We start from the raw sequence: 55,290 nt of genomic DNA on the forward strand, positions 1-55,290 counted from the left end.
GGCTGTCAGACCCACGGGGCCGGCCACTCCGTCGATCGGAAGGTCTGCGGACTCCAGCAGTACGGCGCCGGCCCGGATGTCGCCGACACTCAGACTGTCCGGGCGGTCGTGAGGCACGGCCACTGGCAGGCGTCCGGATGTGAACGTTTGACGAAACCGCTTCGAGAGATGAGGGACATCCATACTCTCGCGTCATGAATCGTTCTGCCGACGTCACAAGCGTGCAGTCCCGAAGCGGCGTGCGACAACTCTTTGGCGAGAGCCGTATCGGAGGCGATCTGAGCCGTGTGGGCGTGGCAAGGAGGCATATTTTTGCCGCAGTCATGGGCCTGGCTCCGAGCTTCCTGTCGGCAGCGGCTGCTGACACCTCGCCGTGGTCCAGGCACATCACTCGCCGTACAATGCTGCGGTTCAGTCTGGGTGCTGCTGGCGCGGTCGGCGCCGGCATGACCGCCGTCGGCTGTAGTGGCGCCGATGGTGGCAGCAGCGGTGGCCCCAGCGGGGGTGGAGGCGGAGGGGATGCCGATCCACCGCGTTTCTGGCGCCACCTCACCAGCGTCGGCTGTTGGATCCACTCGTCGCCAGCGGTGTCAGGCGGGGTGGTGTACGTCGGCACGAGCAGCCCCGCGAACGTGTACGCCCTGGACGCGGCCACCGGCGCCGAAAAGTGGGCCTTCACCCCCGAGTCCGCCGTCTACTCATCGCCCGCAGTCGTCGACGGGGTGGTGTACATCGGCAGCACCGACGGAAACCTGTACGCCCTGGATGCGGCCACCGGTACCCGGAAGTGGGCCTTCAACACCGGCGGCGGGGTCAACTCGTCGCCCGCAGTCGTCGACGGGGTGGTGTACTTCGGCAGCGAGGATCTGATCGGCAGCATCGACGGTACCGTGTACGCCCTGGATGCGGTCACCGGTACCGAGAAGTGGACCTTCACCACCGGCAGCACCGTCAAGTCGTCGCCGGCAGTGGTCGGCGGGGTGCTGTACGTCGGCAGTGCTGACAAGAACGTGTACGCCCTGGACGCCACCACCGGCGCCAAGAAGTGGGCCTTCACCACCGGGGGCGGGGTCGACTCATCGCCAGCGGTGGTCAACGGGGTGCTGTACATCGGCAGCGGGGACGGGAGGGTGTATGCCCTCGATGCAGCCACCGGCGCCAAGAAGTGGGCCTTCACCGCCGGCGGCGAGGTCGACTCGTCACCGACAGTCGTCGATGGGGTCGTGTACGTCGGCAGCGGGGACTGGAACGTGTATGCCCTGGACGCGGCCACCGGCGCCAAGAAATGGGACTCCGCCGCCGGCAACTGGGTGAGATCGTCGCCAGCGGTCGTCGACGGCGTGGTGTACTTCGGCAGCGGGGACGACAAGGTGTACGCCCTGAACGCGGCCACCGGCGCCAGGAAATGGTCCTTCAAAACCGGCAGCAACGTCAGTTCGTCGCCCGCGGTGGTCAATGGGTTGGTGTACATCGGCAGCGACGATGGGTACGTGTATGCCCTGGACGCAGCCACCGGGGCAGGCCCGCAATCATCTCCTCCGCCTGACACGGCGCCCGCTGCCAAGGTGTAGTCGCCCAGGTCTCGTCCTGCCCGGTGCCGTTGCCCATCGCTGTGCCGGGATCGCGCCGCACGACGGGTGAGCGTGCCCGATCAGCCGGCTCGACAAGGTACGGCAGGCGACCAATTCTAGCCATCGAGACCTGATTCACATGGTCCGGAAACTCGCTCTTGCGGCGAACAATTCACAAAGAGCGCGAATGCAACCACACCTGATCATCGGGGGAATCCATGGCTAATCCGCCGGCTCCGCCACCGCCCTCCGGCTCCGGCGCACCGGATCCCGATCCAGGTACCACAGCACCGGACCCGGCCCCGCTCCCAGACCCGGTTCACAACGGGGCGCCGGAGCCTGCCCCGGAGCCGCCTGCCCCGGAGCCGCCTGCGGCAGAACCGCCGGGACCGACCGCCTGGAATGTCTTGGCTGACGAGCGCCTGCCGGGTTTCCGCCGGCTGCCGCCGAAGCATCGTGCTCTGTACATGGCGGTCGCGGCCGTGGTGATCGTGGGAGGCATCCTGTTCGCGTACTACGCGAACTACGGGCTGGACCGGGCCACGTCCTCCGACCGGGCACGCTCGGACAAGAACGCGGAGAAGACCGTCGACCGCGAACAGCCCGCTTTCGTCTCCACCATCACCCCCCGCGACTACGAACAGGACATGCCCGAAGCCGTCGTCATACTGCTGGACCGGCCGTTGACGGCCACTGAACAGGCCGCCCTCACTGCCCTCAGCGGGGGCAACAAGTCGAAGGTCTGGGCGTTCATGAAACCCCTCGGCGGTCGTATTGTCGAGTACACGTCGTACCTCCAGATTGCCCTGGAGGATGGCCATGAGATGCCGCGAGGCAAGGCTCAATCATTCAACCTGAATCTGAACAGTGACCGCGGCGCAGGACTCACCATCAACGCGATGACCGCAGTCAAGGACGCATGCAGCGCACCAGCCGCACAGACCCTTATCGACATACCGCCAGCCGGCTCCAACCCCCGTCCGGGCCTGCTGTGGGACATGACCGGAGGGACAGCAGACCAGCCGGAGGGACCGTACGTCCTCGACGAGGGCGAGTCCCAGGGGAAGCAGTACTTCCGCCACAACGCCATCGACCTGGGCAACGGCCAGTCGAACATGGCCTTCCGGGTCCAGCCGCAGGTAAGCGACCAGACATGCAAATGGCACATCAACGCCTCGTACACCGATACCACCGGCCCGCACACCCAACGCATCCCGACCGGGACGGCCACCATCACCACGGAGGCAGTCCCTCAGAACCCGGCTCAGTACTTCGGGTGGGTCATATCCCAGGGATGGGGCTGCATCGGCCAGATGAGCCAGCAAGGCTGCAAAGCCACCAAAACCCTTGAGCGGACACACTCCGAACGGCCAGCTTGATGCGCTCGTGCTCGGCCGGCGGCGCGGGCACATGACTTCCGCATACGGGCGGCTTGAGTACTTCGGCGCGGCGGGGCCGCGGCCCGACGGGCCTGAGCTCCCGGCGCCCGGGCGGTTACCAGGACTCGCCAGCCGCGGCGACAACGCGTTGCGCCTGGCTGCTCCGCACCCGTCCGCGGCGGGCGCACGTCCCGCCGTACGACCGTCGCCCCCCTCGTGAAAATCGGAGCCGTTCCCCGGATCCAGATACACCGACCCGCCGCTGACCGTTGGAGGCCTTGGTGTTCTCCACCAGGGCCTCCAAATGGCCCTCCAGCTCCGGCAGGGTGCTAAAGATCCGACGGTCGGCCGCGGCGGGTTCACCGCACAGCACGGTCAGCTCTTCGAGCCGATCGGTGATCGCCTCCAGCACCGCGGTCTGCAGCGCCCCCGTCGAGGCCAACAGCTCAAGGGCGTGCCGCAGCCCGGCAAGCGCGGCCTCACCCCGGCGGGTCAACGAGTGGTGCAGGTTACGCCGCTCGTACTCCTCGGCCGTACGGTAATTCTCGGCGTGGTTGTGGACCGCGTCGAGGAGTTCCCACCCCACCCGCCGTTTCAGCACGTCGTGCAGTTCCTCGTCCTCGAGGTCCGCGACCCAGCCCACCGCACGCAGCCGCTCGCGTAGGCCGTCGAGCCCGAGCGTGGTCTCCAGGTACTCGCCGGCCACGCCGAACGCCTCGAACACGGCCCCGTTCAGATCGGCCGGAGTCGGGTGCGAGGACCCGCTGGACGAAGCGGCCGCACAGGTCGGGTATGGCGTCACAACCTCCCCGACCGTGCGGCCGTTGTCACGTCACGGCTGACCGCGTCTCTGACGGACCGACTCGCTACTCGGCAGGCTCGGCGGTCAGCGCGGTGGCGACACGTCGGAAGCCGAGTCGAGCATAGATCCGGGCGACGTCATCGTCGCCCGCCGACAAGAAGACGGTCTCCACTCCTCGCGATCGGGCGTCGGCCACCAACGCCGCGGTGACCGCGATCCCAAGGCCACGACGGCGCGCGGTGGGCAGCGTCCCGACACCGACGATTTCACTGACCGATCCGACTGGCTGGTGCTGGCCCGCGCACACCGCCGTCCCACCTTCCACCGCTGCGGCCACCAAAGTCAGACCCGCCTCGATCCGCGCCACCACGCGTTCCACCGACCCGTCACCTGCTCGGGCACGCACGGCTTCCGCCAGCTCGGTGACTCCCGCCAAGCCGACACCCGTTCCGGGCTCCGCGAAGGCAAGATGCGGCACGGCCAGCGCGCTCGCCAGCGCCGGGTCGTCCGGACCCATGGTCCGCACCCACAATCCGCCGGACAACTCGTCCACAGCGGGCACCAGGGCGCCCGGGTCGAGCACCATCAAAGGGTGCTCGTGAACCACAAGCCCCGAGTCCTCGATCGCGGCCCGCAGCGTGGGCGTGGTCTCGGCGATCCACTCGAAACTCTCTGGGATCCCTAGTTGACGCTGCCGGGCACGAACCCGGTCCACAGCGGCGGCGCTCACCGCGCCAGACCATCCCCGAGCCGGACGTGCGTAGAACGGCCATCCCTGGCCTTCCCGTACGAACAGAGTCAACGGTCCGAGGTCCTCGACCCGGGCACCATGACGCGGTACCGCGTCGTAGTACCACTCAAGTCGGTCCAGCAGCACCCGATCAGGGCGATCATCAAAATCCACAGAAGTCACGCGGGGCATCCAAACACCAGGTCACCGACCACCGCCACCGCATTACGACTCGCCCACGACTACCTTCCGCGCGGACGATCAGGCACGGGACAGCAATATCGCGTACCAAGTCGTGGGAGGTCGATTTCGTCCGATGTTTCATCCCTGAACAGGCTGTTTGGCGTCCTTTTCGGGTACCGCCAGGACCGCAGGCGACGCCCAGGCGCCACCCGCCGGCTCCCCCGGAGGGGGTGGATGAGGCCTCTGGAGCCGCGTGAGCTGACGCAGGCGCTCCGGGGCAGCCCGACGGCTGACGGCAGCCGTTGACGGCAACGTCACCGTACGCAGGAGGGTCCCGACAGATGCCGTGGGCGGCTTCCGTGGCTAGTCAGTCACCCCGGGCCCAGGCTCGGGATGGGGTGGGTGAACTTGCAGAGCAGATGTCCCGAGCCCAGAGGGCCCATGAACTGCCACGTGAAGCCGCCGCTGGGCTGTCCGAAGACGGTCCAGCGGGACCACTTCACACAGAGCAGGATTCACGCCGACACGCTGGCGAAGTGCCTCGTCATGCAGGCTCTGGGCCGTAACTGCGAGCAGCCGACGAAGAGTTTCCCGCTTCTCGCCGTATGGTGTCCGCCCCCTGGGGCTGGGCCCGGGAGCCGACGGTAGGCACAACCCCCTTCGGCGTCGCAACGGCTCAGCCGACAGCGCCGAGGATCGGCGCCCAGGCGGCACCGGTGAGTGCGGCCACCACCTGCTGCTCGGAGAGCGGGGGAGCGGCACGGGTCGGCTTCGGTGTGTCGGAGCCGCTGCCGCCGCCGGTGCTGTTCCACTGCACCAGCTGAAGCTGCGCGCCGGTCGACTTCAGGGTCACCGTCACCGTCCAGCGGCGGGCGGTGTCCGCCCGGGCCGGGTGTTCGGCCGCGTTCTGCTCCGACGTCACCACAGCCCCGCCCGGAATCGCGGCACTGCTCGGCAGCTCGCTCAGTGTGCAGGTGTCGCCTGGGGCACGCGCGGGCGTCCGCTCGCAGCTCAGCCCGTCGCCGTCCTTGAGCGGCAGCTTGAGCCGCATGGCCGAGACGCCGACGAAGGCGGCGCCGTGCCCGTCGTCGACGACCAGTTCACCGTTGGCGACGTACCCACCGTGCGGATCCAAGGGGTTGTTGCTCTGTCCGGTCACCTGACTGAATCGCCCCCCGGGGAGCGTCTGTTCCAGGGCCTGGATCATCTGATCGCCGGTGATCGCAGAACGGGGCGTCGCCAGCGCCACCGTCTCCATGTCGGAGCCCGCGGAGTGGATCCGTGCAAGCGCGCCGGGAATCACCAGGGCGGCTCCCGCGATCACGGCGCAGGCGCCGACCCCGGCGATGACGCCGGCGCTGCGCCGACGCCGACGGCTCCGCCCGCGCTGGACGGCTCCGCTCAGGAGGGCGGTGAGATCGGGTTCGAGGGAGTTCGTCGTGCGGTCCAGGGCATGTGCAAGGTCTGCTTCGAACGGCATGGTGTCATCACTTCTCTGTCGCTGATGGGGGTGTTGCGGCGGCATGGACCTGCGTGCACCGGCGCTCAATGCGGAACCAGATCGGACAGGCTGTCACCGAGCAGGGCACGCAGCCTGGCGAGTGCCCGGGTGCCCTGCGAGCGGACCGCGCTGCTGCTCAGCCTGAGCATCCGGGCGGTCTCCTCGATGCTGTGGCCCTCCCAATAGCGCAGCAGCAGCACCGCCCGGTCGCGGGGCGGCAGTTGGCCGAGTGCGTCCAGCAGAGTGATCCGCAGTGCGGCGTCAGGGCAGGACTCCGGGCTGTCGGGGATACTTCCGATCGGGCGCTCGCCGGTGCTGCGCCGACGCCGAATGCTGAGGAAGGTACGGACCAGAACCGTCTGGGCATAGGCCGCCGGGCTGTCCGCACCGGCCACCCGGTTCCAGTGCACGTACACCCGGCTGAGGGTCTCCTGGACCAGGTCCTCGGCAAGATGCGTGTCGCCGGCCGCGAGTCCGTACGCCGAGCGGTAGAGCGCCTTTGCCCTCGTGGACACGAACTCCAGGTACTCATCCTCCTGTGCTGATTTCACTCAGTTCCCACCTGTTCGCTTGCTTCGTGATCCCCGTGCATACCCCTCTTGACTACGTGAGACGTCAGGATGTCGCGCGGGCGGGAGCTCTTTCTCTTCCACCGCTGATCATCAGGATGGCCGGGTCGGGCGGGTGACCGCGAAGCCTTGGCCGCGATCATCTTCGCGGCGACTTCGGGCTGCACCTGGCGGCAGCTGCCGCCGGTGTTCCGCCCGGCAATGGCCTACGAACCGCATGGGCGAGTCGGCGAGCGGGCCGGTCGTCCGGCTTCGCTGCGACGTCTTCGACACCCAGGAGCCGAGCCATCTCTGTCGCGCACGTCAGGAATGAACGCGGTTCCAAGCCGCCGCGCTGTTCGTCTTCGGTCACGACAGCATGGCTCTGTTCACGAGAACGGGTTCTGGCTCAGGTTGTGTGGTCCGTGCACTGTGAGTGACCGCTGAACTTCCTGTGACGCCACCGGAAGTTGCCTCGAAATGAGCGGTGGCAGGAGCGACTGCCCCGACAGTTCGGGCTGTGAAAGAGGTCTTGCTCCGGCTGGACGAGCTGCTGTTCCCGTCGATCGACGACGTCGCGGTGCTGTCGGTGGACGTGAACATCGCGATAGTGCGTGTTGAAGTGCGGTGTACCGCCGCGGGCGCCTGGTGCCCGGGTTGCGGAACGTGGTCCTGCCGGGTTCACGGCTCCTACCTGAGGTTTCCCGCTGATGTTCCGAGTGCGGGACGAAGCGTCGTACTCCAGCTGCGGGTCCGCCGGTTCACCTGCCGGAACGCCGAGTGTGGACGTCACACGTTCGTCGAGCAAATACCCGGCCTGACCCGAAGGCACGGTCAGCGGACCGAGCGGCTTCGCTCGACCCTGGCCGCGATCGGCCTCGCCCTCGCGGGCCGGGCCGGCGCCCGCCTGGCCCACGTCATCGGCGTGCCGATCAGCCGCAGCACGGTCCTGCGGCTGATCGACGCACTTCCCGAGCCGGAGGTGCCAGCCCCGCGAGTGGTCGGCGTCGACGAGTACGCCACCCGCAAAGGCCGGAACTACGGCACCGTCCTCGTGGACGTCGAGACCCGCCGACCGGTCGACCTGCTGCCCGACCGGGAGTCATCGAGCCTGGCCGCGTGGCTGGCCGAACGGCCCGGAATCGAGGTCGTATGCCGGGACCGCGCCCCGTTCTTCGCCGAGGGCGCCACCGTCGGCGCACCGCAGGCCGTGCAGGTCGCGGACCGGTGGCATCTCTGGCACAACCTCAGCGAAGCCGCTGAGCGGAGCATCGCCCAGCACCGCCAGTGCCTGCGCGTCCTGGTCCCTGAGGCGCCTGAAACGACTGAGGAGGAGTCCGACCCTGCAGAGGAGTCGTCCATTTCGCCATGGCCGACCGGGCACCGGTTCGCCGACCGAACCCGAACCGTTCACGCCACCGTCCATGCCCTGGTGGAGGCAGGACACAGCCGTCGCGCGATCCAGCGGCAACTCGGCATGACGAGCCGAACCGTCAAACGGTACGCGGACGCCGCCACGCCGGAAGACCTCTTCACCGGTCAGTGGCAGGCCCGGACCTCCGTCCTCGACGAGTACAAGACCTACCTCGACGACCGCTGGAACGAGGGCTGCACCAACGCCTGGAAACTGTGGGAAGAAATTATCCCGCTCGGCTACGAGGGCAGCTACCAGCGCGTTCGCGCCTACCTCCGCCAGAAGCGCACCTCGCCACGGCCTGTGACAGCCCGGCCGCCCTCACCCCGGGCAGTCGCCGGGTGGGTTCTGCGCCGCCCGGAAAACCTGTCCGATGCCGAGCAACTCCACCTGAAGAACGTCCGGGCCAACTGCCCCGAGATCGACGCCCTCACCAGGCACGTCCGGTCCTTCGCGACCATGCTCACCGAGCGCCAGGGCGAGCGGCTACCGGACTGGCTCGACGCCGTGAAACAGGACGATCTCCCGAGCCTCCACACTCTTGCGGCAGGTATCGACCGCGACCGCGATGCAGTGATCGCTGGCCTCACCCTGACCTGGAACTCCGGAGTCGTCGAAGGTCATGTCAACCGGATCAAGATGCTCAAGCGTCAGATGTTCGGCCGCGCTGGCTTCGCCCTGTTACGCAAACGTGTGCTTCTAGCCTAAAAACTAGTTGGTCTGCAACTACTTCAGGAGCCGGAAGCCGGGCTGCCGAGCCCACGCTCTGAGGAACTCCGCTGAACCGTAGGCGGCAGGCCACGGATCCGTCATCGTCGCGATGATGCCTGGAAGGTCGGTCACGATCGGGACTTGATCCTCAAGAAGTTCGGCGTTGGCGACGCCGCCGATCACGTCCATGACAGCAGCGGTCAGCAGGGCCGTGACGACGTGGTCGACCGGCCTGTTGCAGAACGCTATGACGTCGACGGCGTGGGTCGGGGTGAATCCGATGAGGGGTTTCTGGTCGACTTCGTCGGCGTGCTCGGCCTCGAAGATGTTCTCGTCGCCGATGCCGGGTCCCATGAGAGAGACCATGACGGGCCGGCGTCCGTCGATGCCCCCGGTTTCGGCGATGCCGAGGCTCTCCGCGTGAATGTTCAGGTCGTACTCGCCGACCCGCTTCTCCTCAAAGTGAGATGAGGAACGGACAAGGAGTTCCCGGAGCCGCTGGATGGATACGGGTGGGACGGGCTCCGCCAACTCAATCACCAACACCGGACCGCTCATGACGCGAGCCTAGCCAGCCTGGGCTCCCATCCCCAACCGATTACTCAGCGTGCCCTCACCACACAACCTGAGCCAGAACCCGAGAACGAGCAGCACCTGTACGCCTCATGGGGAGTCGGTCTGGAGCAAGGCTCAAGACCTGTGGATCGGTTCCGAGAGGCACGCGGAGGGCGTACCTTCCCGAATGATCCTTCGATGGTCACCGAATAGGCCCGCGTTGCAGCGAGGGTCGGGAAGGCATGCTCGTGCTCAGCGTAGTCACCGCCGACGGCTCCACCCAGTCCGGCTCCGTGATCGACGAGATCGTCCGCGAAGGCGCCCGACGCATGCTTGCCGCCGCGCTGGAGGCGGAAGTCAACCAGTACATTGCCGAGTTGGCAGGAGAGACCGACGAGGCCGGCCGACGCCTCGTGGTCCGCAACGGCCACCACCGGCCCGCACCGTGGTCACCGCGGCCGGGCTGTCGCCAGCCAGGGTGACCCGGCTGACGAAGCAGTGGGGCGACGAGCACTCCGCATTCCAGGAGCGTGACCTGTCGGACCGCGACTTCGTCTACGTGTGGGCCGACGGCGTGCACCCCAAGGTCCGCCTCGGGCAGGCGCACTCGTGCGTGCTGGTCCTGCTCGGGGTGCGGTTGGACGGAACCAAGGAGCTGATCGCCCTTGCGGAGGGCCCGCGGGAGTGCATCACGGGATAGCACCCGACCCAAATGAAACAGCCGTTATTGGCACGATTACATGACAAGTAATCAGTAGGGGTTGAATTGATGTAACCGCCCTATTCCTTCGGAATGCTGCGGTGTCATATTCGCATCAGATCGCCCCGCTCATCTCGTTGCACCCATCAGGGGGAAGGCAGGAACATGGGCAAATTCAGGTATGGAACCACGGCGTCGGCCATCGTGCTGGCCGCCTTGGGATCGCTCGCGGCCCAGGGAGGCACGGCTCACGCGGAAGCGGGCCAGGACACCATCAGCATGCTGAAGCAGGAGAAGACCCAGTGGTGCTGGGTCGCCTCCGGGTTGACCATCGCCAAGTTCCAGGGCTTAGGCTCCACGCAGACGGACTTCTGCAACCGGGCCCAGCCCTACTACGGCTGCAACAACCAACCCGCCACGCTCGACGACATGGCCAGGGGTTGGAGCAGCCTCGGCATGGCCCACACCGGCTCGGGCCTGAACAGCGCGGCCACGTTCAACCAGGTGTACACCGATGTCAAGGCGGCCCGGCCGATCGGTGCCCGCATCGGGTGGGCGTCCGGTGGCGGCCACATGAACGTGGTCTACGGCTTCGACACGTCCAACAGCACGATCGCCGTGGCCGACCCCTGGCCGGACACCACCACGTACACGTGGTGGAACTACAACGACTACGTGAGCAACAGCTCGTCGAAGTGGACCCACTCCCGCATCGGTATTTCCCGCTAAGGCAGGCGACATGCGCGACACCGAAATGTCCGGCAAGCGGACGGGCTCTCGCTTCTCCCGCCTGTCCATCGTCATCGCACTGAGTGCATCCGCACTGCTGTCTGTCGTCGGTCCGGTCCATGCGGCCCCGGACAAGGACCCTCTCCCGGCAGACATCCCCGACTATCAAGCCGCCCTCGACGCGGTGAAGTCCACCGACGTGCGCAACGCCGTCTGCCGATTCCTGCGCACTCCGGTGCCCACCGGTGGTGCCGGCGGGCCGGTGCAGACGATCCCCGAAACGGCCGAGCCGTGCCAGGGCCTCCCGGTCTTCACGATCAAGGACCCGTTGGCACGGAACGAGATCACCCCCGGGTTCGTCGCGGGCACCGCCAAGCCACTGCCCACCGAGGCGGTCAAGCTGACACAGCTGGTCTCCTCGCTCAGCACCACCGTGAACGGCCGCAACGCAACCGTCATGCTCGCCCCCACTCAGGGCGGCGGCTGGCACCTGGCGGCCATCCGCGACGGAGACAGCGACGCCACGTACGCCGGCAAGGCCACTCTGGGCACGCTGGTCTTCACCGAGCCACAGATCCGCGGCTGGTACCAGCTCAAGCTCACCACCGTCGAACCCCTCAACGACGAGGCCAGGCAAGGCCTTGGCGGCCAGGCATCGGTGTCGCTCAGCGACTACCAGAAACTGGTCAAGGCCCGCTACGCCGACAAGCTGCCCGGCTCGGAGTACGACACCAACGGCTACTCCAGCGGCTACAGCCCCCAACGCAAGGCGGACGACGCCTCGTCCTCCACCCTGCTCCTTGTCAGCGGTTCCAGCGCGGCACTCGCCCTCGTGGGAGGGGCCGCCGTGCTCCGCCGGCGCCGGCGCGCAGGCACCTGCTGAGCCGGACCCGTACGCGCTCTCGCTCCGTCCCGGCAGCCAGCCGGGACGGTTCGGGGGGATTGGAGGGTGGCGTCTACGGCCCGTCCGGGCTACCGAGCGGCGCGGTGAGCCGGACTGCCGGCCTTCCTCCGTCAGCGCCGCCAGCTGGACCACTGCAGTACGGGGGCGCAGCGGCAGCCGGCTGTCGATCGCAGCGCGGACATGGGCGGCCGCTCCCGGGTCGTCTGCCTCCATGACGACCGTGACATGGGCGGCGGGCCGCGCCCCGAAGCGGCCGTTCTACGGGCGCAACCCGAGCCACTGGGCGCGGAACGCATCGACGATCGCCTGGAGTCCCGGAACGGTGACGGCGACGAAGCCGGACGTCGTGACGACCTCCTCCAAGAGCAGATCAGCTATCGGGAAACTCGCTGCCCGAGAACGCATGCCCTCCTCGTCCTGATCTGGCAGCGCCGATTCGGGCACGAACGCGTAGAGGAGTGAGACGTGTGCCGGCAGCCCACGATGCACCAGAGCCGGGTCCGTGGTATTGGTGATCGGCGGACAGGGCCAGGCTTCCGCGTCCGCTGTCCGCCTGGTCCACCGAGGACGCCGATGCGCTGGTGCCCTCGCGGCGGGCGGATCTTGCGGTGGTCCGGGCTGTTGAGCCGCCGCTGACCTTGCCAGGAACGCTCACGTGTTCGAGTACCGCGGTTGGATCACGGTCAGGGAGACCCCGGGTGAGGACGAGGACGACGTCCGACTGCGGCAGGTCGTGGATCAGCTCCGGCTTCGCATCGCCTGGAGGGGTACACGCGATCGTGCGCGGCCTTGGCGGCGGTTCAGGCGGTCGAAGTGATCGCTCGGGTGACGGCCGTGATCGCCGGGGCGGGGTGGCCGGGGAGGCGCGCCACGAGCACCCGGCGGATCTCGGGGGGTGCGCCGTCGACGCGCAGCAGGCTCACCCCGGGCGGCAGCACCGGTGAGAGCCGGGACGGCACCGTCGTCACACCGAAGCCGCCGGCGACCAGCTGGAGCTTCGTCAGCCAGTCGCGCGCGGAGTGGATGACGCGAGGCCGTCCGGGCAGGCCGGGCCAGACGCCGAGCAGAGGCTCAGAGCTCGATGATGGGCTGGCGATCCACGCGGCGTCTACCAGCTCGTCGACGTGCACCGTGGTGCGTCCGGCGAACTCTCCGGTCGACGCCACCGCCACGACCAGTTCGGTGTCCGCGACGGTCTCGACGTGCAGGCGCGGCGAGTCGCCGTCGAAGGGCCGGTGGGGTGGGCGGGACGTCAGCACGGCGAGGTCGAGCGAGCCCGCGCGCAGCGCCCGGATCAGAGTGGGCGTGGTGCCCTCGCTGGTGGTGACCGTGATCTGTGGGCCGGCTGCCGCGAGGTGTGCGAGTGCGATGGGCAGGATCGCCGCGCCCGCGCTCAGGAACACCCCGAGCCGCACCAGTTCGGCACGCGGGACGGTGCCGGTGAGCTCACGCTCGGCCGCTGCGAGCGAGGCCAGGACCGTGTGGGCGTGCCGCAGCAGGGTCAAGCCGGAGGGGGTGAGCCGTACCCCGTCCGGGCGGCGTTCGAACAGGGTGGTGCCCACGCTGCGTTCGAGGGCTGCGGCCTGGCGTGAGACGGCCGACTGCGTGTAGCCGAGTCGGGCAGCTGCCGCGGTGAAGCTGCCGGACTCAGCGATCTGCCGCAGGACCCGCAGTCCCGTGCTGGAGATGTCCATGCGACATACGCATACCACGAATGCCAGATCGTCGCTTCCCGCATGCTCACCCAGCTCCTAGTGTCGATCCCACGAGCAGGGACAAACACGGAGGTCATCACGTGCGAGCAGCAGTTCTGACGCAGTTCGGCGCCCCGCTCACGGTGCGGGAGGTGCCCGACCCCGAGGCCGGGGGCGGAGAGGTGGTGGTCGAGGTCCTCGCCGCCAGCGTGGCGCCGTACGCGGCCGAGGTCTTCGGCGGCAAGCGGAACTACCCCCTTGTCCCTCCTGTCGTGCCCGGTGTCGGTGGCGTGGGGCGGATCATCCACGTCGGCCCGGACGCCACCCGGCTGCGCGTCGGCGACCTGGTGTGGTGCGATTCGACGGTGCGCTCGCGGGACGACGCCCTGACGCCCGACATCACGCTCCAGGGCTGGAGCTCGCGCGGCGAGGGCGGTGCGCGGCTCGCCCGGTACCTGCACGACGGTTCGTTCGCCGAGCTCATGCGGGTCCCGACGGAGAACGTCTTCCCGCTGCCCACCGTGGCAGGGGAAGATCCGGCCCGCTGGGCCGCACTCACCGTGCACGCCATCTCCTACGGCGGGCTGCTGGCAGGCGGGCTCGCAGCCGGCGAGACGCTACTCGTCAGCGGGGCCACCGGCAACCTCGGCAGCAGCGCGGTCGCGGTCGCGCTCGCGATGGGAGCGGGCCGCGTGGTCGCCCCGGGCCGCAATCAGGCCGCGCTCGACCTCCTCGCCGACCGGTTCGGTCCGCGTCTGCGCCCGCTCCCGCTGACCGGAGACGAGGCCACCGACCGCGCGGCGATGTCCGCGGCGGCCGACGGTCCGATCGACATGGTGATCGACCTGCTCCCGCCGAGCGCACCCAGCTCGGCGTCGCGCGCGGCGGCCATGACCGTCCGCGAGTACGGTCGCGTCGTCCTCATGGGCGGCGTCGGCATGCTCGGTGGCGACGACCTCGCACTCCCGTACCCATGGATCATGCGCAACTCGATCACCGTGCGCGGGCAGTGGATGTACCCGCGCACAGCCAATGTCGGCATCATCCGGCTCCTCACCTCGGGCACTCTGGATCTCGCCCCCGAACGAGTCCGGTCGTTCGGCCTCGAGGCCGTCAACGACGCCATCACGTACGCCGCCGCGCACGGCGGCCCGTTCGACCGCACCAGCCTCACCCCACCGGCTGGCTGACAAGGCCCACTGATCCCCACCACCCGCACGACCGCCGTTCTTACGAGCACAGGCGGCCATACTGCTGCTGTTTGACGTGAACGAAGCCAATCGGGGCTCGGCCGGTTACTGCTTCCTGGCGAAGCCGCCAGTGTCGACCTCGGCAAGGCTCGTGACGGTCTTCCGGGTGATCGCGAGGTGCTTGAGGTGCGCCTCGGCCTCCCGCAGCCGGGCCTGCAGTTCGCCGATCTGTGTGCGGAGGTCGTTGACCTGGGCCCGGGCGGCGTCCTCCTGGAGGTCCAGCGCGTCGAGCAGGGGCTGGATGTTCATGCGGTCACCGCCTGCGGTTCGTGCCAGGTGGGAGCGTTCGCGCCAGGTGGGAGCGTTCGCGCCGGTGAGGCGGCGGATCACGACGTGGGACATCGACCAACAGACGCGGGAGGCGGACGGCGAAGGGCGGTGCTCGTAGTCGCGGATCAGACGCCGGTGCAGTATCAAGATCCCGTAGGTCTGCTCGACCCTCCACCGCTTCGGCTGCGGCACGAACCCCTTGTCCTGAGGGGTGCGTTCGACGATCTCAACGTCGATGCCCAGGTTGGCGCCGTGCATGACCACCTGGCTCTTGAAGCCCTGGTCAACCAGCGCCTTGCGGACGGTGTCGCCGGCGTGTTCGGCGACCTGGTCAAGCCTGGGGAATTACGTGAACTTACCCCTGGGGAATAACGCGAACGTTCACAGCCCCGGCCGCGCCCTCCAGCACTCTGAAGACGCCATCAGCCGGCCCGATGACCGCAGCGAACCACCGCTCTGTGTAGCTCCCATCCGCTGACGTTGCCGTCAACTACTGCCGTCAGACGCCCCCAGCACACACGAGCGGCCCCACCAGAATCCGGTGGGTCCGCTCGCCTTTTATTCCTGCTGACACCACCGGTGTCGGCCGACTGTCGCTCCCGACCGACCGACCGGCTCACCGGATCAACCGGCGGTAGCCGATGAGGACTGCGGCTATGCCGACGAAGGCAAGGAAGTGTTCGGCTTTGCGTTCATAGCGGCGGTGGAGCCTGCGGCAGCCCGCCAACCAGGACACGGTTCTTTCGACAACCCACCGATGCCGGCCCAGCCGCTGTGAGGACTAGACGCCCTTGCGGGCGATGCGGTGGCGGATCCCCTGCTGGCGGAGCCATCGGCGCCGGTGGTTGTAGTCGTAGCCTCAGTCCGCATGCAGCTTGGCCGGCCGTCGGCGCCGGGGCCCGCGGCGGGAGCGGATGGGCGGGATGCCGCGTACGAGCGGCTCCAGGCCCTGGCTGTCGTGCATGTTCGCGCCGGAGATGCCCAGGGACAGCGGTAGACCATTCCGGTCGGTGATCAGGTGGATCTTCGATCCCGGTTTGCCACTGTCACCCCGGAGGCGGCACCGTCCGCGGCGCCGACCGGGGCAGTGGCGTCGGCGCCGGTCCGCTACGCCATTACGCCATGAGCAGACCGGGCATCGGGGGCGACGCATGCTCATTGCCCGCTGCGGAACTTGTCGAGTCTCTCCGCGAAGGCCTTGGTCTCCGCGATCAGGTGCGCACGGGCGTCTTCCTGGTTCTTGTTGCCCTGGTCCTTGAACGCGGCCGCGAAATGGGGTTGGAGTTGGGTCCACCAGCCCTGGTCCAGCATCGCCCAAGCCTGCGGACACAGCGGGGCGCGGGTCTTCGGCAGGTAGCGGGCGCCGACCAGGGGGCCTTCGTACTTCTTCGGGTCGCTTCCTTCGAGGTAGCAGAGGAAGTTGAAGACCCGCGCCTGGGTGACGGGGTGATCGCTGGAGAGCCCTTCCAAGGTCATCCTGCCCTCCTTGCGGGCGAGCTCGTCGAAGACGAGCGCAGCCGCGAGCGAGGGAGCCGACCCCACCTCGTTGACGGTGTAGAACGATGCGAATCCGTCGGCGGCGTCTTCCTCGAGTCCCAGGTTCGCCAGCATGAGCTGACGCTGCAGGGCGTGGCCCAGTTCGTGGCCGAAGATGAACTGGGTCGACAGCGCGGTCAGGCCGTCGGCGTTGTACTTGTCCTGGGGGAACACGGTGGGACGCTCGACGGTCTTGGCCACGTTGGCGGCGATTCCCTGGACCTGCGTGAGGAACTCCGGGGGCACGTAGATCGTTCTGCCGTCGGGCTGAGTGACCGCATCCTCGACCCCGGGCGGGACCTTGTCGGTGACCTTCACGGCCAGGTCATGCGGGAGGGCGAGTGACGTGTTCACCCATTCGGCCGCCTGCTCCAGGACACGGGCCTTGCGGACCACCTCGACGGCATGCCGGTTCTTCGGTGCGATCGCATCGTCCTCGTAGACGACCACGACCTTGCCTTTGGCCTCATCCTTGTCATCGCCGCCGCAGGAGACGAGTGTGAAGCCGACGACGAGGAGCACGCCCGCCATAGCAGTCCGCACAACGGTCGAGTAGCCACCACTGCTCACCGCCCGATTATTTCGGCCCGACCCTCCCACCAGCGCACGACACCCCACCGCGTTCGGGTTCATGATGCTCGCCCAGGAGGACTCAAGTGTCAGCGTGCCACCCGTCGGGCTCGGCGGGCGGGGCAGTGGGGCTGGTTGACCTGCTGTTTCATCGTGCTGTGGCGAGGTGGTGCACGGTGGCGACGGCCTGCAACGCGTGTTGGAGGCCGTCGTGTTTCTGGCGGCAGTTGCGGAGGATCTTCCAGGTCTTCATGCGGGCGACAGTGTGTTCGACGCGGGCGCGAACGCGTCGGTGGCCGGCGTTGTCCTCTTCCTGACCGCGCAGGAGGGGGCGGCTGGCTTGTCTGCGGTGCGAGACGATCAGTCCGGTGCCCAGGTAGGCGCCGTCGGCGGTGACTGTCGTCCCGGCTGCCGCGGCCGGCAGATCCGGCGCCAGACGTGGACGTCGGCCTTGTTGCCCGGCGCGTAGCGGGCGCTCGCGACCACAAGCCGACTGTCCGCGCCGATGTTGGTCTGCACGTTCCGCGAAGAGGAGGCCGAGGAAGCGGGCGCGGAGGAATGGGATGCCCGGGCGGGCCAGCAGTCACTCGCCCGCAACCAACGGGCCGTCGTCGTATCCCTTGATCAGCACACCCGGATCCTGTCACCAGCCACTGACACCCTTCGATCCGGGATCGGTGTGGAGGCGCCGCCCAGTTACGGGACAGCTCTTAGGCGGGCTGCGGGGCGGGCGTTTCCGGAGCGGCCGTGACGTTGTGGGTCTCGCGCATGATCAGCAGGCCGTTGACCACCATCAGTGTCGCGGTCAGGCAGTGGACGCCGAGCGCGGTGGCCACGGAGCCGTGGTGGGCCAGCACGTTGGTCATGTCGCCGTACGCGGCGAGTGCTTCCACCAGCAGCACCCAGCCCAGCGCCCGGCGGTGACCCGTCACCAGCAGGATGCCCAGAACCAGGGCCAATACGACGTCGCGGATTCCCTTGATGGTCAGGAAGCCGTCGCCGTCGCCGGCTGGCCAGCTCGGCAGGCCGTAGCCCGGCGCCGTCGTCTCCGGGCTCAGGATGTAGTCCGTCCCGAACCAGAGGATGAAGAGGATGGAGGCGGCGGCCAGGACGGTGTTGATCTTCTTCAGCGACATTGTTCTTCTCCAGGTGAGTCTTCGTGAGCTTGGTGGAGCTTGCCGAGTCGGGTGGGCCTGGTCAGGCCGTGCGGACGCGGCCGATCGAGGGGCGCAGCTTGCTGGGATCGCAGTTGTGGGATCTGAGCGGCAGCTGCATTCCCGAATGTCGGGATTTCGGTGGTCAGCCGCCCCCGAGGAGTGGGGGATTGGCACCGGCGCGGCCTCGGCCCGCGGGGTCAGAAAACAGACGCCCTCTCCTGCTCACCCCGACGGGGCAAAAGCCGTCGACATACAGGGGCGAACCAGCGCATGTCGAGGCATCGGTGGTATCAGGTGAGGGCGGCGACCAGCAGGGCGAAAGCGGCGATGATGACGGCGACGCGGATGTAGTGGTAGCGGTCCCAGCGGTTCATCTGCTCCTTCCAGTCGGCGGGCCGGTTCTCGGGGGTCCACGTCTTGCCCCGGTTGTTGATCGGGACGAGCAGCAGGATCGACATGATCACGCTGAGGATCAGCAGGGCGGCGGAGGTGACGACCAGGCCGGTGCCGTGGTGGTGCCATCTGGTGATGGCCCAGACCGCGACGAGGGTGAGCGAGGTGATGTACCAGACCGGCATCAGGGCGCCGAGCATCCGGCCCCCGTGGGCGCGGCCGAGTTGGCCGCTGTCCTCGGGGAGTGCGTTCAGGATCCGGTTGATGACGAAGGCGACGGAGAACTCCACCCCCACCATCACTCCGACGACCACGGTGGTGATGACCTGGAGTGCGTTGAGCATGTTGACCCCTCCTGGGATCTAGCATCGCTAGGTGATGAGGCAACGCTAGTACTACTGCCGCTCGATTGTCTAGCGGTGCTAGGATCGAATCATGTCGGTACAGGAACGCAAGCAGCGCGAACGGGCGGACCGCGAGCGCCTCATCGTGGCGACGGCCCGTGAACTCGCCGAGCAGCAGGGCTGGGACGCGGTCACCACCCGCCGGCTCGCCGAGCGCATCGAATACAGCCAGCCCGTCCTCTACAGCCATTTCCGCGGCAAGCGCGAGATCATCGGCGCCGTCGCCCTGGAGGGCGCCGCCGAGATGGCCGCGGCACTGCGGGCCGCGACCTCCGCCGCGGGCGGACCTCGCACCCGGGTCACCGCCCTCGCCCGCGCCTACCTCGACTTCGCCGAACGCAACCCGGCGGTCTACGACGCCATGTTCCAGCTCGACGGCGGCCTGGCGTTCGCGCACGAGGACACCCCGGAGCCGTTGAAGGACGCATTCGCCGCGCTGCTGGAGAGCCTCGGCGAGGTCGCCGGGGACGGCGTCCACCCGGGGCTGTTCACCGAGGTGTTCTGGGCGTCCCTGCACGGGCTGGCCACCCTGACCCGGGCGGGACGGCTGCCGCCGGAGGACACCGCGCAGAGGGTGGAACTGCTGGTGGACCGGCTCGCCATCGTCTGACACACCACCCCGGCGGGCACGCAGCCGGGGCCCACGGGCGCGGCTGCCTGCCTGCGGCAACGCTTCCGAGGGCCGGCAGCCAGTGCGGCCCACACTCCGATCCGGGCCAGACGCGGCCCGCGTGAGAGGGAGCCGCGGACCGGAACCGTCTCGGGACGCGAGCGGCGCAGCGGCTGGGCGGCCGCTGAACGGGAAGCTGGCCGCACGCGGCGGCGGGGGACAGGAGTCATCGGTGTGCCTTCCGTGGGGTGCTGGTTGTGCATGCACTCCATGGAACGGTCGCCGCCTCACCGCCCGGCTCACCGTCACCAGCCCTGCGCCGTCACGGAACGGCAACGCTTTGACCGGTGAACTCACCGGTGACTCACCACTGCCGTGGCGGAACCTCTCCACCGCAGGTGACAGCCCGGAACGCGGGAGAATCGCCAATTCCTGTTCCTGGAACGGCGGGAGTTCACCGCCGCACTCACCGGTTGCAGCCATCGGTGAGGTCTTCCAGCCAGTTGTGATCAGAGGGTGGTGCGGTGATGCCCGGCGGCCTGTCCGGTGCGTCGCGGCACAGGGCGGTGAGTTCGAGGTCGGCAATTTTTGGGGTGATCTGCCGTCGGCCGCGAAGCGGGCTTCAAGCCCTGGAGGCGGAGCCGGAAAGACCAGGGCGGGGGAGCGAAGCGGACCGGCCCAACGGGCCGTAGGCCCGGACCCCGTGAAACGGGGTCACCTTCCGTGCGTAGCACTTGAGCCCCCGGTCCGCGAAGCGGACTGATGGTGTGTGGGTGTTTGTCGATGGTGGTTCGTCGGTGTGATGTCAGTGTTTTTGTGGTTGTTGGGTAGGGGCTGTTCGGCTGGGGCTTGTTGAGGCTTTTGTGTGCTGACATGGATGCCGATCTGATGCTGCCGTTTTTGGTGGTTGGCCTGGTCGGTCTGTTGCCGATTGGTATGGCGGGTGTGGGGTTGTTGCTGGTCAGGGGTGGTTCAGGTGGTGGCGGATACTCGTCGCGGTGTGGCGGAGTTGTTCGCTGTTGTGGCTGTTGATCAAGGGCAGGAGCTGGCTGTCGGGGGCGTGGTCCTGTAGCCGGCTGTGGGATTTCGCTGCGGACAGCAGGGGCGGGTGTTGTCGGTCAGTGGAACTGAGCAGTCGTCACCCTTCTGACCTGGGGTTGTGCAGGTTGGCTGAGTGAACCGTTCCGGGTTCGGTAGAGACTCGATTCCATGAAAGGATCGAGTCATGGCACGCCCGTCCTCCTATCCCGCTGAGCTGCGTAAACGAGCAGTCCGCATGGTCGCCGAGGTCCTCAGTGACTATCCGACCGAGTCCGCCGCGATCAAGGCGGTCGCCGAGAAGCTCGGCATCGGCTCGACCGAGACGCTGCGTAAGTGGGTCCGTCAGGACCAGATCGACTCCGGCTCCCGTCCCGGGACCACCAGCGAGGAATCTGCGTAGGTCAAAGCCTTGAAGAAGGAAGTCGCCGAGCTGAAGCGGGCGAACGACATTCTGAAAGCGGCGGCAAGTTTCTTCGCGGCCGAGCTCGACCGGCCACACCTGCGCTCGTAGCGTTCATCGACGAGTACCGGGACCGCTTCGGCGGTGTCGAGCCGATCTGCCGCGTACTGACTATGCACGAGTGCAAGATCGCCCCCTCCACTTACTACGCCCACCACAAACGCCTCGCTGGACCGTCCGCGCGGACCGTGCGCGACGAGGAACTCAAGCCCCTGATCCGTGAGGTGTTCACCGCCAACTACCGCGTCTACGGGGCGAGGAAGATCTGGCGGGAGCTGAACCGGCACGGTCACGTCGTGGCCCGCTGCACCGTCGAACGCCTCATGCGCGAGATAGGCATCGCCGGCGCGGTCCGCGGCAAGAGGGTGATCACCACGATCCCGGATCCGTCGGCGGAACGGGCGCCGGACCGACTCGACCGCGACTTCGTCGCCACCGCGCCGAACCGCTGCTGGGTCGCGGACTTCACCCATATCGCGACCTGGGCCGGCGTCGTCTATGTCGCCTTCGTCGTCGACACCTTCTCCCGCCGTATCGTCGGCTGGTCCGCCTCCACCAGCAAGGAAACACAACTCGTGCTGGACGCCTTGGAGATGGCGCTGTGGCAGCGCGACCGTGAAGGCCGCCCCCACACCCCCGGTGACCTGGTTCATCACTCGGATGCGGGCAGTCAATACACGTCATTCAGGCTCGCCGAGCACCTGGACGCTGCCGGTATCGCGGCCTCGATCGGCTCGGTCGGCGACGCTTATGACAACGCCCTGATGGAATCCACGATTGGCCTCTACAAGACCGAACTGATCAAACCCCAGCGGCCCTGGAAGACCCTGTCCCACGTCGAGCTCGCCACCGCCGAGTGGATCGACTGGTACTGCCACCGCCGACTCCACGGAGAGATAGGGCACGTCCCGCCCGTCGAATACGAAGCCAACCACTACCGAGCAGCCACGAAACCCCAGGTCACAGCCACAATCTGAAGTCTCTACCGAACCCGGAACGGTTCAGAGTGAGTTGGAGGCTGTGTCGGCTCACTGAATCTGCGCAGAGTACGGCGCGCCAGTCTCTGAACTGCGGAGCCTCTAGGGTCTGTTGCGAAAATTGGTGGGCCGGACTTTTGGATGGCGGGTGGAATGCCCAGGCACACAGGGAAGTTGAGCACATCATGACTCAAGGTCCAGCACCCCGCTCCCTGTCCGACGATGCTCTCTCCGAACTGCTGAGCACTCAGCAGTTCGGCACCCTCGCCACCAATAAGCGCAGCGGCCATCCTCATCTCACGACCATGCTCTACAACTGGGACGCCGAAGCGCGCATCGTGCGGTTCTCCACCACTGCCGACCGCATCAAGGTCAAGCAACTCCGGCGTGACCCACGCGCGGCCGTGCATGTTCCGGGCGGCGACGTATGGTCGTTCGCCGTGGCCGAGGGCGAGGCCGACGTCTCCGAAATCACGACCACGCCGGGGGATGCGATCGGGCGAGAGCTGCTCGCGATGGTGCCAGAGGCCGCGAAGCCGCAGGATGAAGATGCATTCTTGGAGCAGTTGGTCGCCGAGCGCCGGGTGGTCATCCGACTGAAGGTATCTCGGCTGTACGGGACGGCACTCGACATCAACGGTTAAGACCGGTCACAGTCACAGCCATTCGTTGATGGCCGCGACGAGGACGGTGGCTTCGTAGCGGACGGCGAGTTTGTCGCATCTCGTAGCGACAGCCCGGTGTCGTTTGAGGCGGTTGATGCCGCACTCGACCGCATGGCGCTCGCGGTAGTCGGTCTTGTCGAACTTCGGCGGCCGACCGCCGCGGGAGCCGAGCTTCCTGCGGTTGCGGATCTGGTCCTTCTTATCCGGGATCGTGCAGCGGATTCCACGTCGGCGCAGGTAGGCGCGGTTCTCCGGGAACCGTACGCCTTGTCGGCGCGCACCTTGTCGGGCCGCTTGCGTGGACGCCCCGGCCCCAGCCGGGGTACCCGTGTACGCTCCAGCACTGGCTCGAATTGCGCGGAATCCCCGCGCTGACCAGCCGTGATCACGATCGACATGGGCTTCTGCCCCTACTCGACCGCGAGATGGACCTTGGTGGTCAGCCCGCCTGGTGAGCGCCCGAGGCCATGGTCGTCCGGCTCGACCTCGACACCCCCGGGCGGCTCCTTCTGGAGATCCCCCTTTCGGCCGCCCCGGCGGCGTGCTGGTGGGCCCGGCACACCGTCGAGTCGACGCTCACATCCCAGGTGATCAGGTCCTTCGCGTCCGCCTGGGCTTGCAGCTCGGTGAGGAACCGGCCGTCGCGCTGCCAGCGTCGGAACAGGTCGTAGGCCCGGTCCCAGGGTCCATACCGCTCGGGCACATCCCGCCACGGCGTCCCGGCTCGGGTCCGCCAGCGTATGCCGTTGATCAGCTGCCGCCTGGGCATATCGGAGGCCGGCCGGACAGTTCGCCCTTCGGCAAGAGCGGCTCCAGCCGTGCCCACTGCTCGTCCGTCAGATCTCCACGTGCCACAACACATGATCATTTCACGACCAAGATCGACTTTTGCAACAGGCCCTAGCTCTGGGCCTGGTTGCGCAGGTTGGTTGAGTACTGCGCAGTTTCAGTGATCCCCGGTATGTGGTGTGGTCTCGGGGGTGGGCTGGTTGTCGAGTCAGGTGGTGGGGATGCCCTGGGATATTGATTCAGTCAGTCAGTCAGCCGACGATCGAGGAGAAGAGCGAGCCGTCTTCGGCCCACCACCAGGCTCCCCGACCTTCGTTCCAATCGGAGGACCAGCCGTCAAGAGCCTTGATCAGCTCCTCCACCCGATTTCCGGTGAACCCTCCGGGGGGGGGAATGCGGAACCCGATCTCCGAGGGCGGGCCGCTGTGGATGTACTGGAAGGCCAGCAGGTCCGCCGGAACGCCTGCCGCGCTCAGCGCGTCGTCCAGAGCGGAGAACAGGGTGACAGGGCTCCGGTAACTCGCCAGGGTGTCGGCGGCGCCCGCATTGTGGTCGATGACGATCCGGAGGGAGCTCCGAGATGCCGCGGGCGATGGCTGGAGGGCGGGAGAGCCCGGTTCCGGTGTTCGGCCCCATCACGAAGGCCGCACCTCGTACGGCGCGGGACATGGACGACTTCTTCGCCGGGGTTCTCACCCGGGCCATACCCTGGCCGGTCGGGCAGGCTGACCTCCACTGGCACATCCTTCACGACCCTCTGGCTGTGGAGGAGCAGTTGGCGGGCCCGTACCTGTAGGTTCGCGCCTTCGGTGTCCTTTTCTCACAGGCAATGCCCCCAGTCCGGCCCCAAGGACACAGAAGTGAGACGAGCGGCTGGGGTTTGACCCCGCGAGAATGCGGAGTTTCAGACCGTCCCCGGAACCTCCGGGGGCGGGCTCACTGATGCACCGGCCCCGCTGCGAGGGCGTCCAGCTGGTCCTTCGACCATGCGAGCCCGCCGGCTCGCAAGTCTTCGACCACCGCGCGCACCCACTCCAGCTCCGCGGCGGTCACGGCCCGTAGGTACTCGGTCTCCAGGCGGGTGATGCGCGGCAGCCCCTGCTCCGCCTCTGCGGCCATGGCCGCTTCCAGTCCGTCGAGGTTCTCCGCGAGCGCGCCGGCCCGCCGCTCCAGCACGTCCGTCATCTCTTCCGGCGTGAGCAGCAGCAGATTCGACAGGGCGGCCGGGAACTCAGGGAACTCCTGCTTGGGCGCGGAGAGCATCTCCTCCAGCCAGGCGCGGGCGGTCTCGCGCCCCGCGTCCGTGACTTCGTACACGGTCCGCTCGGGGTACTGCTGATCGCGCTCCGTCTCGCGAACCGCGATCAGCCCGTCGCCATTGAGCCGCTCGATCGTGCGGTACAGGCTCGCACGCTGCCTGACGTTGACGACCTGTTCCTTGCCCCAGTCCTTGACCAGGCGCTGGATGCCGTACGGGTGCAGCGGCTTGTAGTGCAGCAGGGCCAGGACGGTCAGGGCGAGGGGGGAGCTGCGGGGAGCGGATGAAGTCATGGACTCGATTTTAGCCTCAGAAAGACTAGTTGACGAGAGACTAGTCTCAGTGCAACTATCGAATCGTCAACGCAACGCCGCCCAGAGAGGAACCACCGAGATGTCCCTTACCGAGCGCATCCACTCCGACCACGGCCTCGTCAAGCACCTGGGGAACTGGACCGAGGCCGGCCGCTTCGAGATCAAGGCCCGCCACGGAGCCGCTGTCCTCGACCTCCGTTCCCCCGGCCTCCCCGACGACATCGAGATCCACATCGACTTGGACCGGGCCATGGTCAAGCTGCTCGTCGACGACAGCACCGCCGTTGACCACTGGAACCTGAGGTGGACCGCCCGCGGCAAGATCAAGGACTCCCGGTCCTCATCCACGGGAGACAAGGCGGTCGGCCGCCGTATCCATCTGTCCGGCTCTGTGACGAACAGCGAGATCCGCATCCACCGCGGTGGCATCGCGATCCTGTCGGCGATGTTCTCCCGTGCGTACGTCCAGGATGTGCGCCGCGCCCACAAGACCGGCGGCGTACCGACGATCGACGACCCGACCAGGGGGCACCAGTCATGACCCGCATCGCTAAAGCCCGCACAGCGCTCGTCATCGGCGGCGGTATCGCAGGCCCGGTCGCCGCGATGGCCCTGCGCCAGGCAGGTATCGAGGCCGCCGTCTACGAGGCGTACGATTCCACGGCCGACGGGGCCGGAGGCGGTATGACCATCGCCCCGAACGGCCAGAGCGCCCTCGACGTGATCGGTGCGGGCGATCTCGTCCGCGCCATCGGCACACCGGTCACCGCCATGGGTCTACGGAGCTGGACGGGCAAGCACCTCGCACGGTTCGCCCCGCCCTCCCGCCTCCCGTCCCTGCAGTTCGTCTGGCGCGCCGATCTTTACCGTGCGATCTACGACGAGGCGGAGCGCCGCTCAGTACCCATCCATCACGGCAAGCGGCTGACCGACACGACGGACACCGACTCCGGCGTCACCGCGCACTTCGCGGACGGTACGCAGGCCAGCGCCGACATCCTGATCGGCGCCGACGGTATCCGCTCCACGGTCCGCCCCCTGATCGACCCGGCCGCGCCACAGCCGAACTACGCCGGCCTGGTCTGCTTCGGAGCTCGGATGCACCAATCCGGACTTCCCTCCACCAACGGCGTCATGTACATGTGCTTCGGCAAGCGCGCCTTCTTCGGCTACCAGGTCTTCGAGGACTCCTCGGCGGTGTGGTTCGTGAACCTGCCCCACGTCCTCCCGATGACAGTCGCCGAAGCCCAGGCGATCGGCGCGCAGGAGTGGATGCGCACCCTGCAGACCGCCTTCGCCGACGACCGCACCCCCGCCCTCGAGATGATCAGCCTTACCGACGTCGGCCAGCTCCTCATCACCGGCCCGATGGAGAACATGCCAAGGGTCCCGACCTGGACCCGCGGCCGCATGACCCTGATCGGCGACGCGGCCCACGCCGCCTCGTCCAGCTCCGGGCAGGGCGCCTCCATCGCCACGGAAAGCGCCGTCGAACTGGCGCGCTGCCTCAGGGACCTGCCCTACGACCAGGCCTTCTCGACGTACGAACAACTGCGCCGCCCGCGCGTCGAACGCATCATCAAGCTAGGCGCCCGCACGAACAGCAACAAGAGTGCGGGCCCGGTCGGCCGCGTACTGCGCGACCTCGTGATGCCGGCGGCCATGAAGCTGATCAACCCGGAGAAGATGGCCTGGCAGTTCGACCACCACATCGACTGGAACGCAAAGGCGAACCCGCTCACCTGAACTCCAGCCGGTCCTCGACCGCGACGCCCGGGACGTGGACCCTGCGTCAGGTCCGGCAGCGCGTCCGGCGCCTGCCGGGTGGCGAAGTTGAAGCGGTTCCAGACGCTGACCTCCGTGATCGAGGTGGCCGAGCCGCAAGGATCCTGCGCGTGTCGTAGTACTCGGCGGCCTCCTCACAGAACTCGCCGGCGACCTGGGCGCCGGCCTCGGCCGACTCCCTGCCGTTCGTCCGGACTCCCGCCGGACAGCTCGGAAGAGGACACGGAAGTAAGACGGACGCACGGGGGACCACCCGTGAGACGTGAGCATCTGTGCTGGTCAGTGACACGCCATGGGACAGCGGAAACGAGAACCTACACCCGTACCGGAAGCTGACCGACCAGCCGGGCCTGGCCGCCGTGGAGGCGCGCTGGGTGCACACGACGGCGATGCGCGGCGGGCCGGTAGCGCAGTACCGGACGGAGGAGCTCGACACGATCCTCGCCCGCGTCCGTGAGGAGGCCGCCGCCATCGCACCGTTCGAGCTGGCCTACGGACGACCGGAGGTCGGCCGGGTCGCTCTCGAAGTGTCGGCGTATCCGGGGGAGCAGGCCCGGCGGCTGTGGGAGCTGACGACCCGGATCGACGCCGAGGTCAGCGACACCCGCTTTCCGCTCCGGCCCCCGGGTCTACCTCCCCCATGCCTCGCTCGCCTACGGCGTCGCCGGGGAGGCCCGGCCGGACCGCCTGGCGATGAAGGCGCTGCTCTCCGATCTCCCCGTCGGGCCGGTGACGCTGCCGGTGACCCGGCTCTCGCTCGTCGCGCAGTCCCACGATGCCCGGCACATCACCTGGACCCATCTCGGCGACGCCGTACTCGGCGGACAGTGACCAGGCGCCGCGTCGCCGGTTGGCGGCGTAAGCGTCTGTCGGCCGATCAATGTCTGTCCTGGCCAGTGGCCCCTGGGCCGGACGGATCGGTGTGCGACGGATGTCGTTGCAGGGCCGGATCCCGACACCGGTGAGCTCCAGCAGCGCAGTGGTGCTAGCTGGCAGTTCGACGAGGTGGCTGTGGTGACGAGATGCGTCTCACCTACGTAGCCGCTGGGCGGGTCCCGCCTTTCTATTTCCAACCTGTGTTGTTCCTAGAATGGCCATGTGGAGGACATCGATGCGATCGCGGTGTTGCAGGATCCGGTGCGGCGCCGCCTGTATGAGTACGTGGCGGCGCAGGGCCGTGAGGTCGGCCGCAACGAGGCCGCCGAGGCGACCGGGGTGGCGCGCACGCTCGCTGCACACCATCTGGACAGGCTGACTGAGGCCGGGCTGCTGGAGAGCGGAAGCCGCCGCCTGACGGGCCGCTCGGGGCCGGGGGCGGGCCGTCCCGCCAAGGTGTACACGCGGGCACGGGCCGAGTGGTCGGTGTCGCTGCCCGCCCGCGACTACCGCACCGCCGCTGAGCTGCTCGCCGAGGCCGCCGAGCAGGCCGGGCTGGACGCCGTTCTCTGCGCGGCCGCGCGCCGCCGGGGTGAGGCCCTGCGCGGCTCGGCGTCGCCCTGTGGCGGCCTCGAAGAGGCCGTGGAGATGCTGGCCGCCCGCGGCTACGAACCGCACCTGGAAGGCATCGAGGGCGCTGAGGGCGCCCAGGGCGCCGAAGACGTCGAGGGGGCGGCTGCACGCGTCGTCCGTATGCGCAACTGCCCCTTTCACGCCGTCGCCGAACGCTTCCCGCCGCTCGTCTGCGGCATGAACCTCGCACTGCTGGAGGGGCTCCTCGGCGCGGACGGGCCCGTCCGCGCTCGCATGGACGCCCGGCCGGGGGAGTGCTGCGTAGTGGTCGAGTCTTCTAAAAACAATGAGGATTGACATAGAAAGAAGGGGCGTGCTGGGATGAGGCCATGACCGCATCCGCGCGCGCCGCCCACCTCGCCCAGCTCAACATCGCCACGCTCCGCCATCCCTTCGACGACCCGCGCATCGCGCCCTTCGTCGAGATGCTCGACCCGGTCAACGCCGCCGCCGACGACGCGCCCGGCTTCGTGTGGCGGCTCGTGGAGGAGGGGACGGCCGACGCCACCGGCCTGCGCCCGGCGGGCGAGGACGTCATCGTCAACCTGTCGGTGTGGCAGAGCCAGGAGGCTCTGTGGGACTTCGCCTACCGCAGCGGGCACCTGGAAGTGATGCGGCGGCGCCGCGAATGGTTCGAACGGCACGTCGAGGCGCACCTGGTGCTCTGGTGGGTCCCCGCCGGTCACCACCCGACCGTCGGCGAGGCCCTGGAGCGGCTGGCGGACCTGCAGGCGCACGGGCCGTCCCCGCGCGCGTTCACCTTCGCCTCCTCCTACACCGCCGCCGAGGCCGGGGCCGCCCAGCATCTTCAGGCCGCGCCGCCGGCGCAGCCTGAGCAGGCCGCCCGGAGCGCGCAGCCGGCGCCGGCCGGGGACTCGGCGGCGGTCTGAGGCCGGGACGCTCAACCCGGCAGGACGGCGGCGCCGGTCTCCCGACCGTGATGATCGACGCGAGCAACCGGCGCGGCGTCATCTCCACAACCGGGGCGGCGCCTGCGAACCCTGAAACCTTGCCACCATCGCGAGCCGAGTGCTTGTTCCCGATCCGCTGATGCGGCCGGCAGGACGGCCTGGGTCCTGTCCCCCGATCACAAGTGGTCTTTACGGGCGGGGCACTCCGTAGGAACCCATCAAGCGGGCCAGTTGTCGGCCCGTCACCCGTAGTGGTTCCTCGCTGCGGTTAACCTGGGCCGTCACTTCGGCTCCTTCCAGGGCGCTGATGACGGTGGTCGCCAACTCCCTGGCGTCGCGGGCCTGGAAGGCGGAGCGCAGGAGCTTGCCGGTGACCATCTGCTCCCAACCGCGCAGCGCGTCGGCGCATGCCTGCTGGATCTCGGACTCGGTCCCCAAGGTTTCCAGTGCCGCTGCCGTGACCGGGCAGCCGTCGGTCCAGCCCGACTTGCGCAGCGCAACCCTTCACGGTCGCGGCATCGGTGATGGTGCCGGTGTTCCCGGTTCCGCCGGTGTGCTGGCCCTGGCCGCCGGCGCCGCCGGTGGCGCTCACGGTGGCGCCGCCGGTGATGGTGCCGGGCTCCGCGTTGCCGACGCCGCCCGCGCTGTAGCGGTCGCCGGATCCGCCGATCGTGGTGATGTCGCTGCTGCCGGCTGTGACCTTGCCGGTGTTGCCGGCGCCGCCCGCGTTCTTGCCGTTGCCGCTCCCGCCGGTCAGGGCGACGGTGTCGTTGCCCGCGCCGCCGTCCAGGGTGCCGGGTTGCCGGGCGTGGCCGCTCCACCGGTGGCGGTGATGGTGTCGTCGCCGTCCCTGCCATTCAGGTCGCCCTGTGTCGGCGTACGACCCGACGTTCGTGTGTACGCCGACACCTGCTCCTTTTGCAGTTCTTTCTCGAAGGAGCGGCCTGGCGCGCCACCACTCTGTGGTTGCTGCCCCACTGATCGGTCTGCGGCCGCCAGTACGGCGCCGGACACGCCCTGGGACACACCACTGCGGGCGTCAGCAACAGCTCTTCTTCCGCCACGCTTCGCATACCGCCGCCACCCATAGTTCCCACGTTCAGGTGCCCCCGCACCTGCCCGCGACGCCGAGCAGGTGGTGCGGAACAGGTGGGGCCCGACCGGGTTGGCTAGCCTCCCTGGTCAGGCCCTGCGTCCGGGTGCCTGCTACTTGTCGTGCAGGTCTTCCTCAGGCAGAAAACCCTCTTCCGGTGACGTGTGGAGTCCTCGCCCTCACGATGCTTGCTGCGGGCGGGCGGGCGGGCGGGCGGGCGGGCGGGCGGGCTTGGCGGGCCGGCCCGGCTGCCGGTGGTGAGTCGGCTCCCGGCCGGTGACGCGCTTGCGCTGCGTTCCCATCTCTCCGGGCCCCTTGCCGATCGCCCGGGCTGCTCTTCGCCCCGCATACCGCCCATGACGTCGGCTCCTCCTACTCGGAGGCGTGCCGACCCACCTCACACGCACCGTGACGCTCGGCGAACGGGCCGGCGTTCGTGCGCCGTGGCCCCGCGCCCGCCGTGGGTCCGGGACCACGACGACACCGTTGGCGCGTCAGCCCTTGAAGACGTCCTTGATCTTCTCCTTGGCCTGGCGAGTATCGCCCTTGGCCTTCTCGGCGCGCCCTTCAGCGGTCAAGGATTCGTTGCCCACCGCGCGGCCGGCCGTCTCCTTGAGCTTGCCCTTGGCCTGCTCGGCCTTGGCCCGGCTCTTCTGGTTCTTCGACACAGCTGATCACTCCTGAAGGATGGTGACAAACCGTACGTGTTGCTTCTGACCGCGATTCCGGCTGCCAAACCAGCTGGACGTCCAGGGAGTGCGGAGACCGACGGTGAGGCGTCGTTCGGACACGTAGGAGCCGGCCGCGGTGCATACGCCGTCCGGCCACCGGCCCGTCCGGGCCCGGTCCCCTGGGGCAACATGCCCGCGTTCGCTGTGATCGACGGTTTCGGCCCGGCTCCTCCTCACTCTGTGACGGTCGGTCGCGTTCGCCGCAGCCGCCCGGACGGGCGCCTCGCGGTCGCGGCGGAGGACGGCTTCCGGCCCGCTGCGCCGCCGGCGTGGACGCGGTGGCTGCGGTTCGCCCACGTACGTGGTCCGCCGTTCGAGCGCCGCACGCCACGGAACGGGCGCCCGCAGCTCGTCCCGCCTGGGATCCCCTGGCCCCAGCCCGCTCCCGCTCGTGCTCCCGCAGAGACTTCAGTCCCTGCCCGACTCAGCCGGCCGCCTGGCCGTCGACGGAGATGTCCAGGCGGTCGGCCAAGGTGGTGAGGGTCCTTCCCAGGGGGAGCATGACGCGTGTGACGGCGTGCTGGTCGCCGCGGGTCGGGTCCCGGTTGACGATCAAGACGGGCTTCCCGGCCTGGGCTGCCTGGCGGACGAACCGGAGCCCGGACATCACCGTCAGTGAGGAGCCCAGGACCAGCAGTGAGGTCGCCTCACCGACCAGTTCGCGGCAGCGCTCGACCCGCCCCGGCGGAACGGCTTCGCCGAAGAACACCACGTCCGGTTTGAGGATGCCGCCACACTCCGAGCAGGGCACCACGCAGAAGTCTCCGATCTGTTCGTCGGTGAGGTCGGCGTCACCGTCCGGGTTCAGTCCGGCGGCCACCGGCTCGAAGCCCGCATTGGCCTCCTCGAGCCGCTGGGCGAGTTCACGGCGGGAGCTGAAGGTGCCGCAGGAAAGGCAGACAACCCGGTCCAGGCTTCCATGGAGTTCCACCACCCCCTCGCTGCCGGCGGCCTGATGCAGGCCGTCGACGTTCTGGGTGATCACACCCGAGAGCAGACCGTGCCGGCCGAACGCCGCCACAGCCCGGTGCCCGGCGTTGGGCCGGGCGCGGCCGAACGTGCGCCAGCCCAGATGACTGCGCGCCCAGTAGCGGCGCCGGGCCTGAGCACCGGCGGTGAATTCCTGGTACGTCATCGGGGTGTGCCGACTCAGGCTCCCGCCCTCACCCCGGTAGTCGGGGATGCCCGACTCCGTGGATATGCCCGCCCCGCTGAGCACCAGCACACCGCCGGTCCTCAGTGCATCGGCGACCGGCTCAGGATCGGCGGTGCCAGGACGTAGGCCCTCGGTCGGGGTCCAGCTCAGAGTGGGGCGCATGCGCATGCCGCCAGCCTACGGAACGGTGTGCGTCGGTCCCCGTGGTGCGCGCGTCCACGTCCGGCGGTCGTCACTACGGCGAGGCCCAAGCCGTGCAGCACCGCCACGTCGTTGACTACCCAGGCGGCCAGCAGGCCCCATGTCACGGTGGCAGGGGCGGCAGTCTTGGCAGGCATCGGTACAGCCTCAGGTCCACGCGCCGCCGCCATCTTCGACGCCGCTCGCGAGCTCCTGGCAGAGCGTGGGCATGACGGCCTCACCATCGAGGCCGTCGCCCGGGCGGCAGGCGTGAACAAGACGACCATCTACCGCTGGTGGCCCTCGAAGCCGGCCTTGGTGCGCGCCACCGTGCTGCATGCCAGGGCCCTCGACATCTCCGTCCCGGATACCGGGAGCCTGCGCGGAGACCTCGTTGCGCTCGTTGAGCAGGTCACCGGGTTGCTCACCGGACCGCATGCCGAACCGGTCGTGCGTGCCCTGGCCGGCGCGTCGGGTCAGCCGGAACTGGCCGAACTCACCCGGGAGCTCTTCGCTGGAGGCTTTGCCCGTGAGCAGCCCGTTTTCGAACGTGCTCGCGCACGGGGTGAGCTGCCCGCGACCGACCCCCAATTGCTGGTCGACCTCGTCGCCGGAGCCGTCCGGGTCCGCGTGCTGCTGCGCCGCCAACCGCTGCCGGACCGCTTCGCGGCCGACGTCGTAGATGCGGTGCTCCACAGCGCGAGGTACCCGGGTGAAGGGGAGTGAACCGTTGGCGCAACATAGTTGTCAACAGTGTTGCGCCCATGGCTGCGTGTGAACCGAAAGGCGGGGCGAGGGCAACGGCACCGCCACCCCCGACCCGCCCCCGAGGGGCCTGCGGGCACGCGCCTACGCGCCGCGGAGTGCTTCGACCCGCTTCTCGATGGCGGTGATCAGCGCCTCGACCCTGGCCGCGAAGATCTGCTCGTCCGTCACCTCGGCCAGCTCCGTGCTCAGCCGGGTGATGTTCGGGAATCCCTCGGCGTCGACCAGCCGGTACTCCCGGCTCCACGAAGACTCGTCGGCCTCCCGGATGTCCGGTTCGAACAGCAGGTAGGCGGCGCGCTGCCCCACGTAGGCGAGCAGTGAGTCACCCACCATGCGGTAGTGGACGGCCGCCTCGGCGCCGTCGAGCCCGGCCTCCCTGACGGCTCCGATGATGAGCTCGACGACGCGGAACTCGTTGGGCCGGCGGGTGGTGCGGCTGGCCATGGTCGAGCCGACCACCGGATAGCGCAGCGCGACCTCCAGGGAGGCGTCGGCGAGCGCCCGCAGCCGCCCTTTCCAGTCGAGGCCCTCGGGGATGCTGTCCACCACCTCGCCGAGCGTGCGGTCGGCGACGGAGAGCAGCAGCTCGTCCTTGTCGCGGAAGTGTCGGTAGATCGCTGTGGGGTCGGCGCCGAGCTCCTCGCCGAGGCGTCGGACGGTGAAGGCGTCCGCGCTGCCGCGAGCCGCGATGCGCAGGCTGGCCTCGATGATGGCGTCGGGCGTGAGCTGGCTGCCCGCGCGCTTGGTCCGGGCGGATGTGTCGGATGACTTCGGCATGGTGCGGCCAGTGTAACGATGTGGAACGGAGGGAGCGCAACACCGTTGACAACAATGTTGCGCTCCCGTTCACTCCTCCTCAACAACAAGCCGAGCGGGTCCGCCCGCCGATGGGGAGGGGTGCGTCGATGGCAGTCAGCAAGGAGCCGATCGTGCAGCGGGCCGACACCGTTTTCGTGGGAGGACGGGTCTTCACCGGCACCGGCACCGGCACGGGCACGGGGACCGGGGCCGCCGCCGGACCCGTCGACGCCGCCGTCGCCGTCGGAGGTGGCCGGATCCTCGCCGTTGCCGACGAGGCCGCCGTCCGCTCGCTCGCCGACGAGTCCACCGAGGTCGTGGACCTGGCGGGCGGACTGCTCGTCCCCGGCTTCCAGGACGCGCACGTCCACCCCGCGGTGGCCGGCGTCCTGATGCTCGGCTGCGACCTGTCCGAGGAGCGCACCATCGAGGGCTATCTGGCCGTCGTGGCCGCGTACGCCAAGGAGCATGCGGATGCCGCGTGGATCCGCGGCGGCGGATGGTCGATGGACGTCTTCCCCGGCGGCACGCCCACCCGCGGCATGCTCGACGCGGTGGTCCCGGACCGGCCGGTCATGCTCACCAATCGGGACGGTCACGGAGCCTGGGTCAACACCCACGCGCTCCGGCTCGCGGGCGTGGACCGCAGCACCCAGGATCCGGCCGACGGCCGGATCGAGCGGGAGGCGGACGGCACCCCGGCGGGCACGCTCCAGGAGGGCGCCGTGGATCTGGTCGCCCGGCACGTGCCCATCGCGACGCCGGACGAGGCGCTCGCCGGCCTGCTGGCCGCGCAGGAGCACCTGTTCAGCCTCGGTGTGACCAGCTGGCAGGACGCCATGATCGGCGCCTTCCCGGGCAACCCCGATAATTTCGGCGTCTACCTGCGTGCCGCGAGCGAAGGTTCCCTGCGGGCGCGCGTCGTCGGCGCGCTGTGGTGGGACCGCGAGCGCGGACTGGAGCAGATTCCCGAGCTGGAGGAGCGGCGCCGCACCGGCCGGGTGGGCCGCTTCCACGCCACCTCCGTGAAGATCATGCAGGACGGCATCGCCGAAAACTTCACCGCCGGAATGCTGGAGCCGTACCTTGACGGCTGCGGCTGCGCCACCGGGAACTCCGGGCTCAGTTTCATCGACCCGGAGCTGCTCACCGAAGCGGTCGCCCGCCTCGACCGCTCGGGCTTTCAGCTCCACTTCCACGCGCTCGGGGACCGCGCCGTACGGGAGGTCCTCGACGCGCTGGACGCAGCGCGTGCCGTCAACGGCGCCAATGACAACCGGCACCACCTCGCCCACCTCCAGGTCGTCCACCCCGATGACATCGGGCGTTTCGCGCGACTTGGAGCGGCCGCGAACATCCAGGCGCTGTGGGCCGCGCACGAACCGCAGATGGACGAGCTGACCATCCCCTTCCTGGGGCCGGAACGAGCGGCCCTCCAATACCCGTTCGGGGATCTCCAGCGCGCCGGCACCCGGCTCGTCGCGGGCAGCGACTGGTCGGTAAGCAGCCCCAACCCGCTCTGGGGCATCCACGTAGCCGTCAACCGCGCCGTACCCGACGAGGCGCCGAACGCGACCGGGACCCGCGAGTCCTTGCCTCCCTTCTTCCCCGAGCAGGCCCTGACCCTGTCCCAGGCCCTGACCGCCTACACCGCCGGCAGTGCCTGGGTGAACCACCTGGACGAGGTCACCGGCACCGTCGAGGTGGGCAAGTACGCCGACCTCGTCGTCCTCGACCGGGATCCCTTCGCGCACCCCAGCGAGGAGATCGCCGAGACCCGGGTGCTGCGGACCTACCTCGACGGCGAACTCGTCTACGCCGCCTCGCTCTGAACCGACGGACCTCCCCCTCCCCCCCCGCTCACCCCTCTCGGAGGCAGCAGATGCCCTCAGCCCGACCGAGCTCGCGCCGGCCCCGACGGCTTCGCCACACCGCGGCGGCCGCCCTCGCCACGGCCGCCGTGCTCGTCACGAGCGCGTGCGGCGGCCCCGCACACCGGCCCGACGACACCACCAGCGGATACCGGCTCACGGACAGGACGCCCGCCGCCTCGGGCGACCTGGACTCCTTCACATGGTCCGTCTACGCCGAGCCGACCACCATCGACTACGCGCACTCCTTCGACTTCCCGCCCAACCAGATCCTCGCCAACGTCTGCGAGAGCCTGCTGCGCTGGAACCCCGACCTGACGACCTCGCCGAATCTCGCGGCCTCGTACAGCAATCCCACGCCCACCACCTGGGTGTACCAGATCCGCCCGGGCGTGCGCTTCCACGACGGCACGGAACTCACCGCGGACGACGTCGTCGCCTCCCTGCGCCGCAACCTCGACCCCGCGACCGCCAGCGTGTGGGCGTACCCCTTCCGCAACGTCCAGGCGGTCGAGCGCACCGGTCCGCTGGAGGTCACCGTCACCCTGGCGAAGCCGGACTCCACCTTCAACAAGTACCTCGCCGCCGGCCCCGGCACCGTGGAATCCGCCGCCACGCTGGCCAAGGCCGGCAAGGACTACGGCAACGCGCAGACCGGCGTGAACTGCACCGGCCCCTTCTCCTTCGAGTCCTGGACCTCCGGCCAGTCCCTCAGCCTCAAGCGGTTCGACGGATACTGGAACGCCGACCTCAAGGCCAAGTCCGGCCGGGCGAAGTTCGTCTTCCTGGCCGACCCCACCACCCGCGTCAACGCCTTCCGCAGCGGCGAGGTCGACGGCGGCTGGATGGTCCCGCCGAACGCCTACAAGCAGTTGGGTGCCACCGAGGCCGGAAAGCTCTACTTCGGCCGGAGCACCACGGTCGTCGACGAGGTGGTGAGCAGCCTCAAGGGCCCCCTCGGCGACGCCCGGGTCCGCCAGGCGCTGCTGATGGCCATCGACCGCAAGGGAATCGTCAAGGCCGGCGCGGGCGGAGTCGGAGAGGTCGCCCATTCGCTGACCACCGACAACCTGTGGGACGACGCACCCGCCGCCGCACGCGAGGGCATCCTCAAGGACGTACCGACGTACCCGTACGACCCGGCGAAGGCCAAGGCGCTCGCCGCAGAGGCCGGGGTGGACGGCCAGAAGATCGTGATCGCGACCAGCCCGCTGGACTCCCAGACGACGATCATCACCCAGGCCGTCGCCCAGGCCGCCACGGCCATCGGCCTCAAGCCGCAGATCGATTCCCTCTCCGCCGAGAAGTACACGACCCTCTTCACCGATCCGGCCGCACGCGAGGGCATCGACCTGTTCCTCACCTTCTGGTACACGTCGATCACCGACCCGCTGGACGTGTACGGCTCGCTCCAGACGGGCTCCTTCAGCAACTACGGCAACTGGTCCGACCCGGCCTTCGACGCCGCCGTCGACAAGGCCGTCGCGGCCCACGATCCCGCCGAACACGCCGCGGCCAACGCCGAGGCCCAGCGAACGGCACTGCGCGAACTGCCGTGGCTGCCCCTGTACACGCAGCCCGTCAGTGTCTTCATGGGCAAGCGGATCACCGGCGTCCAGCCCTCGATCGCCTACCTCTACTACCCGTGGGCCGCCGAGATCGGAGCGAAGCGATGACGCCCGCACCGGTACTGGCCCGGGTCGGCCGGGTGCTGCGCCGGCTGGCCGCCATGGCGGCGACCTTGCTCGTCACCTCCTTCCTGGTGTTCTCCTCGCTCTTCCTCGTCCCCGGGGACCCGGCCGCCTTCCTGGTCAAGGGACGCAGCCCGAGCCCGCAGGAACTCGCCGCGATCCGGCACCAGTACGGCTTCGACGAGCCGTTCCCGGTCCGGTACGGGAAGTGGCTCGACGGTGTCCTGCACGGCGACTTCGGCCGCTCCTACCTCTTCCACCAGGACGTCGGCTCGGTCATCTGGTCGCGGCTGCCCGCCTCCCTGTTGCTGGTCGGCGTATCGGCCCTGATGATCGTCGTCGTGGGGGTCGGAGCCGGCATCGTCGGAGCGCTGCGCCGCGGCACGCGCACGGACCGGACCCTGATGCTGCTCGTGACGGTGGGCGCCGCCGCCCCCGCCTTCGTTGCCGCCCTCCTGTTCCGGTCGGTGCTGGGCGTGCGACTGGGCTGGTTCCCGACCATCGGCAACGGCACCGGCCTGCTCGACCGGCTCCACCACGTCGTGCTCCCGGCAGCGGCCCTGTCGGTGACCTTCATGGCGCTGGTGACCCGGGTGACCCGGTCGGCGATGCTGGACGAACTGCGCCGTGAGCACGTCGAGGTCGCACTCAGCCGGGGAACGCCGCGGCGGACGGTGATCAGGCGGCACGTGCTGCGCAACGCGCTGGGCCCGATCGTGACGGTCTCCGCACTCCTGGTCTCGGGGATGCTGGTGAGCACGGCGATCGTGGAGACCGCCTTCGGCATGGCCGGGGTCGGTTCGCTGCTGGTGCAGTCGGTGGACCAGATGGACTTCCAGGTCGTGCAGGCCATCGTGCTGCTCGTCGTCGGCGCGTTCGTCGTGGTCAACGCCCTGGTGGACCTGGTGCATCCGCTGATCGATCCGCGGGTCGCGGCCGGGGGGAGTGCGCGATGAGCCTGCGGACCTCACCCCCGGCGGGCACCCCGGCCATCCCGGCCGGCGCGGCGGCCGCGTCCCCCGGCGGGATGCTCCGCGCGACGTTCACCCGGATCCGGAGACTCGGCGGCGGCCCGCTGCACGCGAGCTGCATGCTGCTCCTGGCCCTGTTCCTGGTGCTCTCCCTGTTCGGCCCCTGGCTGGCGCCGTACGACCCGACCTTCGGCTCGCTCGGCGACACCCTCGTCGGGCCGAGCGCCCAGCACTGGCTGGGGACCGACCAGGGCGGCCACGACACCTTCTCGGCGCTGATCGTCGGCACCCGGTCCAGTCTCGCCGGACCCCTCGCGGTAGTGCTCTTCTCCACCGCGGCGGGCATCGCCGTCGGCCTGTTCACCGCCTGGCGCGGCGGGTGGATCGACACCCTGGTCGGGCGTGTGCTCGACGTCCTCTTCGCCTTCCCCGCGCTGCTGCTGGCGATCCTCGCGGTGGCCCTCTTCGGCAAGGGGATGACGGCGCCGGTCATCGCGATGGCGATCGCGTACATGCCGTACACCGCACGCGTCGTACGAGGTCTGGCGGTGCAGGAGAAGGCCCGGCCCTACATCGCGGCCTACCGGGTGCAGGGGCATTCCGCGGTGTTCGTCGCGGTCCGCGCCCTGCTGCCCAACATCGCCCCGACCCTGCTCGCCCAGTCGACCGTGAACTTCGGCTACGCCCTCCTCGACCTCGCCGCCCTGTCGTTCCTGGGGCTGGGCGTCCAGCCGCCGACACCCGACTGGGGCGCCATGATCAATCAGGGGCAGACCGCCGTCCTCCAGGGACAGCCGCTGTCCGCGATCGTGCCGGCCGTCGCGGTCGTCCTGGTGGTCGTCGCCTTCAACGTCGTCGGGGAGACCCTCGGCGACCGGCTCGCCGGGAGGGACTCCTGATGGCACTGCTCGAGTACGAGGACCTGCACATCGCGCTGCCCACGACGGCCCGCCCGGTCCTGGACGGCATCACCCTGACCGTCGCAGCCGGGGAAGTCGTCGCCCTGGTCGGCGAATCCGGCTCCGGGAAGTCGGTCACCGCCCGCGCCGCCCTCGGGCTGTTCCCCCCGGGCTGCGTGACCCGTGGCCGGGTCCGGGTCGACGGCATCGACCTCGTCGGCGCCGACGAGGCCGGCCTGCACGAGGTACGGACCGCCAAGGCTGCGATGATCTTCCAGGACCCCAGGGCGGCCATCAACCCGGTACGCCGCGTCGGTGACTTCCTGACCGAATCGCTGCGGATCGGCCAGGGCTGGCCGAAGGACCGGGCGAACGCCCGCGCCGTCGAACTGCTCACCGCCGTCGGCCTCCCCGATCCCGCCCGGCACCTGGACCAGTACCCGCACGAGCTCTCCGGCGGCATGCTCCAGCGTGTCGTGATCGCCGCGGCCCTCACCACCGAGCCGCGTCTGCTGCTGTGCGACGAACCCACCACCGCACTCGACGTCAGCACCCAGGCCGAGACCATGTCCATCCTCGGGCGGCTCCAGCGCGAGAGGGGCCTCGGCATGCTCCTCATCACCCACGACGTCGAACTCGCGGCCGCCTCCAGCGACCGGATCTATGTGATGTACGCGGGGCGGATCGTCGAGACGGCCCCCGTGGCCGACCTGTTCGCCACCCCGGCGCACCCCTACACCGCCGGCCTGCTCGGCTCGTCCCCGCCCCTGAGCGGCCCGGCGGGACCGTACGGCCGCCTCGTCCCCATCCCCGGAGCCCCGATGGGCCTCATGGAGTCCGTACCCGGCTGCGCCTTCGCACCGCGCTGCCGCTTCGCCGAGCCCGGCCGCTGCGACCTGTCGCCGCCGCCCCTGCGGCCGCACGGCCCGGGCGAAGTCGCCTGCCACCGCGCGGACGAACTCACCGGCGAGCTCTCCGGCATAAACCCCGGCACAAACCCCGACATGGCGGCGACGGCCGCGACGATCCCGGCTCCGGCCCGCACCGGCGCTCCGGACGAGGAGGACCGTTGACCACCACCGAGCCGATCCCGGCGCTGCTCCGGGCGAGCGGCCTGCACAAGACGTACCGGACCCGGGGGACCGAGGTCGTCGCGGTCGACGGCCTGTCGTTCTCCGTACCGCCGGGCGGGGCGCTCGGCATCGTCGGGGAGTCGGGTTCCGGCAAGACCACCACTGCCCGGATGCTGGTCGGCCTGGAATCCCCCGACGCGGGGGAGATCCTCGTGCAGGGCGAGCCGTTGGCGAAGGCCGCACGGGGGAAGGCGGCCCGGCTGGCCCGGGCCAAGGCCGTCCAGATCGTCTTTCAGGACCCCTACCTGTCGCTCGACGGCCGCATCAGCATCGGCGCGACCCTGGACGGTGTCCTGCGGCTGCACGGAGCCCACGACCGTACGGCGCGGGCCGCCCGGGTCAGCGAACTGCTGGCACAGGTCGGTCTCGGCGACCGCGAGGCGGCGGCCCTGCCCCGCAGCCTGTCCGGCGGGCAGCGCCAACGTGCGGCCATCGCCCGGGCGCTGGCCGTCGAACCGGCCGTGCTGGTGCTCGACGAGGCCGTGTCCGCCCTCGACGTCTCGGTCCAGGCGCAGGTGCTCAACCTGCTCGCGGACATCCGCCGCGACACGGGCATCGGCCTGGTCTTCGTCAGCCACGACCTGGCGGTCGTCCGGTACGTCTGTGACGAGGCGCTGGTCATGTACCGGGGCCGGACGATGGAGCACCGGCCCGTGGCGGAACTCCTCACCACGCCCCGCCACCCCTACACCCGGCTGCTGCTGGCGTCCGTCCCGCACCCCGGCTGGGACCCCGACTCCATCAGCCGCCGCCGACGCGGGCTCGACCTCGTGACTGCGACCTCGTGACGGTGACTCGGGACACCGACGTCGTGACTCCGACCGCGGACCGCTGAGCCGGAACGCCGGAACGCCGGAACGTGGTCGTTCACGGAAACCGCCATCCCGCGAACATCGCTGTGATGAGTGGGTCTTCCGTATCCGCGCCCGCGTCCAGGGAGGCCGCAGTGTCCAGAAGGCCGCAGGAGGTGTTCGAAAGCTACGTCCACGCCGGGACCGTGCCCCGGAACGCCGGTGCCCTTGCCGAGAACTTCACTGCGGACGGTGTCTTCGAGGCACCGCTCATGCGCGCTCAGCTGCGCTCCGCCCCAAGGGATCCGGTGGGGCCGGCGGCGCGCACGTCACGTGCACCAGCCGCCAGAGGTCCGACCGGTGACGACTCAAAGCTCCATCGTCGGTGCCACGCACCCGCCCGCACCCCGCCCCCGCCGCCACCCCCCTGCTCACCCCTGCTGATCACCCATGTGATGCGAAAGGTAACTGTGCGTGCCAGGGTGGAGGGGAAGCCTTCAGCCACGTGTCGCAGAGGAGTCGCGGTCATGGGCGGTAAGCAGGACAAGCGCCAGGAGCCGGGCAAGGGCCGCGAGGAGCAGGAGCGCATGCATCCTGTGAGTCAGGACCCCGTGCACCCCGGTACCCGCGAGGAGCGGTCCGGCAAGATGAGTCCCGAGGAGATCGCGCAGCGCCGCCTGGAGGAGATGCGGCGTGAGCGCGGAGATGACGAAATGCGCGAAGACGAGTTCTGACCGCATCAGATCGCTCTTTGCCCATGCGCGCAGGACCCGGCCGGGCCCGTGGTCACTATCACCCCGGCCGGGTCCTGTCATGCGGCCGGTCCAAGGGCCGACGCAGGCGTCGCCGCCTCCGCCCACGCGGGTATCCATCACGAAAGCAAGTGATCTCCATGGACCCACCCGCGCCACCCGAGCGGCCGCTCGCTTGGGCGGTGGGCACGCTGATGGCGACGATCCCGGTCCCGGCCCGCGAGGCCGAGCGCATCTTGTCCGCGGCGGCAGCCCGAGCGGGTCTGCCCGAGACCGCCCTCGCCGAGGCGATGCTTGCCGCCTCCCGGGGCATGCCCGTCCCGGCCCGCGCTGAGCGGGTCCTGCGCCAGGGCGTCCCCGCCGCCCGCACCCCGACCGCCGCAGCCTCGGCCTCCGGCCCGTATCTGCTGCCGCTCCGGGCGGACGCCGAGCGGGCACTCGGCCGGTTCTTCGAAGCCCGCCTGCGCCTGATCGCAGCACCCACCGACCCGGACGCCCGCCCGGGCCTTCGAGGACTCCCTGCTCACCCTGTGCGTCCCCATGGGCCGGCCCTCCGCCCCCGAGGCGATGCACGAGGCGATGCACGAGGCTCTCCAGTACACCGAGGGCTGACCCCGCAATTCGTGCCGCTCGGCCCGGCCCGCACCCCATCTGAGACGACGGAGGCGGTGTACCCGCAGGGAGGTGAGACATCGGAAGGCCGGTGAGGAGCCGTCGGCGGACGGGGCGAAGAGGCCGCGTGAGCCCTCTGAATGAGATGGCCCTGGCCGGGAAGGCGAAGGCGCAGGACGGGCCTGGTGGCACAGCCACCTTGCAGAGACCACAACACGAGCTGAGGAGAGTCATCATGCCTCGCGGTTCCAGCCCCAAGCGGGAACGTCAGTACGAGCACATCAAGGAGAGTGCCGAGCAGCGCGGCGAGAGTACGAAGCGCGCCAAGGAGATCGCGGCCCGCACCGTGAACAAGGAACGTGCCCGCTCCGGCGAGTCGACGACCGCGAGCCGGTCCTCGATCCAGGACATGTCGTCCTCCAAGCGGGGTGGGCAGCGCTCGCACAGCGGTTCGCAGGGCCCCACCAAGGAGCAGCTGTACAACGAGGCGAAGCAGCGGGGTGTCGAGGGTCGTTCGAAGATGGACAAGGCAGAGCTGAAGCGGGCGCTGGGCCACTGAACGGGCACCGTCCGCGTGATGAAAGGGGTCTGCTGTGACCGAGTTCGACATCTGGGGTTACCGTCCGGATACGGGTTACCAGCGGGGCGCCGACATCGTCGGCTACAAGGTCGAGGCCGCGGACGGCAGCATCGGCGAGATCAGCAAGCATTCCGAGGAGGTTGGTGCCTCCTACGCCGTCGTGGACACCGGGGTGTGGATCTTCGGCAAGCACGTGCTGCTGCCCGCCGGGACGATCAAGATGATCGACATGGTGGAGGAGAAGGTCCCCGTCGACCGGACCAAGGACCAGATCAAGGACCAGATCAAGGACGCTCCCGAGTCCGACGAGTCCAAGCGCGGCGGCGAGCCGTCCTACCTGGAGCAGTTCGCCCGGTACTACAACCAGCCGCACATGTAGCGCGGGCGCACGTGCCCCGGGGCCCGGCGTTCGGCGGAGCACCGCGGAGCCGGCCGAGCCCGTGCATCGGACCCCACCAGCCCAGGCCTTCGGGCCCCGGTGCCTCCGGGACGTGGGGCTTGTCGTGATGGGCGCTGGCCGGCCGCTGCGCCGACGGGCGTTGACCGCTGGTAAGGCCTTCGTAGGGTCGAGATGACCGAGCCCTGCTTGCGTCCCTTCTCGATGAGGTTCTTCCTGGCCAGAGCCTCGAGGTGTTGCGGACGACCTGGGTGGAGGCTGGGCGGTCGGGGTGTGCCTGGGCCAGTTCGGTGGTGACCTCGCTGACCAGGCGGGGTTCCGCGGCCTGGACGAGGAGGGCCGGGACGAGTTCGCGCAGCGGGGGTCCGCTGCCGTGTTCGCCTTCGTTTCGGTGGCCTTCTTCACGGTGGCTGCGGCGGTCTTGCCTGCGGTGGTCTTGGCCTGCGTGGCCAGGGTCCGTTGCACGGGCGGCGGTGCGAGCGCTGGCGCCGGGCGGTTGGCCGGGCGGCCCCCGGGTTCCCGGCCGGGGAGGTGGCCGGGAACCCGGGGCGTCCGCGTCCGGCTTCCGTACGGATCCGGGCGGCAGCCCGTAGTTCGGGCGAGTCGGCTGCATGACGCCGGGGAGGTCGCCATGCGGCTGAGGCCACTGAGGCCCGCTCCGGAAGCACCCCTCCGTGGGTGGCAGCTTCCGGTATCCACGCGTGTATCCCGGTCGCCTTCCCCCAAACACCCTCCCCCAGGAGTTCTGAGAAGACGTCAAGAGCTGCTGTACTCTCGCCACTCGCGGCCGGAGCCACTGCATTGCCGTTCGGCGGGCAGGGTGAACCCCGGATGCCGTACTGGCCGCTCCGCCGCATTCTGGTTGCATGGCGGACCAGACGGAGATCGTTATCCACCCCGTGTCGCCGCAAGGCGGGCGCAAGGTCACCGTGCACGCGCTCGGCGTTGACGCGGACCTTGGCCGGGCGTTCACGCCCGCAGACGTGTCGGAGTTCCTGCGCCGGGCCGGGCTGGAGGATGTGGACCTGTCCGAGGACGGGCCGATCCAGTGGGAAGGGGGCGGCCCCGAGGTGTGGACCAGCGACATCTGACGCCGTCGAGCACCCGGTCGCAAGCGAACTGCAGGGCCGCGCTCAGACCAGGGGGCGGCGCTCGATCATCCGTACAGTGCCCTGGTGCCGCGGATGGGCGACATGCGGGGTGCGGCTTTGTACGTCCGGGCGCCGTGCACCGGCGTTTCCGCCGAGGTGGAAACATCGGGGGACTCATGGGGCCGGGTCTACGTCCCGTGCGCGCCACGCAGGGATTCCGTGATGGTGAGCTCGAGCCTCGCGCAGGGGGGAGCCAGCGCGCCGACGCGTTGGCTCGGCAAAGGGCCGCTTAGGCTGGCCGGATGCGTCACCACGATCTTGTCGTCATCGGTACGGGATCCGGCAACGCCGCCGGCGACGACTCGTTCGCCGATCTGGACGTGGCCATCGTCGAGGAGCGCTGGTTCGGCGGAACCTGCCTGAACGCCGGATGCATCCCGAGCAAGATGCTCGCCTACACCGCGCACGTGGCCCGGACCGTCCGGGAAGCCGGGGCGTACGACGTGGACGCAGAGCTGCGAGCGGTGCGGTGGCGCGAGGTGCGCGACCGCATCTTCGCGCGGCTCGACGCCGAACGAGACGAAGGTCGTACGGGCCGTGAGCAGCAGCACTCGGTCACCGTGTGCGAGGGCAGGGCACGGCTCACCGGCCCCAGGACCCTTCGGATCGACCGGCTGGACGGGGCCCTCGACGTCAGCGCTGGGCAGGTCGTCGTCGCGGCGGGCGGTCGGCCCGTGGTTCCCGGGCCCGTCGCGGAGGCGGGCCTGCCGTACGAGACGTCCGACACCGTCATACGCATCGACGCTCCGCCCGGCACTTGGCGATCCTCGGCGGCGGATATATCGCCGCGGAGCTGGCCGATGTGTTTGCCGAGACGGGGAGCTCCGTCACTATCGTGGAGGACATGGAGCACCTGCTGGGTCCGCAGGACGAGACGGGCGGGAGCGGTTCACCGAACTGGTCCGCTCCCGTTACGACCTCGGGCTCGGCCGGGGGGTCACGGCGGTCGGCGGTCGGCCGGGCGCGCTGCGGCTGACGCTGGACGACGGATCGACGGTCGAGGCGGACATGCTGCTCGTCGCGGTGGGCCGTGTCCCGAACAGCGACCGGCTGGACCTTGAGGCGGCCGGCATCGCCACCCACGACGACGGCCGTGTGATCGTCGACCAACATCAGCGCACCACGGCTGAAGGCGTCTTCGCGCTCGGGGACATCTGTTCGCCGGTGCCCCTCAAGCACGTGGCCAACCGCGAGGCGGAGGTCGTCGCCCACATTCTCCGCCACCCGGACGACCTGATCGCGGCCGACCACGAACTGGTGCCGCCGGCGGTCTTCACCCGGTCTCAGATCGCCTCGGTCGGTGCCACCGAGCATGGGCACGGCCAGCTACGGCGATGTCGCCTACAGCTGGGCGATGGAGGACACCGCCGGATTCTGCAAGGTGCTCGCAGACTCCGGCACCGGCCGCCTTCTCGGCGCCCACCTGATGGGCCCTCAGGCCCCCACCTTCATCCAGCCCCTCGTCCTGGCGGCGACCCTCGGCATCGACGCCGTCACCCTCGCCAAGCCCCCGTACTGGATCCACCCCGCGCTCACCGAGGTCGTGGAGAACGCCCTCCTCGACCTCGGCCTGTGAGCGCGCCCGCCGAGGGAGGCCAGCGGCTGGCCGAGCGCAGCCTGCCCGGCCCGGCCGCGGCTCAAGCAGCGCCGCTCAGCCGACGACGACGGCCCGGGACGGCTGCCTGAGGGGCCACTGGACCATTCGGAACACAAGGAGGCGCCGTGACGGAGCTGGACCCCTTTACCGACGTGCTCGACGGCCCGATGTACGTGGTTACGGCCGCGTCCGGCGGCGAGCGGGCCGGCTGCCTGGTGGGTTTCGCCTCGCAGTGCTCCATCGACCCGCCGAGGTTCACCGTCTGGCTGTCGATCGCCAACCACACCTACCGCGTCGCGCGTGAGGCCGAATACCTCACCGTGCACCTGCTCCACCGGGACGAGCGGGCGCTGGCGGAGCTCTTCGGAGGTGAGACGGGCGACCGGGTGGACAAGTTCGCGCGGGTCGGCTGGCGTCCGGGAGAAGCAGGCAGCCCGGTCCTGGAGCAGGTGCCCATCTGGTTCACCGGCCGGATCGAAGGGCGTATCGAGGGCGGCGACCACGTGGGCTTCCTCCTGGCGCCCGTAGCAGTGTGCCCGCCGATCGAGGGCCCGCGGCCCCCACTGCTCCGGTACCGGGAGCTGCGGGACCTGGAGCCCGGCCACCCGGCCTGAGGCTACGGGCGGGGCCTGGACCAGGAGGGCATCCGTCGGCGGGCGTGCACTGAGCGGTGCGGCGATCCGCGCACGCACGCACTGATGCTCGTTCAGGCGCTCGCCGCGGTCCGCGCCTCGGCGATGACCACGTCGAGAAGGGTCAGCAGGGCGTCGCGGGCGTCCGTACGGGAGCGGGCGTCGAGCAGGAGGACGGGCGTGGCCACCCAGACACCTCCGGCGGCACTGCCGTCCGAGACCGGCGCGCTGTTGCACGCCCCTTTCGTCCTGCGCGGGCACCTTGACCACCTGCGGGCCGCGGGCCGCCGCACCCTGAGCGCGCCCGTGCTGATGGGGCAGCGCAACACTGATGGCGCCCTGCTCGCTGCCGAACGGCTGGCGGCCGCTCACCGGCCTTTCCCTGTCCGGGCCGTCCGACAGCCCGGAGCCACGGCTTCCGCGTCACTCCCCGTCGTGTGCCCAGCCCTCCGGGGCCGACGCGAAGGCGATGGTACGTAGCAGTAGCAGGGCGGTGACCTGCTCAGCGGGAATAAGCGGAATACCGTCGCCTCCGGGGATGAGCGGAATCGTGACGTGGATCATGAGACCGCCTCCGGCGGGAATGCGTCGGTGGGCGATCGCGCCGTTCCTGCTGGGAACGGCGAGGCACACCCGCAAAGGGTCGTCCGAGGTGCGCATACCCCGAGTGCCCGAGGTCAATCACCCCGGGCCCATCGGGCACCGGAGCCCGTGCTTACCCCGGGCGACGGGGGGTAGGCGCTTAGGCAAAGCCGCTTCCAGCAGCGGGAGGATCGATGACCCGACGAGTGCGCGAGGTGATGACGGGAAATCCGGTGACGGTCGAGCAGCTGACCTCGCTGGCAGAGGCCGCGCGGGTGATGCGGGACGCCGGCATCGGGGACGTACTGGTCGTCGACCAGGGCCGGCTGCGTGGCATCCTCACGGACCGGGACATCGTCGTCCGAGCGTTGGCGGAGGACAGGGACCCCGCCGAGACGACCGTGCGGGCGATCTGCAGCAGCGATCCGCTCACGGTCGGGCCCGACGACCGCGTCGACCAGGCCGTTGACCTCATGCGCCGGCACGCGCTGCGGCGCCTGCCGGTGGAGGCTGAGAGCGGTGAACTCGTCGGCATCGTCACCCTTGGCGATCTGGAGGTCGAACGCGATCCGGGATCGCCACTCTCCGCCATCGCGGCCGCCGAAGGGAGAGACCGGTGAAGCCGACGTACCAGGTGCAGCACGAGACGACGGGCTGCGCAGCGTCGACGCGGAACTGCTGGGACGACTTCGCATCGGTACTCCGGGAAATGAACTGCCTCTTCCGGCAGGGGCCCGCCCCACACCGCCGGCGGCACCCGCCAGGTACGTGCTATCGCCGGCGTGACCAGCGCCGTTACGGAGGGCGACCTCACGCAGTCGATCACCGTTGAGGCCCCGGGCGAGGCCGGAGACCTGAAGGACAGCATCAACGCGATGGTCGAGTCGCTTCGCATGACCACACGGGCCAACCAGGAGCAGGACTGGATCAAGACCAACCTCGCGCGGGTGTCCGGCCTGATCGAGCGACTGGCCGAAGCGGAACCTGCGCGGGGGCACGACACGGGATCGTCGGGCGAGCCGAAGGAGGCCCGCATGACCAGGTACGGGCCCTCGGCGTCATCCTCGGCGGTCGCTCCGGCATGAAACGGCGAAGCTGATCAGTGCAGCCGGACGTGCATGACAGCCACGATCGGGGGGAGCCGCCGGGTGAAGCCGGTACGGCCACCGGCGCCGGACCCTACCGGCCCCCAAAGCGTGGCTGGGCCCGCGGACCGCTCGTCATCATCCTGGCATTCGCGCTGGCCTGCGCCCTCTTCCTCCTCGTCAGTGGAAGAAGCCATGAGCAGCAGTAATACACCGCACGGCGACGACGTCTACCAGCCGGATGCCCCGGCGGAGCCGCAACCCGACATGGAGAACGCCCTGGATGAACCCGGTCTCGACGAGAACCTGGAGAACGGCACGCCGGGGAGAGCCTGGACCGGCGTCTCGCCCGCGAGAATCCGGAGGCTGACGCCGATCCCGACGATCCGACCCTGGACGAATTCGCCGACGAGATCGGCGAACCCGCCGAAGCCGGCCCCGTACGGGCGGGGCGGCTGGCGGGCACGTACCCCCGGATACTCGCCCTTGGCCCCCACGCGATCTCGCCCGCCACCTCGGCGACGTCAGCTGGGGAACCATGCGCCGACAACTCGACCGATGGGCACGGCACGGCCACATCCGTAAAATTGGACCCGCCGCCTACACCACACCACACCAGTCAAGGCACCCGATAACCCCCTTGCCACCAGCAAGAATCCGTCAACTACCCGACCTTGGATCAAGCCCAATGCCTCGGGCTCAGCTGGTGAGGCGGAGGCTGACTTCCAGTTCGTGCTCGCCCGGTACTGTGCCGCGGTCCTCCACGGCGAAGGCCGCGGCCAGTTCCTCCTTGACTTTGCGCACTGGGTCGGCCGCGCCGAAGAGGTCAACGTCGACGGGACCGGCCAGTGGATCCGTCGGGGCCGCACCCGCCTTGCGTCGGGTGCGGGAATCGACGGCCATGGACCACACCATGGGGTGCCCCGTAGTCGAGGCCTTCACCTCGCTGCGCGAGGGCTCGGCGCCCTCGGGGAACGCGGCTTCCAGGGCGCGGAACACCACGCCCGCGTCCTGGTGCTCGCAGCCGCTCAGATGGACACTGACGTGATCCGCGCTCTCGGAGCCGCTCATGATGTGGTACTCCCTTGTGCCGTCGAGTCTTGCCGACCAGCCCTGCTGTTGCGTCTTGCCGTCAAGACGGCTGTCAGTCCGACTGTATGGGCGGCCGTGCCGCGAGGCATCAGCATGGGGGCCGACCGGGGTCCGCCGGATGGGGCCCGGCTGATGGGCTAGGTGTGATCCGGTCTCTTGAGCGCAGGCCCCTTCCGTGAGGGAGGGGGTAGCTCATCCACAGAGTGGGTGCAGGCCCCCGAACCACTCTCACACAGAAGGCAGCTGCCTGGGCGTCAGGCGGGCGCGTTTGTCGGCCGTGCCGCTCCACGCATAGGAAGCCTGCGCAGGACGCTCCGCCCGGGAGCACGAGACTGCAGCCGAGCTCCAGTGATCTCGCCGTCCAGAAGTACACGGCACCCGCTCCTGCGTCCGGCGGGCAGACGGTCACGGGCAGAGTGGGGCTCATCCCTCCCCCCTGCCGCTCCCTGGTCATCCGGACGCTTTCCTCCACGCCGCTGCCACGACAGCCCCACCGCAGCAGCGGGGCCGCCCCGTTGAGGACTTCAATGCGTCGCCCAGGCCACCAGGTCATTGTCAGCGCACACCGGCGCAATTCACTATCGGTCGGACCTCCGGAAGCGCCCGTCGAGCCGGGCGCGGCCGACCGTCGGCCCGGTTCGTTCTCCGGTAAGTGCTCGCCGAATGCCGGGCGCCCGGCGCCCGGCGCGTGGCGTTGCCGTGGACGAGCGGTCCGTGTGAGCGATCCTGCAGAGGTCGTCAGTCGGCCGGGATCCCGCAAGACGGTGCCGTGATACGACCACCTCGAGGCTTGTCGACCGACGTGTCCAGGTGGATTCCTGATCTGAGGAGACGATGAGCATGTCGGCCGAACCCGTCGGGGGGCCCGCCGTGACACCGCTGGACGCGTTCGCGCTGGTGCGCACCCGCGGGTACGCGTGCTGCTGGTCATAACGGTGCTTCTCGGCATCCCGATCTCCGCGGTGGCCTTCGGGTTCCTCGCGCTCGTGTCCGAGCTCCAGTCGCTGACCACGCCGACGCGGTGACCGTCCTGGCCTCCGATCTGATGGACTACGTCGTCGGCGCCACCCTGTACGTCGACGGCGGGATGACGCTGTTCCCCGGCTTCGCCACCGGAGGCTGACCGCGCCGTGGACGATCACGTCACGCCCCGCCGGGTGGTGATCCTCGGCGGTGGCTTCGCCGGCCTCTTCGCCGTGCGGGCTCTGCGCAGCGCCCCGGTCGCGGTCACCCTGGTCGACCGCTGCGCCCACCACCTGTTCCAGCCGCTGCTGTACCAGTGCGCCTCCGGCATCCTCTCGGAGGGGCAGATCGCCCAGCCGCTGAGGGCGGTTCTGCGTCGCCACCCCCAGGTGCGGTGCGTGCTGGCGACGGCCACCGGCGTGGACGTGGCCGGGCGGGTCGTCCACGCGCTGAAGCCTGACGGCGGCGCGCTGGAGCTGCCCTACGACGATCTGATCGTGGGGATCGGCGTGCGGCAGTCGTACTTCGGGCACGGCGAATTCGCGTCGTACGCGCCCGGTATGAAGACGCTGGCGGACGCACTGACGGTGCGTACGAAGATCTACCAGGCCTTCGAGGCGGCCGAGGCGAGCGAGGACCCGCATGAGCGGGCGCAGTGGCTCACGTTCGCCCTGGTGGGCGGCGGCCCCACCGGGGTCGAGCTGGCCGGGCAGATCCGGGAGATCGCCGGCCATACGCTCGACCGGGAGTTCCGGGCCGTCGACCCCGGTCGGGCGCGGGTGCTGGTCTTCGAAGGCTCGGACGGTGTGCTCGGCGCGTTCGGCCCGGTGCTCTCACGCCGGGCCGCCCGCACGCTGGACGCCCTCGGCGTCGAGGTTCACCTGGGGTCGATCGTCAGCGACCCGTTCTGGGCGCCGGACGCCGACTGCCACGCCTGCATACCCGCTCTGGACGCCTCCTTGGTCTGCCGCCATTTCATGGCCGCCTGATGGGAGGGCGGCACGTCCATGTCGCGGATCATGCGACGGCATGCCGCGAACACGGCGGAGGCCGCGAGGGCCATGCCGGTGCACACCAGTGCGGTACCGGTCGCGGCCAGCACGGCACCCGTCGTGATGAGCCGGGTGTCGATCTCGATCTTCCGGTGGGACTGGTGGTGGTGATGGTTCATGACTCCACCATCCACCGGAGGTGGCCCACTTCGCATCCCGGCCAAAGGCCCAGGATGCCGCACCACTCGAGTGGCGGTACGGGTAGCGGTGGCGGCAGGCGAGGAGTGGACGAGTGGGCCTACGCCCTCGGTGCCCCATTGGCGTCGGCCGGCGGCCAGGTCACGGGGGAAGGCGCGAAGCGCCCGCGCTGTGTCTTGCGGCGGCAGCGGCTTGCCGTCCGGGCCGGCAGGATCCGTGGCAGGATGCGACTCATGTGACCAGCCGGGCACCCGCAGGAGACTTCGGGGATCGGCCTGGGGGTGGAGATCCCCTCTCCACCCCCAGGCGGAGTGGTCAATGGTCGCCCTCAGGGTGCATGTGGTCGCCCGGCTGACTGTTGGGCCGTGTATGCCCCGTGTTGGTAGCGCCGTGCGCGTCGTGGCCGGTGCCGGGTGAGCCGCCCATCATGCGGAGCATGTCCCGGCCGCCGGTGCGGAAGAACCTGATCAGGAGCGCGGTGGCCAGGAGAAGGAAGACGATGTTGAGCCAGGTGGTGTAGTTCCACGTGATCCCTTCCATGAGGATCTTGGCGTCGGCCTGGTCGGGGATGAGTCCGAGGCCGCCGAAGGTGAATTCCACGATGTACCCGGCGATGACGGTGGCGATGTAGAAGGTGCCGAGGAGGAAGAGGGCCATTTTCGGCCCGTAGTACTTCCGGTAGATGTTGAGGATCGGGAGGATCAGCAGGTCGGCGAAGATGAACGCGACGACGCCGCCGAAGCTGATACCGCCCTTCCACAGCACGACGGCGAGTGGCACGTTGCCGATCGAGCAGACGAACGAGGCGATCGCGACCAGCGGGCCGATGACAGGCCCCCACAGCTTGGACGCCAGCGGATGGCCTTCGAAGAAGAACGTGCTCCAGAACGAGTCCGGTACCCAGGCGGCGATGGCGCCGGCGATGAGCAGGCCGATGACCAGGTCCCGCAGGATCGCCGCCCACTCCATGACGAAGACGTGGCTCGTGGAGGTGAAGCCTTCGCCCGACAAAAGCCGCCGGGTGAAGGAGCCCTCCCGCTTCACGGACATGTCCATCGCGGCATGGCCCTCCATCGAGCCGGCCAGCCCGCGCTCGGCCTGCTCGCGTGCCTGGCGAAGGAGCTTGTCGCGCAGGAACAGCCGGAACAGCACCGCCAGGACGACGATCATGATGGGGCCGCCGACGAACTCCGCCGCGGTGAACTGCCAGCCCATCAGCAGGGCCAGGATCACGCCGAGCTCGACGACCAGGTTGGTGGAGGCGATCTCGAAGGCCATCGCGGCGGTGAAGTTCGCGCCCTTGCGGAACAGCGAGCGTGCCAGCGCGACCGCGGCGTAGGAGCAGGAGGAGGACGCCGCGCCGAGACCGGCGGCGATGGCCAGGGTGTGGGGGCGGTCGTCGCCGAGGTGGGAGACGACCGTGGACTTGCGGATGACGGCCTGGACCACCGCGGACAGGGCGAAGCCCAGGATCAGGGCCCAGGTGATTTCCCAGGTCATGGAACCGGCGATCGACAGTGCGTGCAGTACGGCGTGGATCATCCCTGAAGCCTTCCGGCAGCGGTACGTCCTACCGGCCATCGACACGGCTCACCTGGCCGGTGCCGCCGTGCGAGTGGGTGGGGCGCGGCCGCTGGGGCGGCGCCCCACCGGGAGTTGTCCCTACGATCCGGCCGTGGGACAGACCCCGGCACAGAAGGCCGCGAAGGCGGCGAGCGGGCAGCAGCCGAAGAGGAAGCGGCCCGGCAAGGCACAGCGCGAGGCGATCAAGCGGGCGCAGGCGGCCAAGAAGGCCGGCGGCGGAAGGCCGACCGCGAAGAAGGCGGTGCCGCTCCCGCGCGGCTCGCTGCGGGCCGCGTACCCGGGCACCTGCCCGGTCTGCCTGAAGGACTACGGCAAGGGCGACGTCATCACGAAGGTGGCCGACGGTTGGGGACAGCCCGCCTGCACGCCCCGCCGGCTGTCGGCGGCCGAGCGGGAGTTCGCCAGGAACGAGGCCCGGATCGAGAGCGGCGAGACCTACCGCGCCCAGAAGCCTTCGGACTGGCGGCTCGGCTCCTCACCGTCCAGCTCCCGCCCGGCCCGCTGAGCGGACGGCCGGGCGGTGTGGCGGCGGCCGCGGACAAACCGGCCCGGTACAGCGGTAGTCAAGGCGAAAACGGACATCCGTCGGCGGTGATCGTCAGACCGTGGTCAAGGGGCGGCTCCTCACGGTGGGTCCGGACCGCGCGCGGATCTGCGCACGGGCCGGACGACCGCCGACCCGGCCCGCAGGCCGGACGGATTTCGCACATGACGGCGATGGGCAGCGTGCGGGCGACGGTAGCGACGAAGTCCGCTCGGCCGTGCTCGGTGAGTTCGGCGTCCAGTCGGTCGAGGTGGATGCGCACGAGCCGGCGGACGACGGGACGCAGGCGTTCGAGAGCCGCGGGAGTGAAAGGACCGGGCTGAAGGCGACGCATCTGCCCGTGCACAGGAGGGTTGAGTCGCGGAAGCGTGCGCAGGATCTTGGCGCTCAGGCCGTCGGTGTCGAGGCCGCGCGTCGCACGCCACGTGTGGTCGGGCACGTGCCAGACCCGGTCGGTGAGGATCTGGAAGCATTTGGTGTGGCCGGTGACCAGGAGCGCGTATGAACCGAGGCTTACCACCGGCCCTGCGCTGCGGATCTCCTCGAAGAAGGGGAACGGGTTGTCGCGCCCGTGCCGGGATTGAAGACGGCGGATGACGCCACGCGGTGCGGGCGGGGCGGCCAAGGGTGCGGTGGCCGTGTCGGTCGGTGGCATGCGGCATGCTCCCGTGCGCGGGCAGTGCCCTGTGCGGTGTGGTCTACGCGGTGCGGAATACAGCGTCGCCGGCGCCACCCGGCTGATGCACCGGCTCGGCTTCAGCCCGCAGATCCCCGCCCGGCGGGTGGCCGAACGCGACGAGCAGTCCGTCACTGCGTGTCGGGAGGTGACCTCGGCGGAGGTAGAAGGGCCCGGGCGGCCTGCGGGGGCTACGTCTGCTTCGAGGACGAAGCCAGGTTCACCCGTAGGCCGCCTCGGGGACGGACCTGGGGCCGGCGCGGAGTGACTCCGGTCGTCACCATCAGCGGCCGGCGTTCCGGACGGCTGTCGGTTGCCGGGCTGATCGCGATGCGTCCGGGTTCCCGGACCCGGCTGTGTCACCGCCTTCGGACCCACGCCTCGGGCAAGGGCGCACGTCGCAGCATGGGCGAGCGGGACTTCATCGCGCTGGTAGATGGTGTCCACCGGC

53 protein-coding genes and 14 pseudogenes (2 of these 67 running past the window's edge) are annotated in these 55,290 nt (G+C 69.4%); 43 read left to right on the forward strand and 24 right to left on the reverse strand.

The window, feature by feature from the left end:
* Positions 1-123 carry the 5' portion of a hypothetical protein gene (locus ACIQU4_RS25875; RefSeq protein ID WP_403735156.1) on the reverse strand. Its footprint begins 75 nt before the window's first position, so 123 of the gene's 198 nt are visible here — the first part of the coding sequence; its start codon is at positions 121-123; the stop codon falls past the left edge of the window.
* A 71-nt stretch (positions 124-194) separates the two neighbouring features.
* Between ACIQU4_RS25875 and ACIQU4_RS25880 the strand changes: the two genes are divergently transcribed.
* Positions 195-1,571 (forward strand): PQQ-binding-like beta-propeller repeat protein, encoded by a 1,377-nt coding sequence (locus ACIQU4_RS25880; RefSeq protein WP_403735159.1) that lies wholly within the window; start codon positions 195-197, stop codon positions 1,569-1,571.
* A gap of 407 nt (positions 1,572-1,978) precedes the next feature.
* Positions 1,979-2,950 carry a hypothetical protein gene (locus ACIQU4_RS25885; RefSeq protein WP_403735162.1) on the forward strand — a complete coding sequence of 324 codons (972 nt, stop codon included), beginning with the start codon at positions 1,979-1,981 and terminating at the stop codon, positions 2,948-2,950.
* Between the two features lie 262 nt (positions 2,951-3,212).
* Here ACIQU4_RS25885 and ACIQU4_RS25890 read toward each other — a convergent pair.
* The 4 genes and pseudogenes from ACIQU4_RS25890 to ACIQU4_RS25905 all read right to left on the reverse strand — a co-directional run.
* Positions 3,213-3,752 (reverse strand): annotated as a pseudogene (locus ACIQU4_RS25890) (DUF2397 family protein); the annotation flags it as partial.
* 64 nt (positions 3,753-3,816) lie between these two features.
* Entirely contained in the window at positions 3,817-4,674 is an 858-nt protein-coding gene (locus ACIQU4_RS25895; RefSeq protein ID WP_403735164.1) for a GNAT family N-acetyltransferase, read from the reverse strand.
* Between the two features lie 667 nt (positions 4,675-5,341).
* Positions 5,342-6,145 carry a hypothetical protein gene (locus ACIQU4_RS25900; RefSeq protein WP_403735167.1) on the reverse strand — a complete coding sequence of 268 codons (804 nt, stop codon included), beginning with the start codon at positions 6,143-6,145 and terminating at the stop codon, positions 5,342-5,344.
* A 65-nt stretch (positions 6,146-6,210) separates the two neighbouring features.
* Positions 6,211-6,717 carry a SigE family RNA polymerase sigma factor gene (locus tag ACIQU4_RS25905; protein ID WP_403735169.1) on the reverse strand — a complete coding sequence of 169 codons (507 nt, stop codon included), beginning with the start codon at positions 6,715-6,717 and terminating at the stop codon, positions 6,211-6,213.
* A gap of 126 nt (positions 6,718-6,843) precedes the next feature.
* On the opposite strand from ACIQU4_RS25905, the pseudogene ACIQU4_RS25910 reads away from it, so the two are divergent.
* Positions 6,844-6,927 (forward strand): annotated as a pseudogene (locus ACIQU4_RS25910) (IS5/IS1182 family transposase); the annotation flags it as partial.
* Between the two features lie 319 nt (positions 6,928-7,246).
* Positions 7,247-8,836 carry an ISL3 family transposase gene (locus ACIQU4_RS25915; RefSeq protein WP_403735172.1) on the forward strand — a complete coding sequence of 530 codons (1,590 nt, stop codon included), beginning with the start codon at positions 7,247-7,249 and terminating at the stop codon, positions 8,834-8,836.
* An 18-nt stretch (positions 8,837-8,854) separates the two neighbouring features.
* On the opposite strand, the gene ACIQU4_RS25920 is transcribed toward ACIQU4_RS25915, so the two are convergent.
* Entirely contained in the window at positions 8,855-9,397 is a 543-nt protein-coding gene (locus ACIQU4_RS25920; protein ID WP_403735175.1) for a DUF6368 family protein, read from the reverse strand.
* Between the two features lie 245 nt (positions 9,398-9,642).
* Here ACIQU4_RS25920 and ACIQU4_RS25925 point away from each other — a divergent pair.
* The 3 genes and pseudogenes from ACIQU4_RS25925 to ACIQU4_RS25935 form a co-directional block, all read left to right on the forward strand.
* Positions 9,643-10,079: pseudogene (locus ACIQU4_RS25925) on the forward strand (transposase); the annotation flags it as partial.
* Between the two features lie 180 nt (positions 10,080-10,259).
* A complete protein-coding gene (locus ACIQU4_RS25930) occupies positions 10,260-10,823 on the forward strand; it encodes a papain-like cysteine protease family protein (RefSeq protein WP_403735178.1) in 564 nt (187 codons plus the stop codon).
* A gap of 10 nt (positions 10,824-10,833) precedes the next feature.
* Positions 10,834-11,706, forward strand: coding sequence for a hypothetical protein (locus tag ACIQU4_RS25935; RefSeq protein ID WP_403735181.1), 873 nt, complete (start codon positions 10,834-10,836; stop codon positions 11,704-11,706).
* Positions 11,707-11,985: 279 nt separating this feature from the next.
* On the opposite strand, the gene ACIQU4_RS25940 is transcribed toward ACIQU4_RS25935, so the two are convergent.
* On the reverse strand, positions 11,986-12,132 hold the full coding sequence (locus ACIQU4_RS25940; protein ID WP_403735184.1) for a hypothetical protein: 147 nt from the start codon (positions 12,130-12,132) through the stop codon (positions 11,986-11,988).
* 250 nt (positions 12,133-12,382) lie between these two features.
* Between ACIQU4_RS25940 and ACIQU4_RS25945 the strand changes: the two genes are divergently transcribed.
* Positions 12,383-12,544: an Imm7 family immunity protein gene (locus tag ACIQU4_RS25945; RefSeq protein ID WP_403735187.1), complete on the forward strand. Its 162-nt coding sequence runs from the start codon at positions 12,383-12,385 to the stop codon at positions 12,542-12,544.
* Here ACIQU4_RS25945 and ACIQU4_RS25950 read toward each other — a convergent pair.
* Complete coding sequence (locus tag ACIQU4_RS25950; RefSeq protein WP_403735189.1) at positions 12,528-13,421, reverse strand: LysR family transcriptional regulator; 894 nt, start codon at positions 13,419-13,421, stop codon at positions 12,528-12,530. The two genes, ACIQU4_RS25945 and ACIQU4_RS25950, sit on opposite strands and share 17 nt — an antisense overlap.
* 101 nt (positions 13,422-13,522) lie before the next feature.
* Between ACIQU4_RS25950 and ACIQU4_RS25955 the strand changes: the two genes are divergently transcribed.
* Entirely contained in the window at positions 13,523-14,611 is a 1,089-nt protein-coding gene (locus ACIQU4_RS25955) for an alcohol dehydrogenase catalytic domain-containing protein (protein WP_403735194.1), read from the forward strand.
* 330 nt (positions 14,612-14,941) lie between these two features.
* Here the strand turns inward: ACIQU4_RS25955 and ACIQU4_RS25960 are convergent.
* From ACIQU4_RS25960 to ACIQU4_RS25985, 6 genes and pseudogenes are all read right to left on the reverse strand, one after another.
* Positions 14,942-15,277, reverse strand: a pseudogene (locus tag ACIQU4_RS25960) (IS5/IS1182 family transposase); the annotation flags it as partial.
* 280 nt (positions 15,278-15,557) lie between these two features.
* Positions 15,558-15,989: pseudogene (locus ACIQU4_RS25965) on the reverse strand (IS5 family transposase); the annotation flags it as partial.
* A 107-nt stretch (positions 15,990-16,096) separates the two neighbouring features.
* Positions 16,097-17,008: a DUF4344 domain-containing metallopeptidase gene (locus tag ACIQU4_RS25970; RefSeq protein WP_403735197.1), complete on the reverse strand. Its 912-nt coding sequence runs from the start codon at positions 17,006-17,008 to the stop codon at positions 16,097-16,099.
* A 187-nt stretch (positions 17,009-17,195) separates the two neighbouring features.
* A pseudogene (locus ACIQU4_RS25975) lies at positions 17,196-17,575 on the reverse strand (transposase); the annotation flags it as partial.
* A 182-nt stretch (positions 17,576-17,757) separates the two neighbouring features.
* Positions 17,758-18,183, reverse strand: coding sequence for a DUF4267 domain-containing protein (locus tag ACIQU4_RS25980; protein WP_403735200.1), 426 nt, complete (start codon positions 18,181-18,183; stop codon positions 17,758-17,760).
* A gap of 311 nt (positions 18,184-18,494) precedes the next feature.
* Positions 18,495-18,941: an anthrone oxygenase family protein gene (locus tag ACIQU4_RS25985; RefSeq protein ID WP_403735203.1), complete on the reverse strand. Its 447-nt coding sequence runs from the start codon at positions 18,939-18,941 to the stop codon at positions 18,495-18,497.
* 91 nt (positions 18,942-19,032) lie between these two features.
* On the opposite strand from ACIQU4_RS25985, the gene ACIQU4_RS25990 reads away from it, so the two are divergent.
* From ACIQU4_RS25990 to ACIQU4_RS26000, 3 genes and pseudogenes are all read left to right on the forward strand, one after another.
* Positions 19,033-19,611: a TetR/AcrR family transcriptional regulator gene (locus ACIQU4_RS25990; protein ID WP_403731482.1), complete on the forward strand. Its 579-nt coding sequence runs from the start codon at positions 19,033-19,035 to the stop codon at positions 19,609-19,611.
* A gap of 1,225 nt (positions 19,612-20,836) precedes the next feature.
* Positions 20,837-22,089: pseudogene (locus ACIQU4_RS25995) on the forward strand (IS3 family transposase).
* Between the two features lie 185 nt (positions 22,090-22,274).
* Positions 22,275-22,733 carry a TIGR03618 family F420-dependent PPOX class oxidoreductase gene (locus ACIQU4_RS26000; protein ID WP_403735206.1) on the forward strand — a complete coding sequence of 153 codons (459 nt, stop codon included), beginning with the start codon at positions 22,275-22,277 and terminating at the stop codon, positions 22,731-22,733.
* A gap of 12 nt (positions 22,734-22,745) precedes the next feature.
* Here ACIQU4_RS26000 and ACIQU4_RS26005 read toward each other — a convergent pair.
* Positions 22,746-23,609 (reverse strand): annotated as a pseudogene (locus ACIQU4_RS26005) (IS5 family transposase).
* Positions 23,610-24,123: 514 nt separating this feature from the next.
* Here ACIQU4_RS26005 and ACIQU4_RS26010 point away from each other — a divergent pair.
* The gene (locus tag ACIQU4_RS26010) at positions 24,124-24,339 is read left to right on the forward strand and encodes a hypothetical protein (protein WP_403735209.1); all 216 of its coding nucleotides are present in this window, start codon (positions 24,124-24,126) and stop codon (positions 24,337-24,339) included.
* 140 nt (positions 24,340-24,479) lie between these two features.
* On the opposite strand, the gene ACIQU4_RS26015 is transcribed toward ACIQU4_RS26010, so the two are convergent.
* Positions 24,480-25,094, reverse strand: coding sequence for a PadR family transcriptional regulator (locus tag ACIQU4_RS26015; RefSeq protein ID WP_403735211.1), 615 nt, complete (start codon positions 25,092-25,094; stop codon positions 24,480-24,482).
* A gap of 100 nt (positions 25,095-25,194) precedes the next feature.
* On the opposite strand from ACIQU4_RS26015, the gene ACIQU4_RS26020 reads away from it, so the two are divergent.
* The 5 genes from ACIQU4_RS26020 to ACIQU4_RS26040 all read left to right on the forward strand — a co-directional run bounded on the left by ACIQU4_RS26020 (position 25,195) and on the right by ACIQU4_RS26040 (position 29,299).
* Positions 25,195-25,656 (forward strand): hypothetical protein, encoded by a 462-nt coding sequence (locus tag ACIQU4_RS26020; RefSeq protein ID WP_403735214.1) that lies wholly within the window; start codon positions 25,195-25,197, stop codon positions 25,654-25,656.
* The gene (locus ACIQU4_RS26025) at positions 25,653-26,861 is read left to right on the forward strand and encodes an FAD-dependent oxidoreductase (protein WP_403735217.1); all 1,209 of its coding nucleotides are present in this window, start codon (positions 25,653-25,655) and stop codon (positions 26,859-26,861) included. Before ACIQU4_RS26020 ends, ACIQU4_RS26025 begins: the two co-directional genes overlap by 4 nt.
* Before the next feature lie 732 nt (positions 26,862-27,593).
* The gene (locus ACIQU4_RS26030) at positions 27,594-27,731 is read left to right on the forward strand and encodes a hypothetical protein (protein ID WP_403735220.1); all 138 of its coding nucleotides are present in this window, start codon (positions 27,594-27,596) and stop codon (positions 27,729-27,731) included.
* A gap of 267 nt (positions 27,732-27,998) precedes the next feature.
* Positions 27,999-28,706, forward strand: a complete 708-nt coding sequence (locus tag ACIQU4_RS26035) for a helix-turn-helix transcriptional regulator (RefSeq protein WP_403735222.1) — start codon at positions 27,999-28,001, stop codon at positions 28,704-28,706.
* Between the two features lie 32 nt (positions 28,707-28,738).
* On the forward strand, positions 28,739-29,299 hold the full coding sequence (locus ACIQU4_RS26040) for a DUF3291 domain-containing protein (RefSeq protein ID WP_403735225.1): 561 nt from the start codon (positions 28,739-28,741) through the stop codon (positions 29,297-29,299).
* Between the two features lie 210 nt (positions 29,300-29,509).
* Here the strand turns inward: ACIQU4_RS26040 and ACIQU4_RS26045 are convergent.
* The 4 genes and pseudogenes from ACIQU4_RS26045 to ACIQU4_RS26060 form a co-directional block, all read right to left on the reverse strand.
* Positions 29,510-29,815 (reverse strand): annotated as a pseudogene (locus tag ACIQU4_RS26045) (TetR family transcriptional regulator C-terminal domain-containing protein); the annotation flags it as partial.
* A 777-nt stretch (positions 29,816-30,592) separates the two neighbouring features.
* Complete coding sequence (locus tag ACIQU4_RS26050; protein ID WP_403735228.1) at positions 30,593-30,715, reverse strand: hypothetical protein; 123 nt, start codon at positions 30,713-30,715, stop codon at positions 30,593-30,595.
* A gap of 192 nt (positions 30,716-30,907) precedes the next feature.
* Positions 30,908-31,081, reverse strand: a complete 174-nt coding sequence (locus ACIQU4_RS26055) for a CsbD family protein (protein WP_403735231.1) — start codon at positions 31,079-31,081, stop codon at positions 30,908-30,910.
* A gap of 487 nt (positions 31,082-31,568) precedes the next feature.
* Positions 31,569-32,468: an NAD-dependent protein deacetylase gene (locus ACIQU4_RS26060; RefSeq protein ID WP_403735234.1), complete on the reverse strand. Its 900-nt coding sequence runs from the start codon at positions 32,466-32,468 to the stop codon at positions 31,569-31,571.
* Positions 32,469-32,627: 159 nt separating this feature from the next.
* Here ACIQU4_RS26060 and ACIQU4_RS26065 point away from each other — a divergent pair, with 159 nt between their 5' ends.
* Positions 32,628-33,206, forward strand: coding sequence for a TetR/AcrR family transcriptional regulator (locus ACIQU4_RS26065; protein WP_403735238.1), 579 nt, complete (start codon positions 32,628-32,630; stop codon positions 33,204-33,206).
* 123 nt (positions 33,207-33,329) lie between these two features.
* Here ACIQU4_RS26065 and ACIQU4_RS26070 read toward each other — a convergent pair whose 3' ends face one another.
* Positions 33,330-34,025 (reverse strand): TetR/AcrR family transcriptional regulator, encoded by a 696-nt coding sequence (locus ACIQU4_RS26070; RefSeq protein WP_403735241.1) that lies wholly within the window; start codon positions 34,023-34,025, stop codon positions 33,330-33,332.
* 128 nt (positions 34,026-34,153) lie between these two features.
* On the opposite strand from ACIQU4_RS26070, the gene ACIQU4_RS26075 reads away from it, so the two are divergent.
* From ACIQU4_RS26075 to ACIQU4_RS26165, 19 genes and pseudogenes are all read left to right on the forward strand, one after another.
* Positions 34,154-35,878, forward strand: a complete 1,725-nt coding sequence (locus ACIQU4_RS26075; RefSeq protein ID WP_403735243.1) for an amidohydrolase — start codon at positions 34,154-34,156, stop codon at positions 35,876-35,878.
* A 50-nt stretch (positions 35,879-35,928) separates the two neighbouring features.
* Positions 35,929-37,593, forward strand: a complete 1,665-nt coding sequence (locus ACIQU4_RS26080) for an ABC transporter substrate-binding protein (RefSeq protein WP_403735246.1) — start codon at positions 35,929-35,931, stop codon at positions 37,591-37,593.
* The gene (locus ACIQU4_RS26085; protein ID WP_365957607.1) at positions 37,590-38,564 is read left to right on the forward strand and encodes an ABC transporter permease; all 975 of its coding nucleotides are present in this window, start codon (positions 37,590-37,592) and stop codon (positions 38,562-38,564) included. The genes ACIQU4_RS26080 and ACIQU4_RS26085 overlap by 4 nt, the downstream gene beginning before the upstream one ends.
* Positions 38,561-39,478, forward strand: coding sequence for an ABC transporter permease (locus ACIQU4_RS26090; RefSeq protein WP_403735249.1), 918 nt, complete (start codon positions 38,561-38,563; stop codon positions 39,476-39,478). The genes ACIQU4_RS26085 and ACIQU4_RS26090 overlap by 4 nt, the downstream gene beginning before the upstream one ends.
* Complete coding sequence (locus ACIQU4_RS26095) at positions 39,478-40,551, forward strand: ABC transporter ATP-binding protein (protein WP_403735251.1); 1,074 nt, start codon at positions 39,478-39,480, stop codon at positions 40,549-40,551. The genes ACIQU4_RS26090 and ACIQU4_RS26095 overlap by 1 nt, the downstream gene beginning before the upstream one ends.
* A complete protein-coding gene (locus ACIQU4_RS26100) occupies positions 40,548-41,399 on the forward strand; it encodes an ABC transporter ATP-binding protein (protein ID WP_403735254.1) in 852 nt (283 codons plus the stop codon). Before ACIQU4_RS26095 ends, ACIQU4_RS26100 begins: the two co-directional genes overlap by 4 nt.
* A gap of 530 nt (positions 41,400-41,929) precedes the next feature.
* The gene (locus tag ACIQU4_RS26105) at positions 41,930-42,136 is read left to right on the forward strand and encodes a hypothetical protein (RefSeq protein WP_403735257.1); all 207 of its coding nucleotides are present in this window, start codon (positions 41,930-41,932) and stop codon (positions 42,134-42,136) included.
* A 507-nt stretch (positions 42,137-42,643) separates the two neighbouring features.
* Positions 42,644-42,766, forward strand: a pseudogene (locus ACIQU4_RS26110) (hypothetical protein); the annotation flags it as partial.
* A gap of 235 nt (positions 42,767-43,001) precedes the next feature.
* Complete coding sequence (locus ACIQU4_RS26115; RefSeq protein WP_403735260.1) at positions 43,002-43,325, forward strand: plasmid stabilization protein; 324 nt, start codon at positions 43,002-43,004, stop codon at positions 43,323-43,325.
* Positions 43,326-43,359: 34 nt separating this feature from the next.
* Positions 43,360-43,725, forward strand: a complete 366-nt coding sequence (locus tag ACIQU4_RS26120) for a PRC-barrel domain containing protein (protein ID WP_403735262.1) — start codon at positions 43,360-43,362, stop codon at positions 43,723-43,725.
* Between the two features lie 884 nt (positions 43,726-44,609).
* Positions 44,610-44,834, forward strand: coding sequence for a hypothetical protein (locus ACIQU4_RS26125; RefSeq protein ID WP_365957617.1), 225 nt, complete (start codon positions 44,610-44,612; stop codon positions 44,832-44,834).
* 302 nt (positions 44,835-45,136) lie between these two features.
* Positions 45,137-45,529 (forward strand): annotated as a pseudogene (locus ACIQU4_RS26130) (mycothione reductase); the annotation flags it as partial.
* The gene (locus ACIQU4_RS26135; RefSeq protein WP_403735265.1) at positions 45,457-45,870 is read left to right on the forward strand and encodes an FAD-dependent oxidoreductase; all 414 of its coding nucleotides are present in this window, start codon (positions 45,457-45,459) and stop codon (positions 45,868-45,870) included. The pseudogene ACIQU4_RS26130 and the gene ACIQU4_RS26135, both read left to right, overlap by 73 nt.
* Before the next feature lie 2 nt (positions 45,871-45,872).
* Positions 45,873-46,028 (forward strand): annotated as a pseudogene (locus ACIQU4_RS26140) (FAD-dependent oxidoreductase); the annotation flags it as partial.
* Between the two features lie 178 nt (positions 46,029-46,206).
* Positions 46,207-46,470, forward strand: coding sequence for a hypothetical protein (locus ACIQU4_RS26145; protein ID WP_403735268.1), 264 nt, complete (start codon positions 46,207-46,209; stop codon positions 46,468-46,470).
* Between the two features lie 146 nt (positions 46,471-46,616).
* Positions 46,617-47,105, forward strand: coding sequence for a flavin reductase family protein (locus ACIQU4_RS26150; protein WP_403735270.1), 489 nt, complete (start codon positions 46,617-46,619; stop codon positions 47,103-47,105).
* A gap of 794 nt (positions 47,106-47,899) precedes the next feature.
* The gene (locus ACIQU4_RS26155) at positions 47,900-48,325 is read left to right on the forward strand and encodes a CBS domain-containing protein (protein ID WP_403735273.1); all 426 of its coding nucleotides are present in this window, start codon (positions 47,900-47,902) and stop codon (positions 48,323-48,325) included.
* Between the two features lie 135 nt (positions 48,326-48,460).
* Positions 48,461-48,670: pseudogene (locus ACIQU4_RS26160) on the forward strand (HAMP domain-containing protein); the annotation flags it as partial.
* Between the two features lie 149 nt (positions 48,671-48,819).
* Positions 48,820-48,999, forward strand: a complete 180-nt coding sequence (locus ACIQU4_RS26165) for a DUF6480 family protein (RefSeq protein WP_403735275.1) — start codon at positions 48,820-48,822, stop codon at positions 48,997-48,999.
* Positions 49,000-49,489: 490 nt separating this feature from the next.
* On the opposite strand, the gene ACIQU4_RS26170 is transcribed toward ACIQU4_RS26165, so the two are convergent.
* On the reverse strand, positions 49,490-49,861 hold the full coding sequence (locus tag ACIQU4_RS26170; RefSeq protein ID WP_403735278.1) for a hypothetical protein: 372 nt from the start codon (positions 49,859-49,861) through the stop codon (positions 49,490-49,492).
* A gap of 1,151 nt (positions 49,862-51,012) precedes the next feature.
* Between ACIQU4_RS26170 and ACIQU4_RS26175 the strand changes: the two genes are divergently transcribed.
* Complete coding sequence (locus ACIQU4_RS26175; RefSeq protein WP_403735280.1) at positions 51,013-51,834, forward strand: NAD(P)/FAD-dependent oxidoreductase; 822 nt, start codon at positions 51,013-51,015, stop codon at positions 51,832-51,834.
* 30 nt (positions 51,835-51,864) lie between these two features.
* Positions 51,865-52,008: a hypothetical protein gene (locus tag ACIQU4_RS26180; protein WP_403735283.1), complete on the forward strand. Its 144-nt coding sequence runs from the start codon at positions 51,865-51,867 to the stop codon at positions 52,006-52,008.
* 342 nt (positions 52,009-52,350) lie between these two features.
* Here ACIQU4_RS26180 and ACIQU4_RS26185 read toward each other — a convergent pair whose 3' ends face one another.
* Positions 52,351-53,574, reverse strand: coding sequence for a permease (locus ACIQU4_RS26185; RefSeq protein ID WP_403735810.1), 1,224 nt, complete (start codon positions 53,572-53,574; stop codon positions 52,351-52,353).
* Between the two features lie 136 nt (positions 53,575-53,710).
* On the opposite strand from ACIQU4_RS26185, the gene ACIQU4_RS26190 reads away from it, so the two are divergent.
* Positions 53,711-54,124: a hypothetical protein gene (locus tag ACIQU4_RS26190; RefSeq protein WP_403735285.1), complete on the forward strand. Its 414-nt coding sequence runs from the start codon at positions 53,711-53,713 to the stop codon at positions 54,122-54,124.
* Positions 54,125-54,182: 58 nt separating this feature from the next.
* On the opposite strand, the gene ACIQU4_RS26195 is transcribed toward ACIQU4_RS26190, so the two are convergent.
* Complete coding sequence (locus ACIQU4_RS26195) at positions 54,183-54,818, reverse strand: hypothetical protein (RefSeq protein ID WP_403735288.1); 636 nt, start codon at positions 54,816-54,818, stop codon at positions 54,183-54,185.
* Here ACIQU4_RS26195 and ACIQU4_RS26200 point away from each other — a divergent pair.
* Positions 54,817-54,966: pseudogene (locus tag ACIQU4_RS26200) on the forward strand (winged helix-turn-helix domain-containing protein); the annotation flags it as partial. The gene ACIQU4_RS26195 and the pseudogene ACIQU4_RS26200 sit on opposite strands and share 2 nt — an antisense overlap.
* An 11-nt stretch (positions 54,967-54,977) precedes the next feature.
* A protein-coding gene (locus ACIQU4_RS26205) for a transposase (RefSeq protein WP_403735290.1) crosses the window boundary here: on the forward strand, positions 54,978-55,290 show its 5' portion. The gene runs 311 nt beyond the window's last position; the window shows 313 of its 624 coding nt (coding positions 1-313); its start codon is at positions 54,978-54,980; its stop codon lies beyond the right edge, outside the window.

This window comes from Streptomyces sp. NPDC090741, assembly GCF_044769045.1.
In the GTDB taxonomy this organism is placed as follows: Bacteria; Actinomycetota; Actinomycetes; order Streptomycetales; family Streptomycetaceae; genus Streptomyces.

Bases quoted from the DNA above. Each gene is read 5' to 3' on its own strand.
- ACIQU4_RS25880 (WP_403735159.1), top strand. From the start codon at position 195: ATGAATCGTTCTGCCGACGTCACAAGCGTGCAGTCCCGAAGCGGCGTG.
- ACIQU4_RS25895 (WP_403735164.1), bottom strand. From the start codon at position 4,674: ATGCCCCGCGTGACTTCTGTGGATTTTGATGATCGCCCTGATCGGGTG.
- ACIQU4_RS25900 (WP_403735167.1), bottom strand. From the start codon at position 6,145: ATGCCGTTCGAAGCAGACCTTGCACATGCCCTGGACCGCACGACGAAC.
- ACIQU4_RS25920 (WP_403735175.1), bottom strand. From the start codon at position 9,397: ATGAGCGGTCCGGTGTTGGTGATTGAGTTGGCGGAGCCCGTCCCACCC.
- ACIQU4_RS25930 (WP_403735178.1), top strand. From the start codon at position 10,260: ATGGGCAAATTCAGGTATGGAACCACGGCGTCGGCCATCGTGCTGGCC.
- ACIQU4_RS25935 (WP_403735181.1), top strand. From the start codon at position 10,834: ATGCGCGACACCGAAATGTCCGGCAAGCGGACGGGCTCTCGCTTCTCC.
- ACIQU4_RS25940 (WP_403735184.1), bottom strand. From the start codon at position 12,132: ATGCGTTCTCGGGCAGCGAGTTTCCCGATAGCTGATCTGCTCTTGGAG.
- ACIQU4_RS25950 (WP_403735189.1), bottom strand. From the start codon at position 13,421: ATGGACATCTCCAGCACGGGACTGCGGGTCCTGCGGCAGATCGCTGAG.
- ACIQU4_RS25970 (WP_403735197.1), bottom strand. From the start codon at position 17,008: ATGGCGGGCGTGCTCCTCGTCGTCGGCTTCACACTCGTCTCCTGCGGC.
- ACIQU4_RS25980 (WP_403735200.1), bottom strand. From the start codon at position 18,183: ATGTCGCTGAAGAAGATCAACACCGTCCTGGCCGCCGCCTCCATCCTC.
- ACIQU4_RS25985 (WP_403735203.1), bottom strand. From the start codon at position 18,941: ATGCTCAACGCACTCCAGGTCATCACCACCGTGGTCGTCGGAGTGATG.
- ACIQU4_RS25990 (WP_403731482.1), top strand. From the start codon at position 19,033: ATGTCGGTACAGGAACGCAAGCAGCGCGAACGGGCGGACCGCGAGCGC.
- ACIQU4_RS26000 (WP_403735206.1), top strand. From the start codon at position 22,275: ATGACTCAAGGTCCAGCACCCCGCTCCCTGTCCGACGATGCTCTCTCC.
- ACIQU4_RS26010 (WP_403735209.1), top strand. From the start codon at position 24,124: ATGCCGCGGGCGATGGCTGGAGGGCGGGAGAGCCCGGTTCCGGTGTTC.
- ACIQU4_RS26015 (WP_403735211.1), bottom strand. From the start codon at position 25,094: ATGACTTCATCCGCTCCCCGCAGCTCCCCCCTCGCCCTGACCGTCCTG.
- ACIQU4_RS26020 (WP_403735214.1), top strand. From the start codon at position 25,195: ATGTCCCTTACCGAGCGCATCCACTCCGACCACGGCCTCGTCAAGCAC.
- ACIQU4_RS26025 (WP_403735217.1), top strand. From the start codon at position 25,653: ATGACCCGCATCGCTAAAGCCCGCACAGCGCTCGTCATCGGCGGCGGT.
- ACIQU4_RS26030 (WP_403735220.1), top strand. From the start codon at position 27,594: ATGAAGGCGCTGCTCTCCGATCTCCCCGTCGGGCCGGTGACGCTGCCG.
- ACIQU4_RS26040 (WP_403735225.1), top strand. From the start codon at position 28,739: ATGACCGCATCCGCGCGCGCCGCCCACCTCGCCCAGCTCAACATCGCC.
- ACIQU4_RS26050 (WP_403735228.1), bottom strand. From the start codon at position 30,715: ATGGGAACGCAGCGCAAGCGCGTCACCGGCCGGGAGCCGACTCACCAC.
- ACIQU4_RS26060 (WP_403735234.1), bottom strand. From the start codon at position 32,468: ATGCGCATGCGCCCCACTCTGAGCTGGACCCCGACCGAGGGCCTACGT.
- ACIQU4_RS26070 (WP_403735241.1), bottom strand. From the start codon at position 34,025: ATGCCGAAGTCATCCGACACATCCGCCCGGACCAAGCGCGCGGGCAGC.
- ACIQU4_RS26075 (WP_403735243.1), top strand. From the start codon at position 34,154: ATGGCAGTCAGCAAGGAGCCGATCGTGCAGCGGGCCGACACCGTTTTC.
- ACIQU4_RS26080 (WP_403735246.1), top strand. From the start codon at position 35,929: ATGCCCTCAGCCCGACCGAGCTCGCGCCGGCCCCGACGGCTTCGCCAC.
- ACIQU4_RS26085 (WP_365957607.1), top strand. From the start codon at position 37,590: ATGACGCCCGCACCGGTACTGGCCCGGGTCGGCCGGGTGCTGCGCCGG.
- ACIQU4_RS26090 (WP_403735249.1), top strand. From the start codon at position 38,561: ATGAGCCTGCGGACCTCACCCCCGGCGGGCACCCCGGCCATCCCGGCC.
- ACIQU4_RS26095 (WP_403735251.1), top strand. From the start codon at position 39,478: ATGGCACTGCTCGAGTACGAGGACCTGCACATCGCGCTGCCCACGACG.
- ACIQU4_RS26105 (WP_403735257.1), top strand. From the start codon at position 41,930: ATGGGCGGTAAGCAGGACAAGCGCCAGGAGCCGGGCAAGGGCCGCGAG.
- ACIQU4_RS26115 (WP_403735260.1), top strand. From the start codon at position 43,002: ATGCCTCGCGGTTCCAGCCCCAAGCGGGAACGTCAGTACGAGCACATC.
- ACIQU4_RS26125 (WP_365957617.1), top strand. From the start codon at position 44,610: ATGGCGGACCAGACGGAGATCGTTATCCACCCCGTGTCGCCGCAAGGC.
- ACIQU4_RS26145 (WP_403735268.1), top strand. From the start codon at position 46,207: ATGGGCACGGCCAGCTACGGCGATGTCGCCTACAGCTGGGCGATGGAG.
- ACIQU4_RS26155 (WP_403735273.1), top strand. From the start codon at position 47,900: ATGACCCGACGAGTGCGCGAGGTGATGACGGGAAATCCGGTGACGGTC.
- ACIQU4_RS26170 (WP_403735278.1), bottom strand. From the start codon at position 49,861: ATGAGCGGCTCCGAGAGCGCGGATCACGTCAGTGTCCATCTGAGCGGC.
- ACIQU4_RS26180 (WP_403735283.1), top strand. From the start codon at position 51,865: ATGCGACGGCATGCCGCGAACACGGCGGAGGCCGCGAGGGCCATGCCG.
- ACIQU4_RS26195 (WP_403735288.1), bottom strand. From the start codon at position 54,818: ATGCCACCGACCGACACGGCCACCGCACCCTTGGCCGCCCCGCCCGCA.